Origin of the sequence: Chryseobacterium sp. RU33C (assembly GCF_900156015.1) — a bacterium.
GTDB lineage: Bacteria > Bacteroidota > Bacteroidia > Flavobacteriales > Weeksellaceae > Chryseobacterium > Chryseobacterium candidae.
In genome coordinates this window covers 1-57,671 of sequence record NZ_FTMT01000002.1, presented here as the reverse complement: position 1 = coordinate 57,671, position 57,671 = coordinate 1, and the positions used below count along the sequence as shown (strand labels likewise).

The following is a 57,671-nucleotide window of genomic DNA, read 5'->3' as shown; positions in this document are numbered from 1 at the left end:
GAGCTGAAGAACGTATCTTTTTATCGGTAGTCGTTTCCACGAAAAGGGATCCTGAGATATTAAAGAAATCGAAAGCCATTCCGTACACAATACATGAAAGAATGATCAGTGAAAGTCCAAACCCGTCCGGTACCCCATAAGCAAAGAATCCGAATCTTAATACCCAGGCCAGCATCGATATCAACATTACTTTCTTAATTCCGAATTTCTTCAGAAAGAAAGGAATTGCCAAAATAAACAGGGTTTCTGAAACCTGTGAGATGGACATAATAATGGTAGATCTTTTTACTACAAATGAGTCTGCATATTTAGGAAAATGGGCAAATTCACTTAAAAATACGTCTCCATATGCATTGGTAAGTTGAAGTGCAGCTCCCAAAAGCATTGAAAACATAAAGAATAATGCCATTTTGTAGCTTCCAAAAAGCTTAAATGCATTCAAGCCTAACTGCTCGGATAATGGTGAGTTTTTGTCAATCAGTTTTTGTGGTGGACATTTAGGAAGAGTAAGGGCATAAATTCCTAAGAAAATTGCTACAACACCTCCGATATAAAACTGACCTTCTGTTTCTTTATTCCCGCTAAGGTTTGTGATCCACATGGCAACAATAAAACCAATAGTTCCCCATACACGAATCGGTGGAAAGTCTTTCACCACATCCAGATTGTTATTTTTCAGGATTGTATAAGAAATTGAATTAGCAAGTGCAATGGTAGGCATATAGAAGCACATGGCCATAAGCATTACTGAAAAGAAGGAATTCGGGTCTGCAGAATGAGGTAAAATAAAAAGAATAACCCCATAAAGAATGTGTAATACTGAAAATATGCGCTCCGCATTTACCCAGCGGTCAGCAATAATTCCGGTAATGGTTGGCATAAAGATAGAAGCAATTCCCATTGTTCCGAACACAGCTCCAAACTGAGTTCCATCCCAATGTTTTGTGCCAAACCAGAAGTTTGCCATCGTAATCAGCCAAGCTCCCCAAACGAAAAACTGGAGAAAACTGAGGATGGTCAGTCGTAATTTTAAATTCATAGTTTATATAAAAAGTATCTCTTTAATCAATTTTCTTTTTCCTCCTCTTGATTTCTTCCTGGATTTCAAGGGCGGTATCATAGTCTTCTTCTTTAACAGCTTCGTCTAATAATTTCTGAAGCTCTTCCATAGAAATAGATTTTAAGTTATCTTCTGTCTGTACTGTTTCTGAGAATGATTGCTCTTCTTTTGAAACATCTTCCAGTTCCAATAAAATTCCGGCTTCATTTAAAACCTGCTGAGTTGTAAATATTGGCGCGTCAAATCTTACGGCCATGGCAACAGCATCAGAAGTTCTGGCATCAAGGATCAGTTCTTCTTCGGTTACTTTATTTTTAAAGTTGATATTGGAGAAGAAAACTCCGTCTACAATCTGATAGATAATGACAGAAATAAGCTCATAATTGGCAGAAACTATAAATTTTGTAAATAAATCATGAGTAAGAGGACGCGGTGGATGAATATCTTTTTCCAAACCGAGAGAGATAGACTGGGCTTCGAAATTTCCTATAACAACAGGTAATTTTATGTGTGTTTCTTCATGTTCCAATAACAATGCATAAGCCCCCGACTGGGTCTGGCTGTACGATATTCCGCGAATAATTAGCTGCTTATAATCCATAGCTACAAATATAGATTAATTTTTTATTGTGTTTTCACTTTTTTACGCAAAAATAAAAGCCCGGAAAGCCGAGCTTTTATCTGTATAGTTGATGATTGTCAAACGTCAATAGTGAATTTTGCTTCGCAAGTGAATTATTTAATTAAAAATTGACGAGCAAAGCGAATTGACTATTCACAATTCACTTTCTTATCCTTTTATTGCTTTAATTTTCTCTGTTAGTGCAGGAATAATCTGGAAAGCATCTCCTACTACTCCGTAGTCAGCAGACTTGAAGAACGGCGCTTCAGGATCACTGTTGATTACTACGATAGTTTTTGAAGAGTTCACTCCGGCAAGGTGCTGAATCGCTCCTGAAATCCCTACAGCAATGTAAAGATTCGGAGAAATAGCTTTTCCTGTTTGTCCTACGTGTTCTGTGTGAGGCCTCCATCCGATATCAGAAACGGGCTTAGAACATGCTGTAGCTGCTCCTAAAACATTTGCCAGATCTTCGATCATTCCCCAGTTTTCAGGTCCTTTCATTCCTCTACCTGCAGAAACAACAACTTCAGCTTCTTTAAGGTCTAATTTACCTGAGCTCTGCTCGTGAGAAATCACTTTAGTATCTTCATTAGCTACCGATAAATTTCTTACTTCTTCAGAACCTGATACTGCATTTTCTTTAACACCGAAAGCGTTTTGAGAAACAGTAACGATTACTCCGTTCCCTTCCGCTTTTGCATGCATGAAACCTTTTCCGGAGAATGCTCTTCTTTTTACTTGGAAAGGAGAAAGGCTTTCAGGAGCTTCCAATGCGTTAGTAATTAAAGAATAGTTCTTCATTACTGCAAGCATAGGAGCAATGGAAGAAGCATCAGTAGTGTGAGGGAAAACGATGATATTTCCGTCTGCTACTTCACTTACAGCCTGTGCAAATGCTTTTGCTGAGAAATTTTTAAGACCTTCGTCTTTGATATTGATTACGTTTGATGCTCCATATTTGTATAATAAATCTGAAGAATCTGTTGGGTTTACAGAGATTGCCGTAACGGTATCTCCTGCTTTATCAGCGATAGCTTTAGCATAAGAAACTGCTTCGAAAGCTGCTTTTTTGTAAACTCCGTTTATATTTTCTGCGTATACGAATACTGCCATTTCTAATTTGTTTAAGGTTTAACGTTCAGGATTCAAGATTATCTAATTCTGAATAGTAATGAAATTCAGATCATGTCTGATGACATCAAATTTTATCCTGAATCTTTTTACTTTTTACTTGATTCTTATTAAATTACTTTAGCTTCTTCGTGAAGTAATCTTACCAATTCATCAAGATTATCCGGAGAAACCATTTTCACAGCTGCTCTTGGCGGAACGCTGTCATAAGATACTCCCTGAACTTTTACTTCTGAAGAAGAAGGCTCTACCACCTGCAAAGGTTTTGTTCTTGCAGACATAATTCCTCTCATATTCGGGATGATAAGATCTTTCTCATCTACCAATCCTTTCTGGCCTGCAATAACTGCCGGTAATTTTACTGAAATAGTTTCTTTTCCTCCTTCAATTTCTCTTACTGCTGTAGCTTCACTTACGTTTACGTCTAATCCTACTGAAGCATTTACGAAAGGCTGGTTTAATAACTGAGCTACCATTCCCGGAACAGAACCTCCGTTATAATCGATAGATTCTTTTCCGCAAAGGATAAGATCATATCCTCCGTTTTGAGCCACAGCTGCAATTTCTTTTGCTGTAGAATAGCTGTCTTTCGGATCAAGATTTACTCTTACCGCATCGTTAGCACCAATTGCCAAAGCTTTTCTGATTACAGGCTCTGTAGCAGCATCACCTACGTTGATTACTGTTACTGTTGCTCCCTGAGATTCCTGAAGTTTAACCGCCTTTGTCAACGCAAATTCGTCTAGAGGGTTGATTACCCACTGAATTCCGTTTTTGTCGAAAGCAGATTTATCTGCTGTAAAGTTAATTTTGGAAGTAGTATCCGGAACACTACTAATGCAAACTAATATTTTCATATGTTGTTCTTAATTTTTTTTATTGGTCATATGTAACCTTAGGGTTTCACGTGTACTATTTTATTTTCCTTTTAATGCATAAAATAATGACAATTTATGCAGAGATTTTGTTTGAATTAATTTTTGCTAATATAAATAAAAAATATATTATGCATGCATAATACTTATTAAATTATTATTCAATACATTAGATGTAGTTACTTAGCTGGTTTCGTTGCCCTAAACTCTATTTTACTTGGTAAAACTCTTGGATTCATCTTCAAAATATCCAGTACAAGATTCCCCATATCTTCAGGCTGAATCTTCCAACTGTCCTTTTCAGACGGAATATTTCCATTAAAATGGGTGGCCACAGATCCCGGCATGATCACTGTAGATTTAATATTGTATTTTCTTAAATCGATCATGGCAGCCTGTGTGAAACCTACCACTCCGAATTTGGAAGCATTGTATCCTGTTCCGTTTTCAAAGAAATTAGCGCCTGCAAGGCTGGAAATGGTAATATAATAACCTTCTGTCTTTTTTAACTCTTCCACTGAGGCTTTTAAAGTATAGAAAACACCTGTAAGATTGGTTTCTATCATATCATTCCATTCTTCTGCCGTAAGTTCATCTACAGGCTTAAAAATCCCCAATCCTGCATTGGCAATGATATAATCCAGTCTTCCGAATTTTTCAACGGCATATTTTACAGCTTCCTGTTCACTTTCCAGACTTCTTACATCAGAAACAATTCCCAATACATTCCCTGAATATTGCTTAAGTTCTTCTTCCGCCTTTATTACATCATCTCTTTTTCTTCCTGAAAATGCCACAGCAATACCGTTTTCAAGTAAAATTTTTGCAATCCCGAAACCTATTCCTTTGGTTCCTCCAGTTATATAAGCTGTTTTTTGATCTGACATATGATTGAAATTTTAATTCTCTAAAATAACAAAAACGCTCCAATTGGAGCGCTTCGCTGATCCTAAGATTTATCAGTAATTATTTTTTGATAAACTTCTCTGTAAAGTTTCTTCCTTCTGTTTCTACATTCAGCAAATAAGCTCCGGCAGCCAGTCTGCTAACATTTACCTGATCTCCGTTGAATGTTGCATCCACTCTCTTTCCAGACATATCATATACTTCAACATGTTTGATTTTGTTTGGAGTTGTGATTTTTACAATATCAGTAGCCGGATTCGGATAGATAGACAGTTTTATGTCATTTTTCACTGCGTTTTTTACAGACAATGCAGCTTCACTATTAATTTTGATATTATCGACATAAGCTGATCCTAATGAATTATTATGTACGAAACGAAGCTGGTTTATATTCAAGGAATTTGCTGCTGATCCTGTATAGATCAGTATGTTATTAAGGTAATACCGCACATCTGTGGCACTTCCAACTACTTTCAAGCGATACCAGGTATTTGGCAGCCAGGCTGAAGGTGTAGAAATAAGATTCTGTATACCAGATAACATATCGAGGACCTTTATCCATCCGGTCTTTCCAAAATCCAATCTTACAACAAACTCCTCATCAGTATTGTTTACTCCCTGAAAACCAAAATCTGAACCATTGAGCTGTGACATATTGATATCGAATGATACAGAAAAATTATTGTAGGCCAAAGGGGTTGAAAGGTTATAAAATCCACCTATAACAGGATCATTCTGAGTTCCATACGTATTTTCTTTCACGATTCTCAGGGAACGGTTTCCATCACTGGCTTTATCTGAATTGATGGTCTGATGGGTTACATTTTCCGGCACACCTCCCGTAGGAGTACTGATCCAGCCTGCCTGCCCGTTAATATCTCCAACGCTGAATCCCTCAATAGGTTCAAAGGATATGGTCTGTTGGGCAAAAACGCATAACGATGATAGCAAAAATGCAATTTGGTAGTATTTTTTCATATTAAATTAAGTTTTGTATTAAAAATATAAACTTTCAATGAATAGTGAAATAACTTATTGCAAATAAAAATTAACCCTTTTATTTTCAGTGAATTTAATTTTCAAAACCTTGAAAAAGGTTTGCCGGCATTTGATAAAAGAGCAAAAAAACAAGGTATTTCTTTGCAGAAACACCTTGCGATATCGTATTTTCGATTAATTATTTTGAATAATTCTCAAAGAACAATGGAATACTTTCAATCCCTTTATAGAAATTGAACAGCCCATAATGTTCATTTGGAGAGTGGATGGCATCAGAATCCAAGCCAAAGCCCATCAATACAGACTTAGCTCCTAAAACCTGCTCAAACATGGCTGTAATCGGAATACTTCCTCCTCCTCTGTACGGAAGAACTTCTTTTCCAAATGCAGCTTCCATTGCCTGTTTTGCAGCAGCAAATTCTTTTGTATTGGTTGGTAAAACGTAAGGCATTCCTCCGTGGTGAGGTGTTACTTTTACTTTTACCGTATCCGGAGCGATCTTTTCGAAATATTTCGTGAATTTCTCTGTGATTTCCTGTGGAGTCTGGTAAGGAACCAAACGCATTGAAATTTTAGCAAAAGCTTTTGAAGGAATTACTGTTTTAGCGCCTTCTCCTGTATATCCTCCCCAGATTCCGTTGCAGTCTAAAGTAGGACGGATAGATGTTCTTTCTAAAGTAGTATAACCTTTTTCACCTTCGATATTGCTTAATCCGATTGATTTTTTAAATTCTTCCGGATTGTCCTTCAGTTTATTCATTTCAGCTCTCTCAGCATCTGAAACCGTTTCAACATTGTCGTAGAACCCATCAATGGTGATATGACCGTTTTCATCGATCAGATTAGCAATCATTCTGGAAAGAACATGAATAGGATTCGGAACAGCTCCGCCATAAAGGCCTGAGTGTAAGTCTCTGTTTGGCCCTTCCACTTCTACTTCTACATAGCTTAAACCTCTTAAACCTGTTGTTACAGTTGGTTGTTCGTTGCTGTAGATATGTGTATCGGAAATTAAGATACAGTCACACGCTAATTTTTCTTTATTTTCATTTACCCAGTCGCCTAAGCTTACAGAACCTACTTCTTCTTCTCCTTCTAAGATAAATTTAACATTGCAAGGAAGAGCATTGGTCTTCATCATGGCTTCAAAGGCTTTCAAATGCATGAAGAACTGTCCTTTGTCATCAGCAGAACCTCTGGCAAAAATGGCTCCTTCAGGATGTAATTCAGTTTTCTCAATATAAGGCTCGAATGGCGGCTTTGTCCATAATTCCAACGGATCTGCCGGCTGAACGTCATAGTGCCCATATACCAATACTGTAGGTAAGCTTTTATCTAAAATTTTCTCCCCGAAAACAATTGGATACCCTTTTGTCTGGCACACTTCCACATTATCAGCTCCAGCATTTTTAAGGTGTGCTGCCACTACCTCTGCACATTTCAAAACGTCATCTTTATACGCCGGATCTGCAGAAATAGAAGGGATTCTCAATAACTCAAATAATTCATCCACGAAACGCTGTTTGTTTTCGTTGATGTAACTTAATGTCTCTTGCATTGTAAAAATTTATTTTGTTAAAATTAAAAAAAATGCCCGGCAGGGACAAACAAAAAGAAAGGATTTTCCCAATCTTGTACTAATGAACCTTATAGCCTTCTTTTTAATAAAAAATGCCCTGCAGAAACAGGGCAATTATATATTTTGTACTTCTAATTAGTGTTCAGCTTTTGGAGCTTTATCAGCTTCAGCAGGTTTTACTGCAGCAGTACTGTCTGTTTTTGGAGCAGCAGCTTCTGGTTTTGCATGAGCCTCTTCTTTGTGCTCTGCAGCTCCGGCTTCATGTCCGTGAGCTTCTCCCTGAGGAGCGTCAGAATATCTTTCTACTCCTTCTTCAAGTTTCAAAGTAGCTTTGTTTCCTCCTTGCGGAACTTTTTTACAGCTTACCGCTACCGTTGCAATCGCTAAACATATAACTAATTTTTTCATATGTAAAATTATTTTTTTTAAAAGGTAATATGAAACCGTGCTATTTTCAATCTATTCTGACCGTCCAAACAGCAAGCGATTACATGCTTCAATTTTTGATTGCCCAAAAGTAAGAAATCCTGCTTTTTTCGGCAACATTTTTATACTGATTTTAATATTATTTTCCCTTTTTTGGATTGGGTAAAAATAAGATACTGATCTCCTCCGTCTTTTAAACCGTATTTCTTTTTGATTTCTTCAGGTTTCAAAGGGTAGTTTTTTGCAATAATATTAAACTGCCCTTTCTTTTTAATACTTTTAGAATCAACAGATTCCATTTCAAAAGTTCTGCCGGGAAAGTTCTCAATTTTTTCACTGGAAGTATAAAGATGGCTGTTAGGATGAAGCTTTTTCAGGGCAAATTTCTGAGAAATCAAATTAAAGACTCCCGCCTTCAAAATGGAATGATTGGGAATATAAATATAGTTTTCCGGTTCAGAATATTCCGATTCCGCAGTTTCTTCTTCCCCAAATGTAAAGCTAAAAATAGGCTCACTGCTGTCCAGGTTCACACAATTACAAATGATCTTGTCCGCATTTTCGCTGGAAAGCAATACAACTACTTCTTTCACATCATTTTTAAGGGCAATAACATCAATCCTTGAAATACCCGGAAGTACTGAAACAAGATATTTAAGATCAATTAGCGGGGAAAGTTTAATAATTACCTGGCTGGAAACAGAGAGGAGCTTTTCGTGAATTTCCAAAATATCAGGAGACAGATCTTCCAAAAGAAAAACTTTGTTTTTTTGTTCGTCTCTTCTGGCCGGATCAAGATAAATAACATCAAAGTGTTCCTCATTATTGCTCAAAAAATCTTCAAGTGTAAGATTGATAAATTTTGCCTTGCGACCTAAAATTCCCCAGTTATTTTCAACAATATTTAAAAGCTCAGTATTTTGTTCTACTAAAGTGATATCGTCAAAATTTTGAGACAGATAAAAGGCATCAATCCCAAAACCGCTTGTTAGATCAATGAATTTATTTCCTTTCAGCATTTCAGATTTATAAAGAGCTGTCTTTTCTGAAGATGACTGTTCCAGATTAAGCTGTGGCGGGAAAAGAATTCCTTCTTTTAAAAGAAATGGAAATTTTCTTTCTGCAACCTGTTTTCCTTTGATCTGCTGCACAATTTCATGCATAGAAACCTTCGGAAATGGTGATTTTTTTAATAATAATGAGTGCAGATCTGTTGTTAGATTTGCATTGATATAGTTTTGAATTTCTTTGTTTAATAGTTTATTTCCCACAGATTCTGCCACTTCTTATATTCATTTGTTTAAAATGCTTTATTCAAACATTTCAGCCCAACGAACGGCTTTTATTTCTTTTTCGCTGTAAAGATCTGCAATAGACTTTTTAACGTCTAATTTAGGGTACATATTCACTCCTATCAGCTTTATTTTCCCTTCTTCAATCCATTGCTGCTCTTCAATGGCATGATCGTAGATCTTTTTCTGAATAACTCCCTGTTTCAACAGTTCGAGATATCCACCAGCCTCTTCTATTTCAACAAATAAAGCCCATGCTTTTTCTGCAAACTGCTGGGTAATATCTTCCACATAATAACTTCCGTTAGAAGCATCTTCAAATACGTTGATAATACTTTCGTAAGCCAGAACAATCTGTTGTTTGAAAGAGATTTCTTCCGAGTTATCCGTACTTCTGTCTACAAGATAATTGTTAGAAAAAACAGCATCTGCTCCACCGATCATTGCAGAAGCAAGTTCCAGGGTAGAACGGATCAGGTTGTTTTCATTATCAGAAACGGCCTTATTTCGAAGGGAAGTCTCTGCAAATATATAAGGGACTTCATCCAGACCGTATTCTTTTGAGAGTTGGTTAAAAACGATCTTAAAAGCTCTCAGTTTAGCCATCTCAAAGAAATAGCTTCCTCCTACTGCTATTCTGAATATAAGTTTATTTAAAATTTCGGATCCATAAACTTCTACTAACTCCTTAGCTTTTGCAAGGGCAATTCCAAGCTGTTGACAGATGGCTGCTCCGGCATTCTGGTGGAATGATATGTCTACACAGATATTTCTTTTAAAATCTTTTGAAAGTAATTCTCTTACCAGTTGATCATCTATGCTTCCTTCTTTTTCATTAAAAACATCGATCAGTGAAAAATACTGATCTTCTTCTTTAGGACTGATGTGTCCTGCCAGATCTTTATTATTAACAAAAAGAGTTTTTTGATCCAGATTTTCTACATTCTGATCCAGCATAAATGCAAATACTTCTTCTTCCAGACTTTCATGATATCTAGCTACCAAATGAGTGCTTTCTTCAACCCTTGGCAGGTTTACCAAAGGTTTCTGAACCTCTGTGTAAAAAGGCTTCACCTCTATTCCTTCCAGATTCTGTTTCTCTAAAACAGGGTAAATATCCTCTGTTTTAAGCTGTTTTTTGACTAGATTTTCCCAGTTTGAAAGTATATCTGTATTTGACATTAGTTTTTTATTATTTGTGAATTATCAATAGTGAATTTTGCTTCGCAACTGAATTTTTTAAAAACTAAAAATCCATTTCATCATTAATATAATTCTATTCAACTTTTATTATTTTTTAGCCACTTTTGTGCTGTCTACCACCAGAATGAAGATCTCTTCATTCGGTTTTTTCATAAAATAATTTTCTCTTGCGTATTTTTCTTTTTCCGACTTGTTGTTCATCAGTTTTTTATAAAAAGCATCGTTTTTCTCGTATTCTTTTTTATAATAATCCAATTGCTCTTCATATTTATGAATCTCACCATTGAGTTCATTAATAACAAGAAATGAAGTTTTATCAAAAAAAATCATCCATACCAAAAACAGACAGATCGTAATGGTATACTTGTTCAAAACATATTTCTGGATAAGTTTGAATGTTTCAGATTTCGGCTGAATGTCTTTGATAAGGTTGTTTTCTTCCATTTTTTTAATGTTTTTTCAACGAGTTTTTAATAACAGTAGTTAAAAAATCAATGGCTACGGAATTTTGTTTCATATTGGGGATAATAAGATCGGCCTCATTTTTAGACGGCTCTATGAATTCCTGATGCATTGGTTTCAATGTGGTCTGATAACGGTGTAATACCTCGCTCAGATCTCTTCCTCTTTCCTGAGTATCTCTTCTGATCCTCCTGATTAATCTTTCATCAGAATCAGCATGAACAAATACCTTCAGATCAAATTCTTTCAGTAATTCTTTGTTGGTAAGAACAAGAATTCCTTCTACTACCAGTACGTTTTTAGGTTCTACAGTGACATGATCTCCTGTTCTGGAATGGGTAACAAAGCTGTAAATCGGCTGCTCAATCGGCTCATTATTTTTTAAAGCTTTTACGTGTTTTATCAGTAAGTCAAAGTCTATTGATTTTGGATGGTCGTAGTTCAGAGCTTCTCTTTCCGTCAATGTAAGACCTTGGTTGTCGTGATAATAATTATCCTGAGAGAGGATATTCATTCCCTCAATATCAAGCTGCTGAAGTATCTTATCAACAACTGTAGTTTTGCCGGATCCTGTACCACCGGCAATTCCTATTACAAGCATTGTTTTTTTGTTTCTTTATAGTTGGTACAAATATACTATTTTAGATAAAATATGACAATGTAAGAGTATTGAGAAATTAAAAGATTAAAGCATTTAAAAATTGAAAGATTGGCCAGAAGTCTTTCAGTCTTTGTGATTCGTTGCTATTCCTCTGCTTTCTGCTCAGGATTCCATAAAAAAATCCGACAAACTGCCGGATTTGTATTTTATACGATTTCGCTTGTTAATTCGCGCGAAACTAATTTTTCATGCATAGGCTTCAAAACATCCATTGATCCTGTTTTTACGGTGCATTTGCCTTTGTAGTGAACCAGCATGGTACACTGCTCAGCCTGTTCCAACGTATGCTTGCATATTTCGATCAGGCAGTCTATTACGTAATCAAATGTATGAATATCATCGTTATGCAGTACCAGTTTATAAACTTCATCTGTATCATCTAAGACGAGAACTTCTTCCTCGTACTGACGTTTTGGGTTTTCGTAGTCTTTTATGCTGTTATAAAAACTCATTCTTATTCTTTTAAACTTCTCCAATTTTATCTGCTAAATGGTCAATAGCATTGGGTTCCTGATATACCAGCTCCACAAGTTCCACACTTTTATTATTCATTTTCAGGATCTTGAAGTGATAATTTTCAAGATCAAACTCCTGGTTTTCTTCCGGAATTTCTTCCAGTTCATGAAGAATAAATCCGGCCAATGAATTGTATTCGCTTTCTTCGGAAAGAGGAAGCCTTTTGGGTAAAAACTCGTTGATTTCGTCCAAAGGCTGTGTAGCCTGCACCCAATAAGTATTATCCGCTATTTTATCAACTATTTTTTCTTCGTCATCTTCTTCATCCTGAATTTCTCCCACCAGTTCCTCAAGAATATCTTCTAGTGTGATAATTCCTTCAGTTCCTCCAAACTCATCAATAACGATGGCAATATGCTGTTTTTTAAGCTGGAACGTTTTCAATAAGTCTGAAACTTTCTTACTTTCTACCACGAAGAATGCATCACGCATTAAATCTTTAAGGTCTTCATGGTCAAGATCTCCTTTTCTCTTCACAAATTCTCTTATAATTTCCTTTGTGTAGAAAATTCCAATAATATTGTCAATAGAATCGATATATACAGGAATACGGGAATATCCACTATCCATGATCTTATTGATAATGTCATTGACATCTTCTTCAAAGTCTATGGAAGTAATATTCTGTCTTGGAACCATGATCTGCTTGGCGGAATGATCTGTAAAATCAAATGCATTTTTAATAATTTCGTAGTTCTCTTCTTCAATCTCACCGCTGTCTGCACTTTGTTTCACCAAAAGCTGAAGTTCTTCCGTAGAGTGAATTTCCTGTTCGGAAGCGGGATGAATTTTTACAAGTCTTAAGAAACCATTTGACATGGAGTTCATCAACCAGATAAACGGTTTAAAGATCGTATAGAAAACTCTCAACGGAACCGCTGTTGCCATTGTAGTTGCTTCAGATTTTCTGATGGCTATTGATTTTGGAATAAGCTCACCAAACACAATGTGCATGATGGTAATCAATACAAAACTTGTCACTACCGAAATTGTAGTAATGGTTGTCTGAGTCAGATTAATGCTCAAAGACGTGAAAATATTTTCAACAATATGGTGCAGGGCACTTTCTCCTACCCAACCAAGGGCAAGGGATGCCAATGTAATTCCTAATTGTGTAGCGGAAAGATATTCATCAAGATGTTTGATGATATGTTCTGCCTGCTTAGCCATAGAGTTTCCTTCTGCAGCTTTTAACTGAATTTGTGAGTAACGAACTTTAACAATTGAAAATTCTGCGGCTACGAAAAAGCCATTGAGTAAAACAAGAAATAAGGCCAGCAAAAGCCTGACTATGTCCGAGTCCATTTAGAGATTATATAAATTTTATTAACTACAAAGATATGCAAAATAAAAATAACCTGAATCCGGGATAGATTATTTCCATGAAGTAATTTTCGGAAGAAAATATGACACGATATAGTACCTCAGTTTTTAAATAAAAAAAACAATCGGACTAATTTCCTGTTTTATGATAAAAACTCGATTTTTGAATAATAAATGACGGTTTCAGTCAATTATAAACAAAAAAACACCGATAATTTCGGTGCTTTCATTTGTATAGTAAAATAATTCCTTATGAATTTTTCAAAGCTTCTGCTCCGGAAACAATTTCCAAAATTTCGTTGGTAATTGCAGCCTGTCTTGCTTTGTTGTAGAAGATCACAAGATCATTCTTTAAAGCCTGAGCGTTATCTGTTGCTTTGTGCATTGCAGTCATTCTCGCTCCGTGCTCAGACGCTACTGAATCTAAAATCGCTTTGAAAACCTGAGTTTTGATAGACTTTGGAATCAAATTATCCAGAATCTCAGCTCTGTTAGGTTCAAAGATGTAATCTGTTTCAACCTGTGGCTCAGTATTTTCCGGCATTGAGATGGGAAGAAGCTGTTCTGTAGTTACTTCCTGAGTAGCAGCATTAACGAATTTGTTATAGATAACATAAACTTCGTCAAATTTACCTTCTCTGAAGCTTGCCATTACCCCTTCAGTGATATGAGCAACTGCATCAAAGTTCAGGTTATCATAAACAGAACTTCCATTAGTATATACCGTACGGCTTTTTCTTACTGCATCATATACTTTTTTACCTACAGGAAGAACTTCAACCTCGTACTGAGCGTTGTTCTGGAACTGAAGGTTAAGCTCTTTTACGATAGAAGAGTTAAAAGCTCCCGCAAGACCTCTGTTTGAAGTAACAGCGATGAATAGTACTCTTTTAACCTCTCTTTTCTGAGCATATACAGAAATCTGATCAGGATCAGAGCTAGAATTTACATTCTGGATAAGCTCCTGTAATTTTTCAGAATAAGGTCTTAACATTACGATTGCATCCTGTGCTTTTTTAAGTTTCGCTGCGGAAACCATCTTCATAGCACGTGTAATCTGCATCGTAGATGAAATTGACGTAATTCTGCCTCGTATTTCTTTTAAGTTTGCCATTAATTTGGGTTCAAAGTTTAAGGTCTAAAGTTTAAGGTCTAAAACGCTATATTTCAAACCTTAAACATTGAATTTTTTAGTTGTATTTAGAAGCTAAATCGTTAGCTGCCTGCTTAAGAACACCTGTAATATCGTTATCGATTTTTCCAGCCTTGATAGCAGCCATTGTATCTGGGTGCTTAGATCTCAGGAACTCGATGTATTCGTGTTGGAATTCTTTAATCTTGTTCAATGGAACGTTTCTCATTAAGTTTTCTGTTCCGGCATATACGATCGCTACCTGACTTTCTACAGGAAGTGGTGCATTTACCGGCTGCTTAAGGATCTCTACGTTTCTTTCTCCTTTAGAGATTACTGCTAACGTAGAAGCATCAAGGTCCGAACCGAATTTAGCAAACGCTTCAAGTTCTTTATATTGAGCCTGGTCAAGTTTCAATGTACCAGATACTTTTTTCATTGATTTGATCTGTGCATTACCTCCTACCCTTGATACAGAGATACCTACGTTGATTGCAGGACGAACCCCTGAGTTGAATAGATCAGACTCCAGGAAGATCTGTCCGTCTGTAATAGAGATTACGTTTGTAGGGATGTATGCAGAAACGTCACCAGCCTGAGTTTCTATAATCGGAAGGGCTGTTAATGAACCACCACCTTTTACAATTGGTTTAAGAGACTCTGGCAAATCGTTCATCTGCTTGGCAATGTTATCATCAGCGATTACTTTTGCCGCTCTTTCCAATAGTCTTGAGTGAAGGTAGAAAACGTCCCCAGGGTAAGCTTCACGGCCCGGTGGTCTTCTCAATAGTAGAGAAAGCTCACGGTAAGCAACAGCTTGTTTAGATAAATCATCATAAACGATAAGTGCTGGTCTACCTGTGTCTCTGAAGAACTCACCGATAGAAGCTCCTGCCATTGCAGAATATACCTGCATTGGAACCGGATCTGATGCGTTAGCTGCAACGATTACCGTATAAGCTAAAGCTCCTTTATCAGAAAGAGTTTTAACGATTTGTGCTACAGTAGAAGCTTTCTGACCGATAGCAACATATATACAATATACTGGCTTACCAGCATCAAAGAATTCTTTTTGGTTGATGATCGTATCGATAGCAACAGTAGTTTTACCTGTTTGTCTGTCACCAATGATAAGCTCTCTCTGACCTCTTCCTACAGGGATCATCGCATCAATTGCAACGATACCGGTCTGTAAAGGCTCAGTTACCGGCTGTCTGAAGATTACTCCAGGAGCCTTTCTTTCCAATGGCATTTCGTATAAATCCCCAGTAATAGGACCTTTACCATCGATTGGGTTACCAAGAGTATCTACTACTCTTCCTAACATACCTTCTCCTACTTTGATAGAAGAGATTCTGTTTGTTCTTCTTACTGTATCACCTTCTTTTACTAATTTACTTTCACCCAATAGAGCAACCCCCACGTTGTCTTCTTCAAGGTTAAGTACAATACCTTCTACATCACTAGAAAATTTCACCAACTCTCCGTATTGTACGTTTTCTAACCCGTATACACGAGCAATACCATCACCGATGGTTAAAACTGTACCTACTTCCTCAACGTTGGATTGAGTATCGAAGTTGGCCAATTGCTGTTTTAAGATCGCAGATACTTCTGCCGGATTTATTTCTGCCATTGTATGGTTGTTTTTCTTAATTTAATTGGAAATCTTTTTTAACTTGGTTCAGTTTTGTCTTCACAGACGCATCTACCTGCTGGTCACCTACTCTCAGAACATATCCTCCAAGAATTTCAGGCTTCACATTTACTTTCAGATCAAAGTTTGAATCAGCATTTACAAGATGGGTAGATCTTAAAATCTGGTCAAGGTTTTCTTTTGAAAGCGGAGTTGCTGTTGTAAGTGTTACTCTCTGTACACCACTAAGGTCTTCTACTTTGTTGATGAATTCCTGAGCGATATTTTTCAATTGGTTTTCACGTCCGTGTTTAATTACCAATCTGATCAGGTTCTGAGAAGAAACAGATAAACCTTTGAAAATTTCGTTTGCTACTTCTATTTTCTTTTTAGAATCAATATAAGGAGTCATGAAAAATTTATTTAAGTCCACAGACTCTTTCATGATCTTTACTACATCTTTCATTTCAGAAAATACAGTAGCTGTCTGACCTGACTCGTTTGTGAAATCAAGTAAACCTTGTGCGTATCTTTTAGCTACTTTAGATGTAAGCATTCTTAGTTAAGGTTTGATTTGTTTAAATAATTTTGAACTAATTCGTTTTGAGCTTCACTGTTGTCCAGCTTTTGCTTCAGGATAGACTCAGCAATGTTTACAGATAAAGTACCAATTTGAGTTTTGATGTCTGCCATAGCAGCATTTTTCTCAGCATTGATAGTCTGTTTAGCAGCTTCGATCATTTTGTCTCCTTCAGCTTTAGCAGCATCTTTAGCTTCTCCTACGATTCTGTCTTTAATTTCTCTGGCTTCTTTAAGGATAGCATCTCTTTCGATTTTAGCTTCACGAATGATTCTTTCGTTATCCTCTTTTAAAGTTTCCATTTCTTTTCTAGCTAATTTAGCTTGATTAAGAGCGTCAACAATAGATGTTTCTCTGTCATTGATAGAATTTAAAATAGGCTTCCAAGCGAATTTACCTAACAAAAATAATAATGCTAGAAAAATAACAGACTGGATAATAAATAGTCCTGATGAAAACTGATGAATTAATTCCATTATATAAATGTATAAATAATTATTACTTTTTTTTTAAAGAACCATTACCTGTAACCAACCGTCACAGATAATGGTTTGAATTTAATTAGTTTACTGCGAATAGAGCAGCAAACGCAACACCTTCTACAAGTGCAGCTGCGATAAGCATAGCTGTTTGGATTTTTCCAGATTGCTCAGGTTGTCTAGCGATAGCTTCAAGAGCAGCAGCTCCGATTTTACCAAGACCGATACCTACACCTAGTACTACGATACCAGCACCTACAATTTTAGGGATTTCCATAATATATAATTTTAAAAAATTTGTTTTACTTTAATTTATAATTTCAATTAGTGAGCTGCATGATGTTCGTGCTCATGTTCTTCTACTGCCATTCCGATAAACAGCGCAGATAACATTGTAAAGATATAAGCCTGTAGGAACGCTACCAATACTTCCAGTAAATAAATTACCAATGTAAGGAAAGGGAATGCAACACCTGCAATAAAATTCTTAAATACATAGATCAGTCCGATCAAACTCATTACTACGATGTGTCCTGCCGTCATGTTGGCAAAAAGTCGGATCATCAAAGCGAATGGCTTAGTAATAGTTCCTAATAACTCAATAGGAAGCATGATCAGTTTCATTGGAACCGGAACTCCTGGCATCCAGAAAATATGCTTCCAGTAATCTTTGTTCGCTGAGAATGTTGTAATCAAATACGTAAGGATAGCCAGGAAGAATGTCATTGTAATATTACCTGTAACATTAATTCCGAATGGCATTAATCCTAAAACGTTAAGGAAAAGGATAAAGAAAAACACTGTTAATAAATAACCCATAAATCTCTTATACTTATGTCCGATGTTTGGAATAGCAACTTCATCTCTTACGAAAATGATTAATGGCTCTAAAAATCTTGCAGCTCCTGTAGGAACCACTGATTTTTTGTAAGACTTAGCCATTCCAACGAATAATACTAACATAAAGATGGATACTAATAAAATAATCAACACACTCTTTGTAATTGAAAGATCTAATGGCTTTTCGTTAGTTGGGTGACCGTGGTCATCAAGCGTTAAAGTTCCAGCTGCATCAGTCTTATAGATTTTTTCATGATGCAATACATAAAAATTTCCATCAACTTCAGTAGGTTCTCCGTGCATAAACCCTTCTTTGTTACTCATGAAAGAGTGAAAACCGTTATCATAGATAATAACAGGAAGAGGAAAACCGATGTGGTGACCTTCCTTATCAACCATCAATGTGAAATCATGTGCATCCAACAAGTGATGATCGATGAACTCTTTGTTTTCTTTGCTTACTTTGTCTTTCTCTGAAAGCTCTTGAGCAGGAGCTGCCCCAGCAGTAGCCTCACCGTGCTGTGCAGACACTAAGTTTAATACAAAAATACTGTAGAATAAAACTGCGAATTTCTTAAACATTGATAGGTTTTTTTCGTTGTGCAAAAATATGATATTTTTTCTAGTTTCAATAAATTATTTTACTGTTTTTTATCATGATTAATCAGCTTGATGGCATAGTATGTAAGCAGTGCTGTCAGGACAAAATAAGGCATAATAAAATGAAATTTATAGCCAGGAATCACTTCAAAGTTCAGTTTTTTTCTGATTAAGTACATTAAACCGAATTTTAAAAGGATCAAACCAATAACAGATAATCCTAAAAATTCCGGCGCTACTCTATTGATTAAGATAATAAGCGTGATCATCATCATAAACATGACGCTTAGAAAAAGGTAAAATTTAATGATTACAATTTCATCCAGGTGAAAAACAAATTTCCAAAGGGAAAAATGCACCAGGAAGGTCAGAAAGAATAAAATGACAACAAGAATATTGGGATTGATCTTCATTCTATATTTTAATTGATCGCAAAAATAGACTTTTTCTATCGTATTATACTATGATTTGATATTTATCATTTTTCTTCTTTGTAATAATATTACGTATATATATAATATTACGTGATCAAACACTTTGGATATGCTAAAAATTCCTTATTTTTGCAAACCTATAATTTACAATAAATATGTTTAATAGTTTACAGGATAAATTAGACAAGGCATTACACAATATTTCCGGAAGAGGAAAAATTACTGAAATCAATGTGGCGGAAACCGTAAAGGAAATCCGTAGAGCATTGGTAGATGCCGACGTTAACTATAAAGTTGCGAAAGATCTTACAAAAAGAGTTCAGGATAAAGCATTAGGAGAAAACGTTCTTACTTCCCTTACTCCGGGACAGCTGATGACGAAAATTGTCCATGATGAACTGGTAGACCTGATGGGAGGTTCTCAGGAAGGAATTAATCTTTCAGGAAAACCTTCTGTAATTCTTATTGCAGGTCTTCAGGGATCTGGTAAGACTACTTTCTCAGGAAAGCTTGCTAATTATTTAAAGACAAAAAGAAATAAAAAACCTTTATTGGTAGCCTGTGACGTTTACCGTCCTGCAGCGATTGACCAGCTGAAAGTATTGGGAGGGCAAATCAATGTTCCCGTTTTTACCGAAGAAGGTTCTACAAACCCTTCTACGATTGCTGAAAATGCAATTAATTTTGCAAAAGCAAACGGTCATGATGTTGTAATCGTGGATACAGCAGGTCGTTTGGCCATTGATGAGCAGATGATGAACGAGATCAAATCCGTACATTATTTCATCAAACCACAGGAAACGCTTTTCGTAGTAGACTCTATGACAGGTCAGGATGCTGTAAATACGGCAAAAGCATTCAACGATGCCTTGAATTTCGACGGAGTTGTTTTAACGAAATTAGATGGTGATACAAGAGGTGGAGCTGCATTAACAATCCGTTCTGTTGTTGAAAAACCCATCAAGTTTATCTCTACAGGAGAAAAAATGGAAGCTTTAGACCTTTTCTACCCGGAAAGGATGGCAGACAGAATCCTGGGAATGGGAGATGTTGTTTCCTTAGTAGAAAGAGCTCAGGAGCAGTTTGACGAGGAAGAAGCTAAAAAACTTCACAAAAAAATCGCTAAAAACGAATTCGGTTTTGATGATTTCCTTAAGCAGATCAATCAAATCAAGAAGATGGGTAATATGAAGGATTTGATGGGAATGATTCCTGGAGTTGGAAAAGCAATTAAAGATGTAGAAATCAGTGATGATGCATTCAAACACATTGAAGCGATCATCTACTCTATGACTCCTGAAGAAAGGAGAAGACCTTCTATCATCAATACTCAGAGAAAAGGAAGAATTGCCAAAGGGGCCGGAAGAAAAATCGAAGATGTGAATCAATTGATGAAACAGTTTGATCAGATGGGTAAAATGATGAAGATGATGCAGGGACCTCAGGGAAAACAAATGATGCAGATGATGAGCAAAATGCCGAATATGCCTGGAATGGGTGGAATGTTCGGGAAATAAGAAAGACAAAATCATTCATAAAAAAACTCTCAGAAATTCTGAGAGTTTTTGTTTTATATTGATATAGGTTTTATTTAAACTTGTATCCTACTCCTAACTGAAAGAAATTCATTTTTAATGTTTCACCATCCACAGGATTTTTAATCATATTGGTAAGACCAAAACTGTAACGTGCATCTACGAATAATCCTTTATGAATATTGTAATCTGCTCCTAAAAATAAACCGAAATCTGTAGATTTTAAACCATCATTCAGCTCTCTTTCCAAATAGCGCTCTCCTTCTTTAAGTCCGGAAGGATCTACCATACCAGCATTAGAACCACTTAATTCAAATTTTACTTTATTATTCGTTTTAAAGCTTACATAAGGACCTGCATAAATTCCTAGTTCTGGCGTTGCATAATATCTTGCAGATACAGGAATAACAATTCTGTTAAGGTTCATCTTTTCAGTTAAGGTAATACCTGTACCAGATATTCCAACTTCAGCTTTTCCGCCAAGATTGGCATATTCCAGCTCTCCCTGGACAGCAAACTTATTATTGAATTTATGCTCAACCAAACCTCCGATATAAAACCCTGATTTGGATTTTAAACTGGCTTCAAATCCTCCAAATTCAAAATCCCCTTCACTGGAATTTAATTTTGATAAAGCATATCCTGCTTTTACCCCGAATGTAGTTTGTGCATTTAAACCTGCAAATAAAGTGATTGCAGACGCTAATAAAATTTTTTTCATGATTTATTGTATTAAAAAAATGTTCGCAAAAATACAAAAAACCCTGAGTATTCTCAGGGCTTTCTTGCTATATGCTTTGTTTATTATTTTGCAAATACATATTTAACTCCGAAAGTTACAGAAGATAAATTCAATCCGAAGTTGTAGTTGTTGGTAGCATCACCATCTTTTGGCTTGTAGTTGCTATAACCGAACTCACCGATAGTAGCTTCGATAGACCAGTTTTTGTTTAAGAAATAATCTAAACCTGGTTTAACAGTAACACCGATTTTTGTGTATTTAGCTTCAGTAGAATTTGAAGTTGAAATTGTGTTATTTCCTACTGTAGTTACAGAGCTAGTTTCAGTTTCAGTTTTTCCAAACTGCATTGGAACTGCTAATTGTCCGAAGAAATATAACTTGTCAGATAAAGTCCAGTATTTTCTTACGAATGGAGCTACAACAAAAGCTGGCTGCTTAGTGATGCTTTCTCCTACTGTGTTACCAAGAGTAGTAGTTAAAGTGTTTTTTTCAGTTTGATAACCAACTCCTAATCCGATTGCTAAGTTAGTGTTTACGAAATATCCAACTGTAGGTAATACGTTGAAGTTTTCTTTTTTATCGTTACCGTTGTTAGATTCTACTTGAGAATAACCAACAGATCCTGATAAATATGTAGTTCCTTTAGCAATCTGAGCGTTTGATAAACCGAAAAGTGCAACAGCACCCGCTAATAATATTTTTTTCATTGTAAAAAATTTTAATACTTTCTGAGAGCAAATTTACAGTGGTCTCCACTAATATTAAAATTTGTTAATGTGATTAATATCATTACTGGAATTAAGGGTTTTGTAAAAATAAATCCTAATCAAGAGATGTTGTTGATTTTTTCACAATATTATGAATAAAAAAATCCTATTTTTTCAACAAGACTCCAATATATTTAATTTTTTAAATTTTCTTATTTTTTATAAAACCCGATGAATTCTGGAAAAACGCTAAAATTAATTAACCTAAATCTCTAATTTTAAAGTTATTAACTCTTAAAATTTAAACAAATGTTTATTATTCAGGATTATCTTCTTTAATTTTAATCATTACAGATCCTCTCTATTAAAAATTTCTGATCAGAAATCCATACAGCTTATATATGAGTCATCAAAAAAAAGGCTGTCCGAAAAGTTCGGAAAGCCTTTTTTATCATTATTTTGAAGCTAAAATTTCAGAATTAGTTTCCTCCGAATTTGAAGCCTACGCCAATCTGAGCAAAGCTATTCTTTACAGTCCCTCCGCTATTGTCATTAGATAGGTTTGATACTCCCAAGCTGTATCTTGCATCAAAGAAAAGTCCGTTTTCCAACATATATTCAACACCTAAGAACGGAGCAAGGTTTAATGATTTGATATCTTTTTTAATATCTACCTCGCCGCCTTCACCTTCCACTTCCACATCAAGGAAATCTGAACCAATTACAGTCTTTTGTTTAGCTGTAAGAATGATTCCTACATTAAGACCTGCAGCTACAGAGAAGCCTTCTGTGATAAAGTATTTGGCAGAAACAGGAACCAAAAGAGTTCCAAAATTCACTTTAGTTGACTCACCAAAATAAATTCCTCCAGCGTTTACGCCATCAATTTTTTCTTTAGCTCCAAGTGGAGAATACAAAACCTCTCCCTGAACAGCAAAGTTATCATTGAATTTGTACTCAGCCATTCCACCGATATAGAAGGTATATTTCGGAGACATTTTTCTTCCGTCAAGATCGTCTTGCTTATCATCCAGTTTAATAGTAGACATTGCGAAACCAGCTTTTGGACCAAATCGAAATTCTTGTGCGTTGGCACAAATTCCCATAGCAGCGACCGCCGCAACAAGTAAAAGTTTTTTCATGTTTAGTTAGTTTTACATTTAAGGTTTGCAAAACTAATTATTTTTTTCAAATTAACAAATTTTAACCATCAAATTTAAGGTTAATAAAAAGTTAACGAAAACTTTCACCTATTTTCACTAGTCGTTTCTTAGTCTTTTTTCCTCATCGTTGTAAGCCAGGATAATTTTTCTTACCACCGGATGTCTTACCACATCCTCTTCTGTAAGATGAACGAATCCGATCTCTTTTACTCCATTTAAAATTCTCATGGCTTCTTTCAGCCCGGACTGTTGATTTTTCGGCAGGTCAATCTGGCTTGGATCTCCTGTAATAATAAACTTGGCATTCATTCCCATTCTCGTAAGGAACATTTTCATCTGTGCATGAGTAGTATTCTGTGCTTCATCAAGAATCACAAAAGCATCATCCAGTGTACGTCCTCTCATGAAAGCCAATGGCGCTACTTCAATGACTTTCTTTTCCATAAAACCTTCCAGTTTCTCGTGCGGAATCATATCACGAAGTGCATCATACAACGGCTGCAAATACGGATCCAGCTTTTCTTTAAGATCTCCGGGAAGAAATCCCAGGCTCTCTCCCGCTTCTACAGCAGGCCTTGTCAGGATAATTCTTTTCACTTCCTTGTCTCTTAACGCTCTTGCAGCCAATGCCACACTGGTATATGTTTTTCCTGTACCTGCAGGCCCAATGGCAAAAACCATGTCCTTTTTCTCAGTTTCCTTCACCAGCTTTTTAAGATTGGTCGTCTTAGCTTTAATAACTTTCCCGTTAACTCCTTTTACGATAATGTCCTGGTCGAATACCAGCTGTTTCTCATTTTCGTCTTTAATATTCAAAATATTTTCAACGTCTTTCAGTCCTATTGAATTGTTTTTGGAGATAAAACTGACAATATCGTCAAGTTTTTGTTTCAGTATGTCTAAAGCTTCCTGATTTCCCATGGCAAAGATGAAATGATCTCTTCCTGTAATTTTAATGGTTGGAAAGCTTGATTTTATTAAGTTGAAATATTGGTTATTAACTCCATAGAAGATTTTCGCATCGATATCTTCCAAATCATATGTTAATTCAAACATGCAGTATTTTTATTTTTAGATTTTAAAATTAAAGCTTTTTTTCAAATTTATATCAAATTCTTTTCAACAATCTTTCGGGCTTTCTTTTTATTTTAAATAACTTTGCAATACTACACTATTCTATAAATTGCTCATGTCAATTATTACCCTTACTTCGGATTTCGGAAATTTAGATTACAGAGTTGCTGCTGTGAAAGGCAAGATTCTGTCTCTAAACCCTGAGGTTAATATTATTGATATCACCCACGAAATCCAAGCATTCAACCTTATACAGACTTCGTATATTGTAAGAAATGCTTATAAATATTTTCCAAAAGGAAGCATACACATTCTTTCTGTAGACAGCTTTTATCACAAATCCAGAAAGAATATTATTTATAAAGCTGACGGATCTTACTTCCTGGCGGCAGACAATGGTCTTTTAAGCCTTATATTTTTTGATATTAAACCGGAAGCCATCTACGAGCTTACGCTGAACAACCGTTTTGATGACGTTATCAACTTCACTTCTACAGACATTTTTGTTCCTGCAGCGGTACATCTTGCCAATGGCGGACTCCCTGAAGTCATAGGAAGAAAAATAAACACGGCAAAACAACTAATGTTCCCTCGTGCGGTTTATAATGAATCGGAAGGGATGATTATTGGTGAAGTGACTTATATTGATAATTTCGGAAATATAATATCAAATATCAATAAAGATTTTTTTGAGAACATCAGTAAAGGTTACAACAGTTTTACCATAAAATTCAGAAATTTAAGCCTTTCAAGAATATTTTCAAGTCATACAGAAGTTGTTTCAGACTGGAAAAGGGAGACCGAATTCCACGGACAGTCTGCGGCAATATTCAATGATAGTCAGTTATTGGAGCTTACCATCTACAAAGGAAGCAAGAAAAACGGCGCTAAAAGCCTGTTTGGACTGAATGTGGGAGAAAATATTTATATCGAATTCAGCTAAGATTATATATTTCTTAAAAAAACCGATTTTTTTTATATATTTGTCAAAATCTAAAAATCAAAAATGGCAGAATACAAATTATTGCTTCCTTCCATGGGAGAAGGGGTTATGGAAGCGACAATTATCACTTGGTTATTCAATGAAGGTGATAATGTAAAGGAGGATGACTCCGTGGTAGAAATTGCAACAGATAAGGTAGATTCAGACGTACCGACACCAGTTTCGGGGAAAATTGTGAAAATTTTAAAGCAAAAAGATGAAGTTGCAAAAGTAGGTGAAGCCATTGCTATTTTAGAAATTGAAGGAGAAGGTACAGCTTCAGAAGAGGTGAAAGCTGAAACTCCAGCGGCTGCTCCGGATACTGAAACTTTAAAAGCGATTGAAGAGCCTCTACAGACAGCAGCTGCTTCAAACGTAGAATTCTCAGGAGACCTTTATCTGTCTCCACTCGTAAAATCTATCGCTCAACAGGAAAACATTTCTGAAACTGAACTGAAATCCATCAAAGGCAACGGTTTGGAAGGAAGAATTACAAAAGAAGATATATTAGCATATGTTGCTAACAGAGGAAGCAAGCCAGTTCAACAGGCAGCTCCGGTACCGGCAGCTTCTGCTCCACAACCAGCGGCAGTATCTGCTCCGGCAGCTACCATTCCGGTGAGCGCAGGTGATGAGATCATTCCAATGGACAGAATGAGAAAGATCATCGCTGAAAATATGGTGAAAGCAAAACAAATTGCTCCACACGTTACTTCTTTCATCGAAACAGACGTTACCAACGTTGTAAAATGGAGAAATAAAAACAAAGCTGTATTCGAAAAACGTGAAGGTGAAAAACTGACTTTCATGCCTATTTTCGTAAAAGCGGTAGTGAAAGCTATTCAGGATTTCCCGATGATCAATGTTTCTATCAATGGTGAGAACATCATCAAAAAGAAAAACATCAACATCGGTATGGCTACTGCCCTTCCGGACGGAAACCTTATTGTTCCAGTTATCAAAAATGCAGATCAGTTATCTCTTTCAGGTCTTGCAAAAGCAATCAATGATTTAGCTTACAGAGCAAGAAACAAGAAATTGAGACCAGAGGATACTCAAGGGGCAACGTATACAATTTCTAACGTAGGAAGCTTCGGAAACCTTATGGGAACACCAATTATTCCTCAGCCTCAGGTAGCTATTTTAGCCATCGGAGCAATCGTTAAGAAGCCTGCAGTTCTTGAAACAGCTGACGGAGATGTAATTGCTATCAGAAACTTAATGTTCATGTCTCACTCTTATGACCACAGAGTGGTAGACGGATCTCTAGGAGGAATGATGCTGAAGCACGTTCACGACTACCTTGAAAACTGGGATCTGAACACAGAAATATAAGTAATAAATAATCAGTAATAAGTAATTTTGCTTATTACTGATCATATAAATGAAAACCTTCGATTAAATCGGAGGTTTTTTTGTTTTTTTATTACTTAAGCTTGACAATATTATAAAAGATTAAACATTACGCTAAATAAATATGAAATATTTAACAAAAATAATAATTAAAAACAAAATCAATAATTATTAAAAATATTTATATACTGTACTAACTTTTTTGGAAATCAGATTGATTAGCATTATTTTTAAACAAATTATTTGGAAAATGGATTTAGATTATAGTAAATATGACATCAAAAGATTTTTTGATTTCACCAAAGAAGATGAAGAATCAATGACTGAGGTTTAATCCTCTTTCTGAGTCACATTATAGTATCATCTCAATTCAACAAAATACAATTTCCGGAATTTTACCGTAATTTTATCCTTCAAAACCTACAAATGCTGAAAATTTTCACCCTCATAAAAAGATCTCTTAAAAACTCCTTCGACAATATCCGGAACGAACAGTTGAAGTACAACCTGCTTCAGGCCATTCCTTTTTGGATAGGATCTGTAATTACAGGCTTTTTTGCTGTAATGTATGCGCAGGTATTTGCCTGGGGCGAACATCTCATGAATTTTATTTTCGACTGGCATGCATGGATGATTTTCATTATTGCTCCCATAGGATTTGTATTATCGTGGTGGCTGGTGAAAGAATTTGCTCCCAATGCCAAAGGAAGCGGTATTCCTCAAGTGATGGCCGCAGTAGAACTTGCCAACCCGAAAGAGCATCGGAAAATCCGGAATCTGTTAAGTATTAAAATTATTTTTTTCAAAATACTATCTTCTGTTGTTCTTGTAATCGGAGGAGGTGCAGTAGGACGTGAAGGCCCTACGATTCAGATAGCAGGTTCCGTTTTCAGAAAAGTGAATGAGTACCTTCCTGAATGGTGGCCAAAAATTTCCAAGAAAAACATGATTATGACAGGAGCGGCAGCCGGACTTGCTGCAGCGTTCAATACTCCCCTTGGAGGAATTGTTTTTGCTGTGGAAGAGCTGTCAAAAACCCACATTAATTATTTTAAAACTGCCTTATTTACAGCGGTGATTATCGCAGGTTTAACAGCTCAAACACTGGCCGGGTCTTATTTATATCTTGGATATCCGAAAACCAATGATGTTTCTTTAATGGTTATGTTTCCCATCATATTGGTTGCAGCCACTGCCGGCATTATGGCAAGCCAGCTATCTGTCATTATGCTTAAAATCAATACCTGGAAGAAGAAAAAACTGAAAACAGATAAGGCTAATGTAATCTTTCTGATCATTTGTGCATTAATTATCGCTTCCATTGCATACTTCATCAACAGAGAAATTCTGGGTTCAGGAAAAGAAATTATGGAGCGTGTTCTTTTTACCAAAAATAAACATGAAGAGTGGTATGTCCCTATTTTAAGAATGCTTGGCCCTGCCCTTTCTTTCACTTCGGGTGGTGCGGGCGGAATTTTCGCTCCTGCTCTTACTGCAGGAGCAAGTATAGGCTCAGTTATTTCAGGAGCCATACATTTAACGCCTAACGAAACCAATGTAGTCGTTCTCGCCGGAATGGTGGCTTTTCTTACCGGGATTACGAGAGCCCCATTTACTTCAGCCATTATTGTTTTGGAAATGACGGACAGGCATTCCCTGATATTCCATCTGATGCTTGCCGGAATGGTCTCCTCTATTGCTTCAATCCTGGTAAGCAGACATTCTTTGTATGATGTTTTGAAGGTGAATTTTCTGGCTGAAATCAGATCAAAAGATGAAAATTAATTCAATAACTAAAATAAAAGCAAATACATATTGTCAGGAAACACCAACTATTTCACCAACATTCTTGCATATGCGGAAATTATTCTCTACTTTTGCACCTCGAAATAATTAACAAATTCATTTAACATTATGAACAATTACGAAACTGTTTTCATTTTAACTCCCGTTCTATCTGAGTCACAGGTAGAGGAAGCAGTGAACAAGTATGTAGATCTTATCAAAGAAAAGAACTGCGAAATCGTTGCTAAAGAAAACTGGGGATTAAAAAAATTAGCTTATCCTATCCAATTGAAAAAGAACGGGTTTTATACTCTAATTGAATTCAAAGGAGAAGGTACTGTAGTAGCTGATCTGGAATTAGCATTTAAGCGTGACGAGAGAGTAATCCGTTACCTTACTACAAAACTTGACAAGCATGCTGTTGAGTACGCTGTAACTAGAAGAACTAAAGTAAAAGCAGCTAAAGCTTAATTATTAACCCTATTTTTTAAAAAAGACAAGACATGGCAATAGATGAAATGGCTAAACAAGCCTCAGCTGGAGGAGAATCAGAAGTAAAATTCCTTACTCCGCTTGATATCAATACAAAATCTGAAAAGAAATATTGTAGATTCAAAAAATACGGAATTAAGCACGTTGATTACAAAGATGCTGACTTCTTATTACAATTTGTAAACGAACAAGGTAAAATTTTACCAAGAAGATACACTGGAACTTCTTTAAAATATCAAAGAAAAGTTTCTGCTGCTATCAAAAGAGCAAGACACCTTGCATTACTACCATACGTAGCTGACTTATTGAAATAAGACAAAAATAAATAAAAGAAGAGGTCTCCCTCTTCTTTTGTTGCTGAATAAATCATTAATTCTAACTTGATTTTAGCTATAAAACTAAAATCTAAAAAAGGACAACAACAATGGAAATTATCCTAAAAAAAGACGTAGAAAACTTAGGACTTGAGTTTGATACAGTAAACGTAAAGCCAGGTTATGCTAGAAACTTCTTAATTCCTCAAGGAATTGCTCTTTTAGCTACCCCTAAAAACAAAGCTGCTTTAGAAGCTACATTGGAAGCTAGAAAAGAAGAGGAAGCTAAATTAATCGCTGCTGCTAACGCTGTAGTTGAGCAATTGAAGAAAACTTCTATCACTATTCCTGCAAAAGTAGGTGCTGGTGACAAATTATTCGGATCTATCAACAATGCTGATCTATCTGCTGCTTTAGAAAAAGCTGGTGTTTCTGTAGAGAAAAAATACATCAAAATTCCTGGTAATACTATCAAGAGAACTGGTAAATTCACAGCTCTTATCAGACTTCACAGAAATGTTGAGTACAACTACGAGTTTGATATCGTATCTGACGCTCCAGTGGAAGCAGCTCCTAAAAAAGAAGAAGCTAAAACTGAAGAAGCTTAATAAGCAACTGAGAATTTCTCACAATACAAGACCACTTCAATTTATTGAGGTGGTTTTTTTATGTAAAGTATTGTTTACAGAACTATCCTGCCTTTTGCTTTGCAAAAATCCACCCTTCAGCGGAAGAGAATGTGAACATCTCAAGCAATATTATTCGTTTTCCGCAAACCTTACGTCATTCAAATATAAAGGTGCTTTACGATACTGTTATCAGGTAATACGCAACCGGACCTCTTACTCGTTACTTATCCTCTCTCAGTTTATATGCTGAAAATAGCAAATTCTTATAAAATTAACAACCTCTCTTCAAACAATCAAGAGTAATTTTCTGCTTCCTGCTCCAACTACTTTGGCCGATTTATTGTTCATATTTTTAAAGATGCAATATTGCTCAAACCGCAACGTTTATTACACAAAAGCTTAAGAATGGAAATTGAAAGAATTTTACTGAGTCAAAGGGATTTTTTTAAAACACAGCAGACCAAAAGCCTCGCTTTCAGGAAAATGTACCTTGAAAAGCTGAAAAATCTAATTATTTCTAATGAGAATATGTTGTATGAAGCTATTAAAAAAGATTTTGGAAAATCAGAATTTGATACTTTCACTACAGAATTATCCTTCATTCTCAATGATATTAATTATTATATCAGGAACTTAAAATCTCTTTCAAAGCCTAAAAAAGTAAGCACCAATCTTGTCAACCAACTGGGAAACAGTAAAATTTATGCTGATCCATTGGGCTGTGTATTGGTAATCGGTGCCTGGAATTATCCGTATCAGCTATCCCTTTCTCCCGTCATAGCGGCAATGGCCGCCGGAAACTGCTGTATTCTTAAGCCCAGCGAAATAGCAGAAAATACAATGAAAGCTATGGCATCCATTATCAATGAAAACTTTCCGTCTGAATATCTTTATGTATATGAAGGAGGTATTGATGAAACCACTGCTGTTCTCAAGTTAAAATTTGACAAGATATTTTTTACAGGAAGCACAAAAGTCGGTAAGATTGTTTACAAAGCAGCCGCAGAACATCTTACTCCTGTAACCCTTGAACTGGGCGGAAAATCTCCGGCTATCGTCACCCAAAATGCCTCTCTAGAAACTGCTGCCAAAAGAATTGTCTGGGGAAAATTCCTCAACGCCGGACAAACCTGTGTTGCTCCGGATTATCTGCTGGTGGAAGAAACCATTAAGGAACAGTTTCTGGAAATGCTCAGAAAATATATCAAAGAATTCAAATATGAGCCGGATTCTGATCAATACACAAGAATTATTAACCAAAGGAATTTCCAAAGGCTTATCCATCTTATTGATCAGGAAAAAATCTATTGCGGCGGGAATTTCAACGAAGAAAAACGGTATATAGAGCCTACTATTCTGAATCGTATAGACTGGAATGACAAAATTATGCAGGAAGAAATTTTCGGTCCTATTCTGCCTGTCATCAGCTTTCAAAATTACAATGTCGCGCTAAACTCTATTCTGGAGCTTGAAAAACCACTGGCAGCCTACCTTTTTACCAATAACGCTGAGGAAAAAGAAAATTTTACAAGGAAACTGTCTTTTGGAGGAGGTTGTATCAATGATACGGTAATGCATTTAAGTAATGACAATCTTCCTTTTGGAGGAGTGGGAAATTCAGGGATTGGAAATTATCACGGCAAATATGGCTTCGAAACATTTTCACACCAAAAATCAGTTCTTGAAAAAGCAACCTGGGGCGAGCCTAATATCAAATATCCGCCATATTCTAACAAAAAAATAAGCTGGATCAAAAAATTACTTTAATTAATCCCAAAATGGAGAATTTTAAAAATAATATTGTACTTTTATTTCTGTTAATCAACAAAATAAAAACATTATGAAAAATTTCAAAAAATTATCTCGTGAAAAATTGAGATCAATTTCAGGTGGAAAATCATGCGCATCTTCTTGCTCCGATGGATCTATGGTATATGTCAGTTCATGTAGTTCTTGTATTAGTTATTCCGGAGGTGCGGCTTGTTATGATGCTAATGGAAGAGGAGCAATACATGTAGAATTATGTGAAAGCAATTAAAAAACACCCCCTTTCAAAATTTGATAGGGGGTTAATATTTTAACTAGGTTTCCATTTTTCTAAAAATTCTTTTACTTTTTCTTTGCTATACCCTTTTCCATCTTCTAAAATTTCGCTTTGCTGAATATGAACTTTTTTTCCATTTTTATCTAAAATAATAAAGAATGGATAAAATTGCTGCTCTTTTACATTGATATACTTCCCAAAAACCCTCTCATTCTTATTTTCCGGAGAATAGTTCAGGTGATAATATACATAATTCTTCTCTGCCAATTCCTTCAGTTCTGGAGTAGTCTGTACAAAATTATTAAAGCGAAGACACCAGATACACCAGTTTCCACCAGCCTGGATCATTATATTCTTACCATCTTTCTTTGCCTGGGCAACCAATTTATTAATATCAGCCTGAGCATCAGCTTTTGGGTCATAGGGCTTAGGAAGCTTTGCTTTTTCTTCAGCTGCCTTTTTCTGAGATTCTAATTTGGCTTGCTCTGCAGGTACTACAATAGCTGCTTTTTTTACATTTTGCGAAAAAGCAAGGGTACTTAATCCCAGGAAAGCGAATATTATCAATTTTTTCATAATATAAAGGTAAAAAAAATAATATATATCCTTCTGCAAAAATAGAACCATAATTTTATTATCACTAAATTTGCGTGTTTTATGAAATTTCTAATCAAAATATTATACCTGATCTCCAAGCTTCCGCTTAAAATATTATATATTTTTTCGGACGTCATCTTTTTCCTGAATTATTATATTGTAGGTTACAGAAAAGATGTTATTACCCAAAATCTTAAAAACTCTTTTCCAGACAAATCTGAAGAAGAAATTAAAGAGATCCGGAAAAAATTCTATCTTAATTTTTCAGATTATCTGGTAGAAACTATAAAATCTTTCAGCATTTCGGAAACAGAAGCAAGAGTAAGAATGCAGCATATCAATCAGGAACTGTTCCATGAAGCCAAAAGGGAGGGTAAAAATATTATCCTGCTTGCCGGACACGTTTTCAATTGGGAATGGATTAACGCACTGGCAAAGATTGTTCCCCAGGCTCATTGTCATCCTGTATACAGAAAGGTGAATAATAGTTTCTGGGAAAATCAGATGAAGAAGGTAAGGAATAAATTCGGGAATGAAGCCCTGGAAGCCAATGAAGTAATTCTGAATATCTTCAGATCTAAAAATAATGGAGATTCAGCATATATGTTTGTTGCGGATCAGACTCCTCACTTTGCCCACATTACTTACGGACTAGAGTTTTTAAATCAGCGGACACCTGCTTTTGTGGGATACGACAAGCTGGCTACAAGAATGGATCTTGTCTTTATCTATTGTGAGATGAAAAAGGTAAAACGTGGTTATTATCAGGTTAATTATCACAGAATATACCCGGATGGTGAAAAGTTCACGGAAAATGAAGTGGTGAGAAAATTTCATAAATTACTGGAAAATACTTTACACAAAAATCCTGACAATTATCTTTGGTCACACAGAAAATGGAAATATCAGAACTCTATCAAAAATTTTGATTCTGAAAAAAAATAGATTGACATGCAGAAAAAACTGGCAGTTGCCATCTTAAACTGGAACGGTAGAAATTGGCTTGAAAAATTTCTTCCGGGTGTGGTTCAATTTTCTCAGAATGCGGATATTTATGTTATTGACAATCTTTCTACGGATGATTCCGTAGAGTTTCTACAGAAGAATTTCCCCACAGTATATATTATTAAAAATGATAAAAACTATGGTTTTGCAGGCGGCTACAATGAGGGGTTAAAGGCTGTCAAAAATGAATATTACTGCCTTCTCAATTCTGATGTAGAAGTTACAGAGAACTGGACAGTGCCTGTATTGGAATTATTGGAAAATAACTCTTCTATTTCCGCAGTACAGCCTAAGATTTTATCATATCATAATAAGAACTATTTTGAGTTTGCAGGTGCTGCAGGCGGATTGATAGACAATCTTGGATATCCTTACTGCAGAGGAAGGGTTTTTGATGATCTGGAAGAAGATAAAGGACAGTATAATGATGAAACAGAGATCTTCTGGGCATCAGGATGCTGCTTTTTTATCCGTTCAACAGATTTCTGGAAACAGAATGGTTTTGACGCAAGGTTTTTTGCTCATCAGGAGGAGATTGATCTTTGCTGGAGGCTTATTAATTCCGGAAAAAAGATTTATTATACCGGGAAATCCAAAATTTATCATGTAGGCGGCGGAACGCTCAACAAACAGAGTGTACAAAAGACTTATTTAAACATCAGAAATAATCTTTCTATGATGTTTAAAAACCTTCCTTTTCCTCAATTGATCATGTTGATCTTTTTCAGATTATGTTTGGACAGTGTTGCCGGAATTTATTTTGGTTTAAAGCAAGGCTTTCCACATCTGTGGGCTGTTATAAGAGCTCATTTTGGATTTTACACCCAGCTTCCCGGAACATGGAAGCTTCGCCAAAAATACCAGAAACATCAGTTTTACCAATCAAAATGGCTGATTTTTAAACATTTTTTGGGAAGAAGGTGATAGACGGCAGGGATTAGGGAAAATTACAGTTTTCTTTTCTTATTATAAACTAAAACTCATTAAGTAAAAATTCATAACTTCAATTAACCTTAAACTTTAAATTAAACTCTAGGCAAGAGAACAAGCAACAAGCAACTAATAAACAAAACCAACCAACAAATTATAATTTTAAAAAATGGATTTCTGTGCGATAGATTTTGAAACAGCCACTCATGAGAAAAGTTCAGCTTGTGAGATGGGGATTTGTGTAGTACAGAATTCTGAAATTGTAGAGACTAAAACCTGGCTGATTAAACCACCCAGCTTTCCTTATTTCAGCAGATTCAATATTGCGGTGCATGGAATTCATCCTGAAGATGTAAAAGATGCTCCTACTTTTGATGAAGTATGGTATGAAGCTCAGGATCTGATGTATGGCAGTCTTATGATTGCTCATAATGCTGGTTTTGATGCTTCTGTTTTAAGAGGCTGCCTGGAGCATTACGGAATGTATACCCCAAAATTGAACTATTTGTGCAGTATACAGCTTGCCAAGAAATCATGGAATTATCTTCCAAAATATGGATTGAAGCCATTGGCAGAATATCATAAAATTGATTTTACTCATCACAGAGCAGGAGCTGATGCGGAAGTTTGTGCCAAAATATCTTTGCTGGCATTTGAAAAACTCTTCCTCACCAGTAATGATGAAGTAAATGAGTATATGAAAGCAAAAATTAAAAAGCTTTAGTCATCAGAACCCAGGTTTCTTGTAAAAACTTTACATTATACAGGGCATCAATTATTAATTGCTCAACACTTCAGACAACAGATTGAATTTTGGAATATCAATTTCAAAAGTTTCCTGTGTATCCATGTTTTTAACAAGGTATTTTCCACTCATATTCCCTACTCCGGAACGAAGCATTACATTGGAAAAATAAGCAAAACTTTCACTGGTTCCTATCTCAGGAGTCAATCCAATCACTCCGTCGCCTATTATTTCTGTATATCCGAATCCTACATCAAAAATTAACCATTTTCTTTTCAATACTTTGATAGGAAAGCTTCCGTCATTTTCTATCGTGATATTGTATTTAAAAACGTAACGGTTTTCGGAAGGATAACTGTTTTTACTATCATATTCAGGTATTACTGAAACTTTGATATTGGAAGTCATTTTTGAAAACATCATTGTAGCATTTTCTTCATAAATACAAAAATCTCGCCTTTTTTAAGGCGAGATCATATATTATATTATAATTTTATTAAAAACTATAATCCAAGGCCTTTTCTTTCATCACCTCCCATTAGAATTTCAACAGGGTTGTCGATACCTTCTTTTACGGCTACAAGGAATCCTACAGACTCTTTTCCGTCGATAATTCTGTGGTCATATGACATTGCAACGTACATCATTGGTCTGATTACTACCTGTCCGTCAACAGCAACCGGTCTCTGGATGATGTTGTGCATTCCTAAGATTGCAGATTGTGGAGGGTTGATGATTGGTGTAGACATCATAGATCCGAAAGTACCACCATTTGTAATAGTAAATGTACCACCGGTCATTTCATCAACAGTAATTTTACCGTCTCTTACTTTAGTAGCAAGATCTTTAATATTTGCTTCAACAGCACTGAAAGACATGTTTTCTGCATTTCTCAATACAGGAACCATTAATCCTTTAGGACCTGAAACTGCGATTGAAATATCGCAGAAATCATAGTTTACTTTGAAGTCGCCATCAATAGATGCGTTTACATCCGGATACATTTGTAATGCTCTTGTTACTGCTTTTGTAAAGAAAGACATAAAACCAAGTCCAACTCCGTGCTTTTGAGCAAATTCTTCTTTATACAGCTTTCTCAATCTGAAGATTTCAGACATGTCAACTTCGTTGAAAGTAGTTAACATAGCTGTTTCGTTCTTCACAGAAACTAATCTCTGAGCGATTTTTCTTCTTAAAACCGAAAGTTTAGTTGTTGTGGTAGATCTGGAACCTGTTGCAGTAAGAGGACTTCCTCCTAATGCAGGTACTGCTGCTAATTCAGCATCAGTTTTAGTAATTCTTCCGTCTCTTCCTGTTCCTGAAACCTGAGCAGCATCCATTCCTTTTTCATCAAGGATCTTCTTAGCAGCCGGAGATGGAGCTCCTGTTGCATAAGTTTGTGGAGCGGCTACCGGAGCAGCTGGTTTTGGAGCTTCTTGTTTAGCAGGCTCAGCAGCTTTCGGAGCTTCTTCCTGTTTTGGAGCTTCAGCAGCAGGTGCAGCACCTTCTGGTTTTTTAGCATCCATATCAATTAAACAAACTACCTGACCTACTTGTACTACATCACCTTCTTCTGCTTTTAAAGTGATAATTCCACTTTGTTCTGCGGGCAATTCAAGAGTTGCTTTATCTGAATCCACTTCGGCGATAGGTTGATCTTTTTCTACATAATCACCATCTTTTACAAGCCAGGTTGCAATTTCAACTTCTGTAATTGATTCGCCCGGTGAAGGAACTTTCATTTCTAAAACTGACATATCGAGTATTTTTTATTTTTTAATTGATTATTATTTTAAATTAAGCTGTAACGGGTCTTTTTGCAGGAGCATCATCTCTGTCGAAAACTCTGTTGATCACTGCATTTTGGTTTTTCTCAAACATTTTGTGGCTACCTGGAGCTGGTGCACCGCTTGGTACCGGAGCAACTACCTGAATTCCTGTATCTCTGAAGTTTCTAAGGATATAAGACCATGCCCCCATGTTTTCTGGTTCTTCCTGAGCCCACACCAATTGTTTTCTGTTTTCATATTTACTGAAAATGGTTTCAATAGCATCTGTCTGAAGCGGATATAACTGTTCGAATCTTACTAATGCAATATTTTCACAGTTCAGTTCTTCTTTCTTCGCTAATAATTCGAAGTACAGTTTACCTGAACAAAGAACTAATTTTTCTACTTTTTTAGGATCTGCTGTAGGGTCATCTAAAATTGGCTGGAATGAACCTGTAGCGAAATCTTCAAGTGGAGAAACCACTTTAGGGTGTCTCAACAGAGATTTAGGACTCATTACGATCAATGGTTTTCTGAATGCCCATTTCAACTGTCTTCTCAATAAGTGGAAGTAGTTGGCAGGTGAAGTAATATTGGCTACTACCATGTTTTCATTTGCACAAAGAGTAAGGAATCTCTCCAATCTTGCTGAAGAGTGCTCTGCTCCCTGTCCTTCTGAACCGTGAGGCAATAACATCACCAAGCCGTCCTGAATTTTCCATTTTTCTTCAGCAGCCGCCAGATACTGGTCAACGATAATCTGAGCACCATTCACGAAATCTCCGAACTGAGCTTCCCAGATGGTTAATGTATTTGGAGAAGCCATTGCATATCCATAATCGAAACCTAGAACACCATATTCTGAAAGGTGAGAGTTGAATACATCAAATCTGTTTTCAGATACATGTCTTAACGGGATATATTCTTCTTCGGTATCTTCAGTTTTTACGACAGCGTGTCTGTGAGAGAATGTTCCTCTTTCCACATCTTCTCCTGAGATTCTTACATTGTGTCCTTCTACAAGAAGTGTTGCATACGCTAACCATTCTCCTAATGCCCAGTCTAAAGAATTTCCTTCAATCGCTTTGATACGGTTATCGAAAAGTCTTGTAATTTTATTGATAAACTTCTTGTCTGCCGGAAGTGTTGACATTTTAATCGCCAATTCTTTCAGCTTCTCCAAGTCATATTTAGTATCTACCGGTAACTGCACTGCTCCTCTCTTACCAATTGGATAATTTACCCAATCTTCAGCCATGAACACATCCATTACGTTTTTCTCGATCTCTTTAGAAGCGTCAAAATCTTTATCTAAAAGAGCTTTGAATTCCGTTTCCATTTTAGCAATTACGTCGTTGGAAGTAACGCTGTCTTTCAATAATTTCTCTTTATAAATTTCTCTTGGATTCGGGTGTTTTGAAATGGTTTTATAAAGGTTAGGCTGCGTAAATCTTGGCTCATCCCCTTCGTTGTGACCATATTTTCTGTATCCTAAAAGGTCGATATAAACATCTTTTCCGAATTTTGCTCTGAAGTCAGCAGCAAAATGGATGGCATGAACAACCGCTTCAGCATCGTCAGCATTTACGTGCATTACAGGAGATTCTGTAACTTTTGCAATATCTGTACAGTATGTTGAAGATCTTGCATCCATATAATTGGTTGTAAACGAAACCTGGTTATTGACAACGATATGAACTGTACCTCCTGTTCTGTATCCTTCCAGAGTCATCATCTGAGCAACTTCGTAAGCAATCCCCTGTCCGGCAATAGCTCCGTCACCATGAATGATGATTGGCAATACTTTAGAATAGTCTTTGTATTTGTCATCTACTTTTGCACGGCAGATACCTTCTACCAAAGCAGCAACTGTTTCAAGGTGGGATGGGTTTGGAGTCAGGTTGATACAAACTTCTTCTCCTGAAGCTGTTTTGATTTTTTTAGATGATCCTAAGTGATATTTAACATCCCCTGAGAATACATCTTCTTCGAATTCTTTTCCTTCAAATTCTGAGAAGATCTGCTTATACGATTTCCCGAAGATATTGGTAAGAACATTAAGTCTACCTCTGTGAGCCATTCCTAATACCACTTCATCTACTCCTAGCTGAGAAGATCTTGAGATCAGCTGATCTAAAGCCGGGATTAATGTTTCACCTCCTTCTAATGAGAATCTTTTCTGTCCTACAAATTTTGTGTGAAGATAGTTTTCAAACGCAACCGCCTGGTTTAATTTTAATAAGATTTCTGTTTTTTCATTGGCAGAAAGACTTGGATGATTTTCGTTTACCTGAAGCCATCTTTTGATAAAATCTTTTTCTTCAACGTTGTTGATGTGCATGTATTCTACTCCGATGGAATCACAGTAGATGTTTTCAAGATGTTTGATAAGATCTGCAAGAGTAGCAGGTTCTTTCATTCCTGTTTCAACGGCACAGTTGAATTTTGTATTTAAATCTTCTTTGGAAAGACCAAAATTTTCGATATCTAAAGTAGGTGTGTAATGTCTTCTTTCTCTAACCGGGTTGGTCTTTGTAAAAAGGTGTCCTCTTGTTCTGTAAGCCTCAATAAGGTTTACTACTTTAAATTCTTTCTTGATATGCTCAGGAACCTCTCCGTTGGATACTGCCTGAGAAATCTGTTGCTGTACTGCCGGGGCAGCGTTGGCCGAAGCCTGAATAAACTGGGTGGTATCGTCATCTCCGTAGTTCTCCAATGCAAAATCGAAGCCTTGAAAGAAGGCTTTCCATGATGGTTCTAAAGAGTCCGGGAATTTTAAGTACTGTTGGTATAAATCCTCAATTAACTGAGAATGAGCTGCGTTTAGGAATGAAAATCTGTCCATTATTACAGTTTATCTATTTATTAAAATTTATTTGTAGAATTAATCTTCAAATTTAATAAAAAAAACCGAGTTAGAACAGTCTGAAACCGTTAAAAAAACTTAAGAAGAAATAAATTAAAAAAAAATCACTTATATACTGATAATGAGAGCTTAACGTTTACCTCCTGACCATCCATCAGACGTTCAATAAAGGTCTGGCGGATATCTCCGAAGCGCATCTCGTCTTTTTTGGCTTTCTGAATGAGCTGCTGAATTGCCCGAATTCTTCCCTCATAATTCCCTTTGTAGTAAATTACATAATTTTGAGACGGATTTATGGATCTAAAATTGAAATTATTATCAGACACTCCAATTTTCTTAGAAAGTGGAATTCCGAGAAAATAAGAAACCTCTTTGTCTTTGTAATTATCGGCATCAGTAATCAGGATCGGGTATCCGAATTCATCATCTCTTTTCCCAAGATCCATCGTTACGAAGTTATAGACTTTGTTATAATTCATTACGATATTTTTGTAAAGAGCGTCTTTTTTGTTCGATGTACTTACATTAATTCCCAACAACAGTTTGTCTTCCTCATTCTCCACCATCAGGCTGTCATATTTGATGGCTGCCATCCTGTTGTCTTTTTCTACTTTATTTCCTAAGGAGTTTTTAAGATTCACCATACTTTTGTTGATGTTTTCGGCAAAACGGTCTTCAGTCCAGAAATTTTCTACTCTTTTCCAGACTGCTAATTTGGGAGTATGAACATACCAGATAATCTTTGTTTTTTCTGCGGAAACAGGTTTGAATTTAACGTCAACCAATGTCGGATTTTCGTTTTTATCCTCAAAAAGCTGATATTTTAATGTTTTATTGGGGTTTTCATACCTGATGAACATTTCTCCATCGGTATCATTTTTAGGATCTACGTAACTGATGGCACTTCCCTGCCCTTCATAAGGCGTGTAATAATCTATATCTATAGACGGTGAGCTGGTAAAAAAGTTGTTCCATCTTGTAAAATTCTGAAGATTATTAAACTGGGCAAAAACTTTATCCACGGGATAGTCGATCTCTTTTTCAATCGTAAAGTTCTTACTTTCATCTACAAAATAATACATGGAAGCAGCATAAGCTCCCCCCAAAAGAATAATGATTACCGCTAAGATTTTAAAAATACGCATCGCACAAAAATAATACAAATATAAAGAGTGACCAATATGCTGATCACTCCAATGACATGTTTAACAATAATTAACCTTGTTAAAGGCTGGAAGCGGAATCCAGGAAGCTGGAAGTTACTGTTTGACGGATAAAGCTACCAAAATTTTTGATTGAAAAATTCTTCAAGCCAATAGAATAAGGCAGGATTTCGTGTGAAAAGATAACTTTTTCTATTCAGCCATTCATAATTTCCATCTTCCAGCTTTTTATTTACCTTCTCTTAGCCGATATGTGTTCCCGGAGCAATTACAGCGCCTTTCTTCACAACCACAATCCCATCCTGAACGGAATAAGTTCCATAATCACCATCCGGAATATGTTTTCCGCCAGTGATCTTCACATTGTCACCAATGTAACAGTTTTTATCCAGGATTGCTTTTTCTATATAGCAGTATTTTCCAATTCCCATATTAGGACGTCCGCCTCTGTCGTTCAGGACAATTTCTGTTGTATTTTGGTAGAAATCAGCTCCCATGACATAAGAATTCACGATGGTACTTCCTTTATCAATCCTTGTTCTGTTTCCGATCACAGAGTTTTCAATTTTATCTGCCATAATGATACACCCATCTCCAAAAACGGCTTTACTTACATATGAACCGTTTATTTTTGACGGAGGAAGCATTCTTGCTCTGGTGTAGATAGGCGAAGAAGAGAAAAGATTAAACTGCGGCAGATCCAGACAAAGATCCAGATTGGCTTCGTAGAAGGATTCTATAGTTCCGATATCTGTCCAGTAGCCTTCATATTGATAGCTTAATGTCTTGTATTTTCCAATGGAGCTTGGAATGATATCTTTTCCGAAATCATCACCTGCACCTTCATCAAACATCTTTTTAAGGATGTTCTTGGTGAAAATGTAGATTCCCATGGAAGCCAGAAACTCTTTTCCGGCATGTTTATTTTCTTCTGAAACTTCAGATTTCAGGCCTGTTAACATATCAAAATCCGGCTTTTCATAGAAAGAAGTAATATTTCCCTCATCATCCGATTTTAAGATCCCAAAACCTGTGGCGTCTTTTGCATTGACCGGAATGGTAGCAATGGTAAGATCGCCTCCGTTTTCAATATGGAAGTCCAGCATTTCTCTGAAATCCATCTGATACAACTGATCTCCTGAAAGAATAAGGATATAGTCATAATCATATTTTTCAAGATGCTTCATAGACTGACGCACAGCATCAGCTGTTCCTTGATACCAGCTGTCATTTTCTACATTCTGCTCGGCTGCCAGAATGTCTACAAAACCTTTGCTGAAGATATCAAAGTGATAAGAATTCTTAATATGTGAATTGAGGGAAGCAGAATTAAACTGCGTTAGCACCAGAATTTTATTCAGTCCTGAGTTCAAACAGTTTGAAATAGGAATATCCACCAGTCTGTATTTTCCTGCAATAGGAACAGCCGGCTTTGATCTGGTATACGTTAACGGAAATAATCTTGTTCCTCTGCCTCCTCCTAACACAATGGAGATTACATTTCGATTCATAAATATATTGCGTTTTATTTTATTAAGTTTACTGTTCTGTTTTTAGTGTTTACTGCTACTTTAAAGCATTCTTTGTTTTCATATTGGAGCTCGTTTTTATAAACAGTCACCCGAAAATCATCTTTATCATTTAATACTAAAACCTCTTTATCCAGGTTATAGATTTCAATATTATATTTTTTAAGCTCATTTCTGAAGAACGGATTTGTAATAAGTACGTCCATTACATCAGCACTCTTCATTACAAAGTTATCGACATCTTTACGATACTTTTCTCTCCAGCCTTTCCCATATTTTCTTTCTATTGCAGCATAAGTCCTTTTATTAAGAGCATCTATTCTCTTCATCTCGTCAGGTTCTACCAGACAATCACCGACAGAGTAATGCTTTATTTTCCATTTTTCGGCAATACCAGCCATTGCTTCATACCTTTCCGTTGCCGGAAGACCGTAGCCATAAATCCAATAATAACCTCCATGATAGCTTCCTCTGTCTTCTTTACATGAAAACAGTGTAAACATTATCACAGAAAGAAATCCGAAAATCTTCACTCTATCAGCTATTATATAAAGCTATGTATTTTTCTGCAGATTTCTCCCATGCAAAGTCAAAATTCATGTTGGCATGGATAAGATCTTCCATAACCCCTTTTTGATTATAAATCGCCATTGCCCTGTTCATAGCATGTACAACATCATCTACCCCCGGATAAGTAAAGTTCAGTCCTGCTCCACCCGTCGAAATATCTTCTACGGTATCTTTGAGACCTCCCGTAAATCTTACCACGGGAACAGTTCCGTATCTCATGGAGTACATTTGATTCAACCCGCAAGGCTCTACTCTGGAAGGCATCAGAAGGAAATCTGCTGATGCATAGATCTTATGGGAAAGATGTTCTTTATATCCAAGATCCAGTGCAAAATTGGTGTAGGTATAATCGTATTCTTTCAGTTTATTTTCAATATAGGTATTTCCTGATCCGAGAATCATAATATTTAAAGCTCCATAACTTTGTTTAATACTTCGCCAAACTACATCCGGAAGCAGATCTGCACCTTTTTCCGTGGCGAATCTTCCGATAAAGGCGAATAAAGGAAGCTCGGGCTTTAACCCATATTCTTTACAGAGTCTTTCTTTATTTTTCTTTTTCTGAGCTACAGCATTTTTACTGTTAAAATTAAAATCGAGCATCGGATCTGTTTCAGGATTCCAGACTTCGGTGTCAATACCGTTAATGATACCATAAGCTTTTCCGAATTCCTGACGAACCAGACTTTCCAGTCCGCGGAAGCTGATAAAGAGTTCTTCAAGATATCCTTCGGAAACGGTGGTAAAAGCGTTGGCACATTTAATCATACTTGCCAGAGGATTCATGAATCCGTTCCAGTCTATCAGTCCCCATTTATAATCATCAAAAGAAGGCATATAATTGGCCATATTCCAGCTCATCATTCCCTGATATTCTCCGTTATGAATAGTTCCTATTGTTTTTACTCCTTTTAAGAATCCGAATTCCGGACAATTTTCCACCATAAAAGGAATCAAACCAGTATGATAATCATGACAATGCAGCACATCAGGACGGATTTCCATGGCACAAAGCCAATGCAGTATTCCATGTTGAAAAGCCAGAAACTGGAAACTTTCATCCTGATACCCATAAGGATTATCCCTGTCTAATAATCCCGGAATTCTTACCATATACAGCTCAAATCCCAGGACATTTGTCTTTTCTTTCAATACCTGAACCTGCAGCATACTGATCCCCTGATGGATAAAGCCATCAAAAACAACATCGAATTCATGATCCCGAATAAAAGGTTTATTATACCAGGGCATCACTACTTTTGCCTCTATACCTTTTACTTTATTCTGATACTTTGGTAACGCTCCAACCACATCTGCCAGACCGCCTACTTTTGCTACAGGATAACATTCTGTACTTAAATGATAAACAACCATTCTTTATCTCTTGTGTTTAATTCTGTGTAATTTATACTTTTTATCTTTCTTCTGTCTTAAAATAATTCCTGCCAATGGCGGTAATTTCACCGTCATTGTTTTAGAATAATTTCTCCATTCTTCATACCTCTCATCAAGGATTTCAGGACTTACTCCGCTTCCTCTGTATTTTTCATCATCCGAGTTTAAAATAACTTTCCAGTGGGAGCCTGCAGGAATCCCGATTTTATAATCCAATACTTTTGGTGCCAGATTTAAAATGACCATCAGGACATCTTCTTTCTTTTTTCCTTTTCTTAGATAAACATATACCGAATTTTCCAGATCATCTGCTTCTACCCATTCAAAGCCATGTTTATCAAACTGATTTTCATAAAAAGCGGTTTCTGATCTGTAAAGGTGATTCAGGTCTTTCACCATTTCCTGCATTCCTTGGTGAACAGGATATTTAAGCAAATGCCAGTCCAGGCTTCTGGTAAAATTCCATTCACCGGTCTGTCCGAATTCATCGCCCATGAAAAGCAGCTTTGCTCCGGGATGGGTATACATATATACATATAAGGTACGGAGATTGGCAAACTTCTGCCATTCGTCACCCTTCATTTTATAAATAAGACTTGCTTTTCCGTGTACCACTTCATCATGTGACAAAGGCATCATATAATTTTCATTATACATATACATGGAAGCAAAGGTCAGTTTATGATGATGGAATTTACGGTTAACAAAATCTTCTTTAAAATAATCCAGCGTATCATGCATCCAGCCCATCATCCATTTCATTCCAAATCCTACACCACCGTCATGAACAGGTTTTGTAAGCATGGGAAAATCTGAGCTTTCTTCTGCTATGGTGATGATATTATTTCCAAATTCTTTATAAACAGCCGTATTAAATTCCTGTAGAAAAGTTTTAGCTTCCAGGTTCACATTGGTTCCATATATATTAGGTTCCCATTCTCCTTCATTTCTTGAATAATCAAGATGAAGCATTGAAGTTACGGCATCCACACGCAATCCGTCTGCATGATAGCGATCCAGCCAGAACATGGCATTTGAAATCAGAAAAGACTTTACTTCATTTCTTCCGTAATTGAAAATATGCGATTTCCAATCCGGGTGAAATCCTTTTCTCGGATCTTCATGTTCATACAGATAAGAGCCGTCAAAGCGGTGAAGACCATTGGCATCTCCCGGAAAATGGGACGGAACCCAATCCAGAATAACGCCTATTTCATTATTATGAAGTTCATCAATAAGAAACATCAGATCCTGTGGTGAACCAAAGCGCGAAGTGGCCGCATAAAAACCGGTAATCTGATATCCCCAGCTGGGTTCGTATGGATATTCCATCACCGGCATAAATTCTACATGGGTAAATCCCATTTCTTTTATATAAGGAACCAGTTTTTTGGCAATATCTCTATAGTTTAAAAAACGCTGGGGCTGATCTTCTTCTCTTACCCAGGAGCCTAAATGCAGCTCATATACAGATATCGGAGCTTCCAGCCTGTTTCTTTTCCAGCGGCTGTCCATCCATTCCTGGTCATCCCACTCATACCAGGTAGTAGAAACCAGAGAAGCGGCCTGAATATTCTGTTCCCAGCTCAATGCATAGGGATCGCTTTTCTCCAGAATTTCACCTCTGGGTGTTTCAATAGCATATTTATATAATGTTCCCCAGGTTAATCCTTCAATAAATCCTTCCCAGATCCCGGATTCATCCCATCGTGGAAACAAGATATGATCTTTATGATTCCAGTTGTTAAAATTTCCGATCACAGAAACTTTCTTTGCATTAGGTGCCCAAACGGAAAAATATACGCCCTTTACGCCCTCTTTTTCTGCAGAATGTGCTCCAAATTTACCATACAGCTTATAGTGCCTACCTTCTTTAAAAAGATATACATCATGATCGGTGAAAAGCGTGTAGGTCTTAACAGAATTCATCAAGATCAGTTTATATTTATATTTTTCCTGAAACTACGAAAAATACTGACAATAGCGATAAATTATTCATCAAATAATTATCAACATCATTTCGTGTTTTGTCTATCTATCAAATATATCATTTTTTACTACATATTTTTATAATTTCAAAACAATCTTTTTTTTATAAATTTAACATCAATATTTTATTAAACACAACGATGAGGTTTGAACTTTATACAGTAGAAATAGACGACAGACCGGTATTTATTACCGGAAATTTCAATAGCTGGAATCCTAAAGATTATAATTTTCAGCTTAGACAGACTGACACATCCCGTTATTTTATAGAAATTGAAGATCAGGCTCTTCCTGATGATATTGAATATAAATTCACAAAGGGAGGTTGGGAAAATGTAGAACTGGACCAATATGGAAATATCACACCCAACCGGAAAGTAAAAAAATCTGCAGGTAAAACAACTGACTCTGTAAAAAAATGGAGATTGAACTGGGGACCTTTCAAAGAAGAATATTATCCTATAGCTGAAGTTATTTCCGAAAATTTTTACATTCCGCAGCTTGACCGTTACCGTAAGGTTTGGGCGCTCCTTCCCTACGACTATCACAACACGGATAAACGGTATCCTGTTTTATACCTTCAGGATGCACAAAATCTGTTCAATGAAGGAAGCGGCTTCGGAAATTGGGAAATCGACAAAAAGCTATCCATCCTTGCAGAGTATGGACGCGGTGATCTTATCATCATTGCGATAGAACATGGCAGTGAGGAAAGAATTAAAGAATATATTTTTGATAATGATCATGTCGCCAGCGGTTCGGAAGGAAAAAAGTATATCCGCTTTATTGCAGATACTTTAAAGCCTTTTGTGGACGAAAATTACAGAACAAAAAAAGACCGCGACAATACCGGAATCGGGGGCAGCTCATTGGGAGCGCTCATCAGTATATACAGTGGTTTTCTTTATCCTGAAGTGTACTCCAAACTATTAATCTTCTCGCCTTCTCTCTGGGTAGAACCGAATAACAACTTTCCGATGATGAATTTCCGGGTTCCGTTCAAAACTAAAATTTATCTTTACGGCGGCGGTCAGGAAGGCTCTAAAATGGTCAAAAGGATTCATATTTTTGAAGAATATCTGAAAAAATGGGAAGAGAAAAAGCTTTTTGATTTTGAATTTAAAACCAATATCAATCCTGAAGGCACTCACAATGAATTTTACTGGTCACAGGAGTTTCCAAGAGCTATTGAATGGCTATTCTATGACAATACAGAAAATCCGGTAGAAGTAAAACCACACCAGCAAAGCATCAAGAACTCAATATAAAATTGCTGTAGAAAATTTCATTTGAAAACAGCAAGGTTTATAAATTTAGAAAATATAACATCTGTTTATGAAACTAATCAATAAAAAAAACAAAAATTACACGCAGGTTTTTCACCTTTTTACTGAGGAAGAATGGACAAAAACCAGTAAAAATTTCAATAAAAACATTTCCACTTTTTTCACCGGGAAAAAACATGAAGTCTTTGTCAATGCCCATGAAGAAGGAATTACTTATTTCATTGGATTAGGAAAATCTGCTTTACAAAATTATGAAATCCAGCAGGTGGCAGCCAGGTTTTCACAGTCTCAAAAAGAAAAACTGCAGGCTGTGCCTACATTAGCACTTGCTGATTTTATGAATGAAAAGCAGTTTCAGGAATTCGTTAAAGGACTTTTAACAGGAACTTACAACTATCCTTTTGATAAAAAACATGCTTTCTGGAATACAAAATTTGAATTACATTTTGAAAATTTAAGCCAGAAAAAATTAGATCACATCAGCCAGAAAGCAGAAGCTCTGATTAACGGGCAGACCGCCTGTCAGGACTGGCTCAACAAACCAGCCAATCTTAAAAAACCGGATATATTAAGTGCATACCTCAAAAATCTGGCTAAAAAATATGATTTAAAATACACGGCTTTTAACAGAAAGAAATGTGAAGAGCTTGGATTAGGCGCTTATCTTTCTGTGAACCAAGGAAGTGCTTATGATGCTGCTTTCACTATTTTAGAATATAAAACGACAGCAAAAAACGCCAAGACTTTCGGGCTGGTAGGAAAATGTATTTTGTTTGATACGGGAGGAATATCAATAAAAAGCTCTGCCAATCTGCATTATATGAAGTCTGACATGGGTGGAGCTACCGCTGTTTTGGGAACGTTAATCTATGCCGCTGAAATGCAGCTTCCTGTGAATATTATTGCTGTTCTTCCTATTACAGACAATGCTGTTTCTGAAAAGGCTCTCCTTCCAAGTGACGTGATCACAGCCTACAACGGAAAGACCATTGAAGTGCTTGATACCGATGCGGAAGGCAGGCTGATTCTCGCGGACGGATTGTCTTATCTTGCTAAAAACTACAAAACAGATTTCCTGATTGACCTGGCAACTTTAACGGGAAGCTCTGTAAGAATGTTTGGAGATACCTGCGCTGCAATGTTCTCCAATAATGAAGAATTAAAAAATAATCTTATAAAAACAGGAGACCAAACCAATCAGAGAGTATGGAATCTTCCTTTATGGGATGTCTGGAAAGACGATATCCAGTCTGATGTAGCAGATATAAAAAACATTTCTTTAAAACCTGTAGGAGACTGTATTATTGCCGCGAAATTCTTAGAGCAATTCATTGAAAACCATCCTAAATGGGCACATTTGGATATTGCCGGAGTAGCCTTTGGAAGTGTAGGCTATGCTAAAGAAAAAGCAGCAACAGGTTTTGGTGTTCAGCTTCTGGTGAATTTAATTGAAAATTATCACTAAAAATTAGTTTTTTACAAAAAAACTCTGTATAATTGATTAGTGAATTTTCAAAAACGCACGATATTTCATTTTTTAACATTAATAAAATAATAAATAAACGCTTTTATTTTTGAAAATTCACTAAATATTAAAAAACATTATATGGAGAAGAAAACAATTGTGTGTATTTCGTGCTACTACAAAGGCTACGATTTTATGGACGAAATGAAGAATCTCGGTAATAAAATCATCCTCGTAACCTCCGAAAACCTCAAAGAAAAAAACTGGCCCTGGCATGCTATTGATGAAACATTTTATATGCCTGAGCTAAAGCCATCCGTATGGAATCTGGAACATCTGATCCAAGGATTTTCTCATCTGATGAAGACCAGAAAAGTAGATGCTGTAGTGGCTTTGGATGATTATGATGTTGAAAAAGCAGCGTTAATCAGAGAGACATTCCGTATTCCCGGAATGGGACAGACTACCCACCGGTATTTCAGAGATAAACTTGCCATGAGGCAGAAAGCAAAGGATTCCGGGATCAGCGTCCCCGAATTCACTGCGGTATTCAATGATCATGAAGTGGATGAATTTACAGACCGCGTTCCTGCCCCATGGGTACTGAAACCGCGTTCCGAAGCATCAGCATCAGGCATCAAGAAAATAACTTCTAAAGAACAACTTCTTGAAGCACTGGAAACGCTGGGAGAAGAACGCCATCTTTTTTTACTGGAGAGTTTTAAACCCGGAGATGTTTACCATGTGGACAGCCTTACTTTTAACAAAAAAATAGTATTCACTTCTGCCTCAAAATATCTTGCACCTCCCATGCAGGTATCACATGAGGGTGGTGTTTTCAGATCCAAAACCTTAGGAAGATATTCCGAGGACTTTAAAGCATTGGAAGAAATAAACGCAAAAGTACTTTCCAATTTCGGACTGATTAATGGTGCAACCCATACAGAATTTATCCGTGGAAAAGAAGACGGAAAATGGTACTTCCTTGAAACCTCATCCAGAGTGGGTGGTGCTCATATCCCGGATCTGGTTGAAGCTTCAAGCGGTATCAATATCTGGAGAGAATGGGCTAAAATTGAAGATGCTCTTCTGAGAGGTCATGATTACAGCGTTTCTCCGCCTACAGGCTATTATTCAGGCTTGATTGTGGCTCTGATTAAAGATAAAGAACCGAATTACAGTAATTTCGAATGTGAAGAAGTTGTCAAATTTCTTCCCATAGATTATCATGTCGGGATTGTTTATAAATCTGGTGATGCCTCCATTGTACAGGACAGGCTGGATGCTGCAGCAGAAATAATCCATACAGACATGCTGAATATCCTTCCTCCCAAAAGCAACAAATTGAGTTCCTGAAAGTGAAGCGTGACATTGATATTCAAAATGTTATTGAATTCATAATATACAGTCTGCCAGAAGATTCCTTGGTAAAACGTAATTTAGAAAACATAAATCCCGGAAAATGGCAAAGCAAAGCATATTATCAGTTCGTTGACTCCATTCATGCCAACAAACCTGGATCAAAATGGATCTTTAAAGAAAATATAATCCTTGAACATCCGAAATTAGGAACGATTGTACTGGATATTTTAGAAAAAGATCAGTTGGGAGGAATTGAATTTATTGAATTAATATAAATACAGTATTAAAATTAAACACAAAAAAATGCCTCATATAGAACATACAGATTATTATTCAAATATATTGGGAACAAGTCTAAAGGTAGAAGTGACCGGACATTATGGTCACCCTGTCATTATGTTTCCAACTTCGCAGGGCCAATACACCCAAAACCATGATTTTCATCTCAATGGAAGTATCAACTGGTTTATAGAACAGGGAAAAGTAAAACTTTACAATGTACAGACCATTGACAGCTGGAGCTTTTATGACGACAAAATATCTCCCCAGCAAAGAATAAGAAACTATGAGCGGTATGTACAATTTCTGATTCAGGAATTCGTGCCTTATATCCAGAAGCTTCACAAAACACATCGCGTGGCCGTTGCAGGAGCAAGTTTCGGAGGATACCATGCAGCTAATTTCGCTTTCAGATTTCCGGATGTGGTTTCTCATCTGTTTTGTCTTTCAGGAGCATTCAGCATAAGGAATTTTATGGATGGCTATTCTGATGAACTGGTATACTTCAACTGTCCAAGGGAATTTGTAAGAAATGATGAAGCCTGGAAATATAAACACATGCATATCGTGCTGAGCACGTCTGACCTGGATATCTGCAAGGATAAAAATGTTGAAATGGCTGAAATCCTAAGAATAAAAGGCATAGACTTCTGGTATGATGAAAGAAAATGGATTGGCCACGACTGGCCTTTATGGAGAATGGTCTTCCCTACTTTTATAGGAGCATTTTTCTCTTAAAAACAATAAAAGACAAATAGAAAAAATATACACCCACCTTAAAAACAAAAATTATGACAAAAAAAGTAGGAATTCTTTTCGGTATGGAAGACACTTTTCCCTGGGCATTTATAGACAAAGTAAATGAGCTGGGAGGTGGAAATATCATTGCTGAACCCGTTACTATAGATAAATTAGAACAAGGAGCAGACTATGGTTATGCAGTGATCATCGACAGAATTTCACAGGACGTTCCCTTTTACAGAGCTTATTTAAAAAATGCAGCCCTTAACGGCACTTATGTAATCAACAATCCGTTTTGGTGGAGTGCTGATGAGAAGTTTTTCAACAATGCCCTGATGTCCAAACTGGGAATTCCGCTTCCTAAGACCGTTCTGCTTCCATCTCATGAAAGACCGGACAACACCTCCGAAACTTCATTCAGAAACCTGAAATTCCCCCATGACTGGGAATACATCTTCAATTATGTAGGGTTTCCGGCATATATGAAGCCTCATGATGGCGGAGGCTGGAAAAGTGTTTACAGAGTTGAAAATCCGGATGATCTTTGGAATAAATTAGGAGAAACAGAACAGCTGGTCATGATGGTACAGGAAGAAATTATCTTTGATGATTATTACAGAGTGTACTGCCTGGGCAGAAAATATGTTCACATCATGCCTTATGAACCTAGAAATGCGCCCCATTTAAGATATGCCACCACACATCAGACACAAGGTGCAGAACTTGAAAAATTATTGAAAACCATTCATGATTATACAATTACAATGAATGAAGCTTTAGGATACGATTTCAACACCGTGGAATTTGCTGTAAGAGACGGTATACCTTATGCCATTGATTTCTGTAACCCCGCTCCCGATGCAGACCGAAATTCTGTAGGTGAAGAAAATTTTGCATGGATTATAGAACATGCTGCAAAACTGGCTATAGAAAAAGCTAAAGAATATGTTCCGGGGAAACCCAATATTGCCTGGGGAACCTTTGTGAAAGATTCCATTAAATAACATCGAAAAAGAATTAAAAAACACAAAATAAATGCATCATCAGTTTACTATTGGAATTGAAGAAGAATATCAGATCATTGATGTAGAAAGCAGAGATCTGGTTTCTCACGTTTCAAAAATCATTGAAGGCGGCAAAGCGGTTTTAAGTGAGAACTTAAAGCACGAAATGCACGAATCCATGATTGAAATGGAAACGGGAATTTGTCAGAATATCCAGGAAGCCAGAGCAGAGTTGACGAATTTAAGGCGTCACCTTATCAATACCGCCCATGAACAGGGATTACGTGTTTCCGGAGGAGGCACTCACCCATTCTCTCATTGGTCTGAAAACAATATCACCCAGGGAGAAAGATACATCAAAATTGTAGATGATATGGGAGATGTGGCCAGGGAAAATCTTATTTTCGGACTGCATGTTCATATTGGAATTCCCAATCGTGAAGAAGGCGTGAGAATTCAGAATGTCATGCGTTACTTTCTTCCTCATGTGTATGCCCTTTCTACCAATTCTCCCTTCTGGATCGGAAGATATACAGGTTTTAAATCGTACAGACAGGAAATCTTTGTAAAATTCCCAAGGACCGGTATTCCAAGTTATTTCAACTCTCTGGCAGAGTTTGACAGCTATGTAGATCTTCTGGTAAAAACAGGAACTATCGACAATGCCAAGAAAATATGGTGGGATTTACGGGTACATCCGTTCTATCCTACAATTGAATTCAGAATCTGTGATATGCCGTTAAGAATTGATGAAACGGTTTGTCTTGCAGCCATTATGCAATGCCTGGTTGCCAAAATTTATAAACTTCACCAACAAAATCTAAGCTTCAGAAGCTACAGAAGACTGTTGCTGAACGAAAATAAATGGCGTGCCTCCAAAAGCGGTATTGAAGCCCATCTCATCGATTTTGGAAAAGAAGAATCTGTTCCTTATCCGCATTTATTGAAGGAGCTTTTAGAATTTATTGATGATGTGGTAGATGATCTGGGATGCCGCCATGAAGTGGAATATGCCTGGAAAATTCTTGAAAACGGAACCGGTGCAGACCGACAGCTTCAAATCTTTAAGGAAACAGGCGATCTGAGGAAAGTCGTTGATTATATGATCTCTGAAACGGAGTATGGTATCACACATGGTGATTCTGCTTCATAATATTTTTGGTAACTTTACAAAAAATATGATGTAATGAAAGATATTCGAATTGCTCTGCTGGATATGAACAACAATCAAGTTAATCAAGGATTTAGAAACATTAAAGAAATTTCTGAATCATTTCAGCAGAACTCTGAAGAAAATGTTGTAATCGAGACATTTGATGTAAGATTCAAAGATGAAATGCCGGAGATCGGAGATTTTGATATTTTCATTTCTTCCGGCGGACCGGGAAATCCACATCGTGAAGGCCTTGCCTGGGAAGACAGATTTGCTGATTTTTTAAATTCTGTTTTTGAGCATAATAAATACCATCAAGATAAAAAGTACCTTTTTCTGATCTGCCACTCATTCCAGCTGGCAAGCATTCACTGGAATCTGGGAAATATCTGCAAAAGAAAATCTTATTCTTTCGGGGTAATGCCTGTTCATAAAACAGAGGAAGGCGAAAATGAGTTTTTATTTAGAAATCTTAAGGATCCTTTTTATGCGGTAGATTCCAGAGCTTATCAGTTTATTGAACCGGATCATGAGCGTTTTGAAGAATTGGGAATGACCATCATGGCAATTGAAAAATTCCGACCTCATATCAACCTGGAAAGAGCCGTAATGGCCGTTCGTTTTTCGGAGGAGATATTCGGAACACAGTTTCATCCAGAAGCCAATCCAGAGTCTTTGATCGAAAATCTGAAAGATGAAAAAAACAGAGAAGCAATGATTGAAAATTTCGGGATGGAAAAATATCTTGAAACGATAGACAGAATAGACGATGAAGACAAAATCATTCTCACCAGACATCAGATTCTTCCGAGATTTCTTCAGTTTGCAAAAAAAAACATTTTGAAAGAAGCTGAGACTTTGGTTTAAAAAGGATGGAAGCCGGAAGAAGGATGCTGGAAGTTACTATCGGTTAAGATTATTGATTATTCTTTTATTTATAAACTAATAATTTAAATTTCAGAATTGAAAACTTCCCTCTCCCAGCTTCCAGCTTCTTACTATATAACAATCGGGCATAAATGTCCGATTTTTTTAACATCACAAAGAAAAAAAATATGATTCCAAAATACAGAAAACAGTACAATCACGAGTTTTCAGATGAAAAATACAGTCAACTCAAAAATATATTGGCAAAAATAGGTGGAACAGCACCTGGTTTCAGAGTTTCAGAAAGTCCGCTTTTTCTGACAAAAGAATTTGAGAATAAGCTTATAGACGCCAGTGAAAGCATTATCAGCCAGATTAAAGCAATGCCGGCAGAGCTTCTTCAAAAGGCAATTCCTGATAACTGCAGAGTTCCCAATGATACGGATCAGCCTCATTTTTTCACCATAGATTTTGGAGTCTGCAAAAGTGAAAACGGAACAATAGAACCTCAGCTGATTGAGCTTCAGGCATTTCCTTCTTTGTATGCTTTCCAGAAAGTATATGAAGAAACGTATTGTGAAGTTTACCCTTTTCTTTCAGAGATCAAAAATCCTATGCCCCATGAAACTTTTAAAAACTATTTAAAAGAACTGATTGTAGGAGATGAAAATCCTGAAAATGTAGTCCTCCTTGAAATTTTTCCGGAAAAACAAAAAACAGCGATTGATTTTGCTCTCACAGAAAAATTAATAGGAATTAAAACAGTATGTCTGACGAAAGTAAAGAAGGAAGGACGAAAGCTGTATTATGAAAATAATGGTAAGTTAACCGAAATCAAAAGAATCTACAACCGTGTTATATTTGACGAGCTGGATAATATTCCTGATCTTACTACAGAATTTGATTTCCGTGAGGAAGTGGATGTCAAATGGATTACCCACCCGAACTGGTTCTTTAAAATCTCAAAGTTCCTTTTGCCCTTATTAAAGCATCCGTTTGTTCCAAAGAGTTATTTCCTGCATGAATTCCCGGAAAATGAAAATCTGGATGATTTTGTATTGAAACCTTTATTTTCATTTGCGGGAAGTGGTGTTAATTTAAACCCTACAAAGGAAGTTACAGAGGCTATTAAGGATAAGGAAAACTATATTCTGCAGAGAAAAGTATATTATGAACCCATTTTTGAAGATATCAACGGAGATTTTTCAAAAGCAGAGATCCGTTTGTTGTATATTTGGCGGGAAAATGATGAACGTCCTATCTTATTGGAAAATTTGGGAAGAATGACAAAGGCCGCCATGGTGAATGTAGATTTCAATAAAAAAGATGCCATCTGGATCGGGAGTTCCAATGCTTTTTTCGGATAAAATCAGCTTTACACTCAGATTAGAATTGATTCCTTTATTTTTATCTTAAAAAAATGCAGCGTATAAAAAAAAACCTGAGAAAACTTATAGAAACAAACCTCCAAAATTTCGGAGGTTTTATTTTTTACTCCTGAAGGAAGGTCTCTCCAATCATAAAAAATCCTCCAACAAAGGAGGATAAAAAATTGACATGTACGCTGTGTTTTCACAAACATTGTAAATATACGGATAGACTGAAGGCATATTCTACGGAAAACCGTAATTGTATTATTTTATCTTTTTTATATTAGTTGGATAATATATTATGGAAAACCATAATGCTATTTAAAAACGATCTTGCAATACTTCACCTTATGATAACCCAGCATACTCTTTCTTAGCATCAAAGCTAGGGCAAGCTTTATGAACATTGGGAAAATCTCTATGCCCTTGAATTTTAGCTTTAGGAAATTTTGATTTTAATTCTCTTAACAGCTTTACAATAGATTTTTTTTGATCTTTAGTTCTTGTATCTTTGGGATGGTTGCTTTTATCAATGCCTCCAATGTATGATATATTGATAATTTGAGAATTCCACCCTGCAACTCCATTGGAAACGCGATCAATGGGCAAAGTGTTTACTATTTCTCCATCAGATTTTATCATATAGTGATACCCTGGATTTTTCCATTTCAGGTTTTCCTTCCAATACGTTTTAATGCTCTCTATTGTAACATCTGGCTGTGTTGCCGTACAATGTATAACGATGTAATTGATTGTTCTCATGGATTTCATTTTATTTATTGTTGAGCAAAATTAAACCTGTAACTCCCAAAACAGTGAAGGGAAAACACCCTATTTCAAATTGAAAGGCAGGACGTATGAAAACCAGGGAAAGCTGATAAAAACCATTTAAAAAACAGTATATCTCTGGAAAAAGTTTATAAAGTCGATGCTAAAATGGTTAAATTTTGAAATATAAGAACAAAAAATCCCTCTCAGCGAGGGATTAATTTTTATAAATCAGGACATGCCATTTCATTATCATGCGGAATGCACACTTTTTCATTCCATGGCACCGGGCAGTCATGCCAGCCAGGAGGACATCCTCTCTTTCCTGTAATACTTTTTAATTTCTCCTTAGAGATTTTCTTTAAATTTTTCATGGTTTTGATTTTAATTCAGATTCAAATATAAAAATTATTCTCCAACAAGAGACATAAAATAAAAAAAATAATCGTTATGGGTTTCCATAAACAAAAAACATTCAATAAAAGTATCTTAGAAAGATGAAAGAATTTATTAAAGACTGCCTGCTATTTCAAAGCCCGGACTGGCAAGTGAAACTGATTGGATGTATTACCCGGGCATGCGGAATCGGATGGATCGTTTTAGTGTATGAAATGTTTATTAAGTAGTATATTTGAACCATGGAAAACATGGAAGAAATAGAAGCTAAAATAATAGAGAAAATAAGAGAAGACCATAAAAGAAATGGAGGATGGAACGGTTCAGACATTAATGAACTGGATCAAATAATTAATTTACCAATCCTTGAAAGAAACAAATTACTTGATAAAATGGTAGCGGAGAAAAAGATCGCTTATCTTAAACCTCTGAACACGACCCGAATTACCCTGCCAAAATAAAGCCGTTACAGTAAACAAGTATATTGTATACCTTGCCTTCAAATCATAAAAACAAAAAGCTCCCCCCATAAGGGAAGGCATTAAAAAAACTTCTTGTACTTTTAGTTTATATAAACTTTGTAAATATAAGTAGAGAATGTAGTCGTAACCCTACGGGAAACCGTAATGATTAAATTTAAACTGTCTGTATACTGTGAAAAAACAGTCACAAACCAATAGATACAAAAATTGCAATACGTTTTTTCATTCCGTATTGCAATTTTAATAAGTTCTGTAAAGATGTATTTGGTAGTGTTTCACTAACTGTGTAAGTTAAAAAGTTATTCTGGAAAATTTTGAGCCCTCATAGCTCAAAAAATTTTACGGAAATAACTTTTTATTA

The 57,671-nt window shown here is 36.2% G+C and carries 59 protein-coding genes (1 of these 59 running past the window's edge); 23 read left to right on the top strand and 36 right to left on the bottom strand.

From position 1 onward, the window contains the following. The 21 genes from BW946_RS02070 to BW946_RS01970 all read right to left on the bottom strand — a co-directional run. A protein-coding gene (locus BW946_RS02070) for a nucleoside permease (protein WP_076594591.1) crosses the window boundary here: on the bottom strand, positions 1-1,039 show its 5' portion. 344 nt of this gene lie to the left of the window's left edge; 1,039 of the gene's 1,383 nt are visible here — the first part of the coding sequence; the start codon lies at positions 1,037-1,039; the stop codon falls past the left edge of the window. A 22-nt stretch (positions 1,040-1,061) separates the two neighbouring features. Beyond that, entirely contained in the window at positions 1,062-1,661 is a 600-nt protein-coding gene (locus BW946_RS02065; RefSeq protein WP_076594590.1) for a bifunctional nuclease family protein, read from the bottom strand. A 189-nt stretch (positions 1,662-1,850) separates the two neighbouring features. Further along, the gene (locus tag BW946_RS02060) at positions 1,851-2,798 is read right to left on the bottom strand and encodes an electron transfer flavoprotein subunit alpha/FixB family protein (protein ID WP_076594589.1); all 948 of its coding nucleotides are present in this window, start codon (positions 2,796-2,798) and stop codon (positions 1,851-1,853) included. Between the two features lie 128 nt (positions 2,799-2,926). Continuing rightward, positions 2,927-3,673, bottom strand: coding sequence for an electron transfer flavoprotein subunit beta/FixA family protein (locus tag BW946_RS02055; protein ID WP_076594588.1), 747 nt, complete (start codon positions 3,671-3,673; stop codon positions 2,927-2,929). A gap of 197 nt (positions 3,674-3,870) precedes the next feature. After that, positions 3,871-4,578, bottom strand: a complete 708-nt coding sequence (locus tag BW946_RS02050) for an SDR family oxidoreductase (RefSeq protein ID WP_076594587.1) — start codon at positions 4,576-4,578, stop codon at positions 3,871-3,873. A gap of 79 nt (positions 4,579-4,657) precedes the next feature. Next, positions 4,658-5,575, bottom strand: a complete 918-nt coding sequence (locus BW946_RS02045) for a T9SS type A sorting domain-containing protein (RefSeq protein ID WP_076594586.1) — start codon at positions 5,573-5,575, stop codon at positions 4,658-4,660. Between the two features lie 199 nt (positions 5,576-5,774). Beyond that, positions 5,775-7,154: a dipeptidase gene (locus BW946_RS02040; protein WP_076594585.1), complete on the bottom strand. Its 1,380-nt coding sequence runs from the start codon at positions 7,152-7,154 to the stop codon at positions 5,775-5,777. Between the two features lie 156 nt (positions 7,155-7,310). Further along, a complete protein-coding gene (locus tag BW946_RS02035; protein WP_076594584.1) occupies positions 7,311-7,583 on the bottom strand; it encodes a hypothetical protein in 273 nt (90 codons plus the stop codon). Between the two features lie 140 nt (positions 7,584-7,723). Further along, entirely contained in the window at positions 7,724-8,884 is a 1,161-nt protein-coding gene (locus BW946_RS02030; RefSeq protein ID WP_083688766.1) for a class I SAM-dependent methyltransferase, read from the bottom strand. Positions 8,885-8,911: 27 nt separating this feature from the next. Next, on the bottom strand, positions 8,912-10,075 hold the full coding sequence (locus tag BW946_RS02025; protein ID WP_076594583.1) for a methylmalonyl-CoA mutase family protein: 1,164 nt from the start codon (positions 10,073-10,075) through the stop codon (positions 8,912-8,914). A gap of 108 nt (positions 10,076-10,183) precedes the next feature. Beyond that, positions 10,184-10,540, bottom strand: coding sequence for an FtsB family cell division protein (locus BW946_RS02020; protein WP_002979124.1), 357 nt, complete (start codon positions 10,538-10,540; stop codon positions 10,184-10,186). Positions 10,541-10,544: 4 nt separating this feature from the next. Continuing rightward, positions 10,545-11,159, bottom strand: coding sequence for a uridine kinase (gene udk, locus BW946_RS02015; protein WP_002979122.1), 615 nt, complete (start codon positions 11,157-11,159; stop codon positions 10,545-10,547). Between the two features lie 206 nt (positions 11,160-11,365). Continuing rightward, positions 11,366-11,671 carry an ATP-dependent Clp protease adaptor ClpS gene (locus BW946_RS02010; protein ID WP_076594582.1) on the bottom strand — a complete coding sequence of 102 codons (306 nt, stop codon included), beginning with the start codon at positions 11,669-11,671 and terminating at the stop codon, positions 11,366-11,368. Positions 11,672-11,681: 10 nt separating this feature from the next. Then, positions 11,682-13,040, bottom strand: a complete 1,359-nt coding sequence (locus BW946_RS02005) for a hemolysin family protein (protein WP_076594581.1) — start codon at positions 13,038-13,040, stop codon at positions 11,682-11,684. A 268-nt stretch (positions 13,041-13,308) separates the two neighbouring features. Next, the gene (gene atpG / locus BW946_RS02000; protein ID WP_076594580.1) at positions 13,309-14,172 is read right to left on the bottom strand and encodes an ATP synthase F1 subunit gamma; all 864 of its coding nucleotides are present in this window, start codon (positions 14,170-14,172) and stop codon (positions 13,309-13,311) included. Between the two features lie 76 nt (positions 14,173-14,248). Beyond that, complete coding sequence (atpA, locus tag BW946_RS01995; protein WP_076594579.1) at positions 14,249-15,826, bottom strand: F0F1 ATP synthase subunit alpha; 1,578 nt, start codon at positions 15,824-15,826, stop codon at positions 14,249-14,251. A gap of 16 nt (positions 15,827-15,842) precedes the next feature. Then, the gene (gene atpH / locus BW946_RS01990; RefSeq protein WP_076594578.1) at positions 15,843-16,382 is read right to left on the bottom strand and encodes an ATP synthase F1 subunit delta; all 540 of its coding nucleotides are present in this window, start codon (positions 16,380-16,382) and stop codon (positions 15,843-15,845) included. Positions 16,383-16,384: 2 nt separating this feature from the next. Continuing rightward, on the bottom strand, positions 16,385-16,882 hold the full coding sequence (locus tag BW946_RS01985; protein ID WP_047429825.1) for a F0F1 ATP synthase subunit B: 498 nt from the start codon (positions 16,880-16,882) through the stop codon (positions 16,385-16,387). 85 nt (positions 16,883-16,967) lie between these two features. Beyond that, complete coding sequence (gene atpE, locus BW946_RS01980) at positions 16,968-17,162, bottom strand: ATP synthase F0 subunit C (RefSeq protein ID WP_002979108.1); 195 nt, start codon at positions 17,160-17,162, stop codon at positions 16,968-16,970. Between the two features lie 47 nt (positions 17,163-17,209). Next, positions 17,210-18,307 carry a F0F1 ATP synthase subunit A gene (atpB, locus tag BW946_RS01975; RefSeq protein WP_076594577.1) on the bottom strand — a complete coding sequence of 366 codons (1,098 nt, stop codon included), beginning with the start codon at positions 18,305-18,307 and terminating at the stop codon, positions 17,210-17,212. Between the two features lie 59 nt (positions 18,308-18,366). Further along, positions 18,367-18,738 (bottom strand): hypothetical protein, encoded by a 372-nt coding sequence (locus tag BW946_RS01970; RefSeq protein WP_034695426.1) that lies wholly within the window; start codon positions 18,736-18,738, stop codon positions 18,367-18,369. A 176-nt stretch (positions 18,739-18,914) separates the two neighbouring features. Here BW946_RS01970 and ffh point away from each other — a divergent pair, with 176 nt between their 5' ends. After that, entirely contained in the window at positions 18,915-20,276 is a 1,362-nt protein-coding gene (gene ffh / locus BW946_RS01965) for a signal recognition particle protein (RefSeq protein ID WP_076594576.1), read from the top strand. 70 nt (positions 20,277-20,346) lie between these two features. Here ffh and BW946_RS01960 read toward each other — a convergent pair whose 3' ends face one another. From BW946_RS01960 to BW946_RS01945, 4 genes are all read right to left on the bottom strand, one after another. Then, positions 20,347-21,015 (bottom strand): porin family protein, encoded by a 669-nt coding sequence (locus BW946_RS01960; protein ID WP_076594575.1) that lies wholly within the window; start codon positions 21,013-21,015, stop codon positions 20,347-20,349. 83 nt (positions 21,016-21,098) lie between these two features. Then, a complete protein-coding gene (locus tag BW946_RS01955) occupies positions 21,099-21,743 on the bottom strand; it encodes an outer membrane beta-barrel protein (RefSeq protein ID WP_076594574.1) in 645 nt (214 codons plus the stop codon). Positions 21,744-22,222: 479 nt separating this feature from the next. Further along, positions 22,223-22,885 (bottom strand): porin family protein, encoded by a 663-nt coding sequence (locus BW946_RS01950; protein ID WP_076594573.1) that lies wholly within the window; start codon positions 22,883-22,885, stop codon positions 22,223-22,225. A gap of 117 nt (positions 22,886-23,002) precedes the next feature. Then, positions 23,003-23,962 (bottom strand): PhoH family protein, encoded by a 960-nt coding sequence (locus BW946_RS01945; protein ID WP_002979097.1) that lies wholly within the window; start codon positions 23,960-23,962, stop codon positions 23,003-23,005. Between the two features lie 133 nt (positions 23,963-24,095). Between BW946_RS01945 and BW946_RS01940 the strand changes: the two genes are divergently transcribed. The 8 genes from BW946_RS01940 (at position 24,096) to BW946_RS21875 (ending at position 31,573) form a co-directional block, all read left to right on the top strand. Then, positions 24,096-24,923: an SAM hydrolase/SAM-dependent halogenase family protein gene (locus BW946_RS01940; RefSeq protein WP_076594572.1), complete on the top strand. Its 828-nt coding sequence runs from the start codon at positions 24,096-24,098 to the stop codon at positions 24,921-24,923. Between the two features lie 63 nt (positions 24,924-24,986). Then, positions 24,987-26,297, top strand: coding sequence for a dihydrolipoamide acetyltransferase family protein (locus tag BW946_RS01935; RefSeq protein ID WP_076594571.1), 1,311 nt, complete (start codon positions 24,987-24,989; stop codon positions 26,295-26,297). Positions 26,298-26,741: 444 nt separating this feature from the next. Further along, positions 26,742-28,100 carry a chloride channel protein gene (locus tag BW946_RS01930; protein WP_076594570.1) on the top strand — a complete coding sequence of 453 codons (1,359 nt, stop codon included), beginning with the start codon at positions 26,742-26,744 and terminating at the stop codon, positions 28,098-28,100. A 129-nt stretch (positions 28,101-28,229) separates the two neighbouring features. Continuing rightward, a complete protein-coding gene (gene rpsF, locus BW946_RS01925) occupies positions 28,230-28,571 on the top strand; it encodes a 30S ribosomal protein S6 (protein WP_047429790.1) in 342 nt (113 codons plus the stop codon). Positions 28,572-28,603: 32 nt separating this feature from the next. Continuing rightward, on the top strand, positions 28,604-28,906 hold the full coding sequence (rpsR, locus tag BW946_RS01920) for a 30S ribosomal protein S18 (protein ID WP_002979091.1): 303 nt from the start codon (positions 28,604-28,606) through the stop codon (positions 28,904-28,906). A gap of 110 nt (positions 28,907-29,016) precedes the next feature. Further along, a complete protein-coding gene (gene rplI, locus BW946_RS01915; protein ID WP_076594569.1) occupies positions 29,017-29,514 on the top strand; it encodes a 50S ribosomal protein L9 in 498 nt (165 codons plus the stop codon). Between the two features lie 426 nt (positions 29,515-29,940). Next, positions 29,941-31,302: an aldehyde dehydrogenase gene (locus BW946_RS01910; protein WP_076594568.1), complete on the top strand. Its 1,362-nt coding sequence runs from the start codon at positions 29,941-29,943 to the stop codon at positions 31,300-31,302. 73 nt (positions 31,303-31,375) lie between these two features. Then, positions 31,376-31,573 carry a bacteriocin-like protein gene (locus BW946_RS21875; protein WP_409193520.1) on the top strand — a complete coding sequence of 66 codons (198 nt, stop codon included), beginning with the start codon at positions 31,376-31,378 and terminating at the stop codon, positions 31,571-31,573. A gap of 39 nt (positions 31,574-31,612) precedes the next feature. On the opposite strand, the gene BW946_RS01905 is transcribed toward BW946_RS21875, so the two are convergent. Beyond that, the gene (locus tag BW946_RS01905; RefSeq protein WP_076594567.1) at positions 31,613-32,155 is read right to left on the bottom strand and encodes a thioredoxin family protein; all 543 of its coding nucleotides are present in this window, start codon (positions 32,153-32,155) and stop codon (positions 31,613-31,615) included. Between the two features lie 81 nt (positions 32,156-32,236). Here BW946_RS01905 and BW946_RS01900 point away from each other — a divergent pair, with 81 nt between their 5' ends. The 3 genes from BW946_RS01900 to BW946_RS01890 all read left to right on the top strand — a co-directional run bounded on the left by BW946_RS01900 (position 32,237) and on the right by BW946_RS01890 (position 34,835). Beyond that, the gene (locus BW946_RS01900) at positions 32,237-33,121 is read left to right on the top strand and encodes a lysophospholipid acyltransferase family protein (RefSeq protein WP_076594566.1); all 885 of its coding nucleotides are present in this window, start codon (positions 32,237-32,239) and stop codon (positions 33,119-33,121) included. Positions 33,122-33,127: 6 nt separating this feature from the next. Beyond that, complete coding sequence (locus BW946_RS01895; RefSeq protein WP_076594565.1) at positions 33,128-34,105, top strand: glycosyltransferase family 2 protein; 978 nt, start codon at positions 33,128-33,130, stop codon at positions 34,103-34,105. 175 nt (positions 34,106-34,280) lie between these two features. Continuing rightward, positions 34,281-34,835, top strand: coding sequence for a 3'-5' exonuclease (locus tag BW946_RS01890; protein ID WP_076594564.1), 555 nt, complete (start codon positions 34,281-34,283; stop codon positions 34,833-34,835). Between the two features lie 54 nt (positions 34,836-34,889). Here the strand turns inward: BW946_RS01890 and apaG are convergent, their stop codons facing one another. The 8 genes from apaG to glgB all read right to left on the bottom strand — a co-directional run bounded on the left by apaG (position 34,890) and on the right by glgB (position 46,077). Continuing rightward, the gene (gene apaG, locus BW946_RS01885) at positions 34,890-35,279 is read right to left on the bottom strand and encodes a Co2+/Mg2+ efflux protein ApaG (RefSeq protein WP_076594563.1); all 390 of its coding nucleotides are present in this window, start codon (positions 35,277-35,279) and stop codon (positions 34,890-34,892) included. An 80-nt stretch (positions 35,280-35,359) separates the two neighbouring features. Then, on the bottom strand, positions 35,360-36,613 hold the full coding sequence (gene odhB / locus BW946_RS01880; protein WP_076594562.1) for a 2-oxoglutarate dehydrogenase complex dihydrolipoyllysine-residue succinyltransferase: 1,254 nt from the start codon (positions 36,611-36,613) through the stop codon (positions 35,360-35,362). Positions 36,614-36,653: 40 nt separating this feature from the next. Further along, positions 36,654-39,470 (bottom strand): 2-oxoglutarate dehydrogenase E1 component, encoded by a 2,817-nt coding sequence (locus BW946_RS01875; protein ID WP_076594561.1) that lies wholly within the window; start codon positions 39,468-39,470, stop codon positions 36,654-36,656. Positions 39,471-39,595: 125 nt separating this feature from the next. Further along, on the bottom strand, positions 39,596-40,636 hold the full coding sequence (locus BW946_RS01870) for an SRPBCC domain-containing protein (RefSeq protein ID WP_076594560.1): 1,041 nt from the start codon (positions 40,634-40,636) through the stop codon (positions 39,596-39,598). A gap of 260 nt (positions 40,637-40,896) precedes the next feature. After that, entirely contained in the window at positions 40,897-42,165 is a 1,269-nt protein-coding gene (locus BW946_RS01865) for a glucose-1-phosphate adenylyltransferase (protein WP_076594559.1), read from the bottom strand. Between the two features lie 14 nt (positions 42,166-42,179). After that, entirely contained in the window at positions 42,180-42,716 is a 537-nt protein-coding gene (locus BW946_RS01860; RefSeq protein ID WP_146212844.1) for an FEKKY domain-containing protein, read from the bottom strand. Positions 42,717-42,720: 4 nt separating this feature from the next. After that, positions 42,721-44,127, bottom strand: coding sequence for a glycogen synthase (locus BW946_RS01855; RefSeq protein ID WP_076594557.1), 1,407 nt, complete (start codon positions 44,125-44,127; stop codon positions 42,721-42,723). 3 nt (positions 44,128-44,130) lie between these two features. Next, positions 44,131-46,077 (bottom strand): 1,4-alpha-glucan branching protein GlgB, encoded by a 1,947-nt coding sequence (glgB, locus tag BW946_RS01850; RefSeq protein WP_076594556.1) that lies wholly within the window; start codon positions 46,075-46,077, stop codon positions 44,131-44,133. Positions 46,078-46,277: 200 nt separating this feature from the next. Here glgB and BW946_RS01845 point away from each other — a divergent pair, with 200 nt between their 5' ends. The 9 genes from BW946_RS01845 to BW946_RS01805 all read left to right on the top strand — a co-directional run bounded on the left by BW946_RS01845 (position 46,278) and on the right by BW946_RS01805 (position 55,661). Beyond that, complete coding sequence (locus BW946_RS01845; protein ID WP_076594555.1) at positions 46,278-47,405, top strand: alpha/beta hydrolase; 1,128 nt, start codon at positions 46,278-46,280, stop codon at positions 47,403-47,405. A 67-nt stretch (positions 47,406-47,472) separates the two neighbouring features. Continuing rightward, entirely contained in the window at positions 47,473-48,888 is a 1,416-nt protein-coding gene (locus tag BW946_RS01840) for a M17 family metallopeptidase (protein WP_076594554.1), read from the top strand. A 141-nt stretch (positions 48,889-49,029) separates the two neighbouring features. After that, positions 49,030-50,244, top strand: coding sequence for an ATP-grasp domain-containing protein (locus tag BW946_RS01835; RefSeq protein WP_076594553.1), 1,215 nt, complete (start codon positions 49,030-49,032; stop codon positions 50,242-50,244). Between the two features lie 2 nt (positions 50,245-50,246). Continuing rightward, complete coding sequence (locus BW946_RS01830) at positions 50,247-50,525, top strand: hypothetical protein (protein WP_076594552.1); 279 nt, start codon at positions 50,247-50,249, stop codon at positions 50,523-50,525. A 28-nt stretch (positions 50,526-50,553) separates the two neighbouring features. Then, complete coding sequence (locus BW946_RS01825) at positions 50,554-51,267, top strand: alpha/beta hydrolase-fold protein (RefSeq protein WP_076594551.1); 714 nt, start codon at positions 50,554-50,556, stop codon at positions 51,265-51,267. 53 nt (positions 51,268-51,320) lie between these two features. Beyond that, positions 51,321-52,274: an ATP-grasp domain-containing protein gene (locus BW946_RS01820; protein ID WP_076594550.1), complete on the top strand. Its 954-nt coding sequence runs from the start codon at positions 51,321-51,323 to the stop codon at positions 52,272-52,274. Positions 52,275-52,305: 31 nt separating this feature from the next. Further along, on the top strand, positions 52,306-53,427 hold the full coding sequence (locus BW946_RS01815) for a carboxylate-amine ligase (protein WP_076594549.1): 1,122 nt from the start codon (positions 52,306-52,308) through the stop codon (positions 53,425-53,427). A gap of 33 nt (positions 53,428-53,460) precedes the next feature. Beyond that, the gene (locus tag BW946_RS01810) at positions 53,461-54,294 is read left to right on the top strand and encodes a type 1 glutamine amidotransferase (RefSeq protein ID WP_076594548.1); all 834 of its coding nucleotides are present in this window, start codon (positions 53,461-53,463) and stop codon (positions 54,292-54,294) included. Positions 54,295-54,482: 188 nt separating this feature from the next. Further along, entirely contained in the window at positions 54,483-55,661 is a 1,179-nt protein-coding gene (locus BW946_RS01805) for a hypothetical protein (RefSeq protein ID WP_076594547.1), read from the top strand. Between the two features lie 351 nt (positions 55,662-56,012). On the opposite strand, the gene BW946_RS01800 is transcribed toward BW946_RS01805, so the two are convergent. Then, complete coding sequence (locus tag BW946_RS01800; RefSeq protein WP_076594546.1) at positions 56,013-56,426, bottom strand: N-acetylmuramoyl-L-alanine amidase; 414 nt, start codon at positions 56,424-56,426, stop codon at positions 56,013-56,015. A gap of 230 nt (positions 56,427-56,656) precedes the next feature. Continuing rightward, positions 56,657-56,806, bottom strand: coding sequence for a bacteriocin-like protein (locus BW946_RS21325; protein ID WP_168801989.1), 150 nt, complete (start codon positions 56,804-56,806; stop codon positions 56,657-56,659). A 123-nt stretch (positions 56,807-56,929) separates the two neighbouring features. Between BW946_RS21325 and BW946_RS21765 the strand changes: the two genes are divergently transcribed. Together BW946_RS21765 and BW946_RS01795 are read left to right on the top strand one after the other, a co-directional pair. Beyond that, complete coding sequence (locus BW946_RS21765) at positions 56,930-57,058, top strand: hypothetical protein (protein ID WP_262484557.1); 129 nt, start codon at positions 56,930-56,932, stop codon at positions 57,056-57,058. Between the two features lie 21 nt (positions 57,059-57,079). Further along, entirely contained in the window at positions 57,080-57,289 is a 210-nt protein-coding gene (locus tag BW946_RS01795) for a hypothetical protein (protein ID WP_136522285.1), read from the top strand. The last annotated feature ends 382 nt before the right edge of the window (positions 57,290-57,671 follow it).

What these genes read in the sequence shown, in the direction of transcription:
- BW946_RS01845 (WP_076594555.1), top strand. Translation starts at nt 46,278, where the DNA reads ATGAGGTTTGAACTTTATACAGTAGAAATAGACGACAGACCGGTATTT.
- BW946_RS02010 (WP_076594582.1), bottom strand. Translation starts at nt 11,671, where the DNA reads ATGAGTTTTTATAACAGCATAAAAGACTACGAAAACCCAAAACGTCAG.
- atpG (WP_076594580.1), bottom strand. Translation starts at nt 14,172, where the DNA reads ATGGCAAACTTAAAAGAAATACGAGGCAGAATTACGTCAATTTCATCT.
- BW946_RS02060 (WP_076594589.1), bottom strand. Translation starts at nt 2,798, where the DNA reads ATGGCAGTATTCGTATACGCAGAAAATATAAACGGAGTTTACAAAAAA.
- atpA (WP_076594579.1), bottom strand. Translation starts at nt 15,826, where the DNA reads ATGGCAGAAATAAATCCGGCAGAAGTATCTGCGATCTTAAAACAGCAA.
- BW946_RS02055 (WP_076594588.1), bottom strand. Translation starts at nt 3,673, where the DNA reads ATGAAAATATTAGTTTGCATTAGTAGTGTTCCGGATACTACTTCCAAA.
- BW946_RS01805 (WP_076594547.1), top strand. Translation starts at nt 54,483, where the DNA reads ATGATTCCAAAATACAGAAAACAGTACAATCACGAGTTTTCAGATGAA.
- BW946_RS01960 (WP_076594575.1), bottom strand. Translation starts at nt 21,015, where the DNA reads ATGAAAAAAATTTTATTAGCGTCTGCAATCACTTTATTTGCAGGTTTA.
- BW946_RS01810 (WP_076594548.1), top strand. Translation starts at nt 53,461, where the DNA reads ATGAAAGATATTCGAATTGCTCTGCTGGATATGAACAACAATCAAGTT.
- BW946_RS01935 (WP_076594571.1), top strand. Translation starts at nt 24,987, where the DNA reads ATGGCAGAATACAAATTATTGCTTCCTTCCATGGGAGAAGGGGTTATG.
- BW946_RS02050 (WP_076594587.1), bottom strand. Translation starts at nt 4,578, where the DNA reads ATGTCAGATCAAAAAACAGCTTATATAACTGGAGGAACCAAAGGAATA.
- apaG (WP_076594563.1), bottom strand. Translation starts at nt 35,279, where the DNA reads ATGATGTTTTCAAAAATGACTTCCAATATCAAAGTTTCAGTAATACCT.
- BW946_RS01940 (WP_076594572.1), top strand. Translation starts at nt 24,096, where the DNA reads ATGTCAATTATTACCCTTACTTCGGATTTCGGAAATTTAGATTACAGA.
- BW946_RS01825 (WP_076594551.1), top strand. Translation starts at nt 50,554, where the DNA reads ATGCCTCATATAGAACATACAGATTATTATTCAAATATATTGGGAACA.
- BW946_RS02035 (WP_076594584.1), bottom strand. Translation starts at nt 7,583, where the DNA reads ATGAAAAAATTAGTTATATGTTTAGCGATTGCAACGGTAGCGGTAAGC.
- BW946_RS01930 (WP_076594570.1), top strand. Translation starts at nt 26,742, where the DNA reads ATGCTGAAAATTTTCACCCTCATAAAAAGATCTCTTAAAAACTCCTTC.
- BW946_RS01865 (WP_076594559.1), bottom strand. Translation starts at nt 42,165, where the DNA reads ATGAATCGAAATGTAATCTCCATTGTGTTAGGAGGAGGCAGAGGAACA.
- atpH (WP_076594578.1), bottom strand. Translation starts at nt 16,382, where the DNA reads ATGCTTACATCTAAAGTAGCTAAAAGATACGCACAAGGTTTACTTGAT.
- BW946_RS01835 (WP_076594553.1), top strand. Translation starts at nt 49,030, where the DNA reads ATGGAGAAGAAAACAATTGTGTGTATTTCGTGCTACTACAAAGGCTAC.
- BW946_RS01800 (WP_076594546.1), bottom strand. Translation starts at nt 56,426, where the DNA reads ATGAGAACAATCAATTACATCGTTATACATTGTACGGCAACACAGCCA.
- BW946_RS01900 (WP_076594566.1), top strand. Translation starts at nt 32,237, where the DNA reads ATGAAATTTCTAATCAAAATATTATACCTGATCTCCAAGCTTCCGCTT.
- BW946_RS01870 (WP_076594560.1), bottom strand. Translation starts at nt 40,636, where the DNA reads ATGCGTATTTTTAAAATCTTAGCGGTAATCATTATTCTTTTGGGGGGA.
- BW946_RS01985 (WP_047429825.1), bottom strand. Translation starts at nt 16,882, where the DNA reads ATGGAATTAATTCATCAGTTTTCATCAGGACTATTTATTATCCAGTCT.
- BW946_RS02020 (WP_002979124.1), bottom strand. Translation starts at nt 10,540, where the DNA reads ATGGAAGAAAACAACCTTATCAAAGACATTCAGCCGAAATCTGAAACA.
- BW946_RS01910 (WP_076594568.1), top strand. Translation starts at nt 29,941, where the DNA reads ATGGAAATTGAAAGAATTTTACTGAGTCAAAGGGATTTTTTTAAAACA.
- rplI (WP_076594569.1), top strand. Translation starts at nt 29,017, where the DNA reads ATGGAAATTATCCTAAAAAAAGACGTAGAAAACTTAGGACTTGAGTTT.
- BW946_RS01840 (WP_076594554.1), top strand. Translation starts at nt 47,473, where the DNA reads ATGAAACTAATCAATAAAAAAAACAAAAATTACACGCAGGTTTTTCAC.
- glgB (WP_076594556.1), bottom strand. Translation starts at nt 46,077, where the DNA reads ATGAATTCTGTTAAGACCTACACGCTTTTCACCGATCATGATGTATAT.
- BW946_RS01855 (WP_076594557.1), bottom strand. Translation starts at nt 44,127, where the DNA reads ATGGTTGTTTATCATTTAAGTACAGAATGTTATCCTGTAGCAAAAGTA.
- BW946_RS02065 (WP_076594590.1), bottom strand. Translation starts at nt 1,661, where the DNA reads ATGGATTATAAGCAGCTAATTATTCGCGGAATATCGTACAGCCAGACC.
- atpE (WP_002979108.1), bottom strand. Translation starts at nt 17,162, where the DNA reads ATGGAAATCCCTAAAATTGTAGGTGCTGGTATCGTAGTACTAGGTGTA.
- BW946_RS21765 (WP_262484557.1), top strand. Translation starts at nt 56,930, where the DNA reads ATGAAAGAATTTATTAAAGACTGCCTGCTATTTCAAAGCCCGGACTGG.
- BW946_RS01905 (WP_076594567.1), bottom strand. Translation starts at nt 32,155, where the DNA reads ATGAAAAAATTGATAATATTCGCTTTCCTGGGATTAAGTACCCTTGCT.
- BW946_RS01815 (WP_076594549.1), top strand. Translation starts at nt 52,306, where the DNA reads ATGCATCATCAGTTTACTATTGGAATTGAAGAAGAATATCAGATCATT.
- rpsF (WP_047429790.1), top strand. Translation starts at nt 28,230, where the DNA reads ATGAACAATTACGAAACTGTTTTCATTTTAACTCCCGTTCTATCTGAG.
- BW946_RS02025 (WP_076594583.1), bottom strand. Translation starts at nt 10,075, where the DNA reads ATGTCAAATACAGATATACTTTCAAACTGGGAAAATCTAGTCAAAAAA.
- BW946_RS02005 (WP_076594581.1), bottom strand. Translation starts at nt 13,040, where the DNA reads ATGGACTCGGACATAGTCAGGCTTTTGCTGGCCTTATTTCTTGTTTTA.
- ffh (WP_076594576.1), top strand. Translation starts at nt 18,915, where the DNA reads ATGTTTAATAGTTTACAGGATAAATTAGACAAGGCATTACACAATATT.
- BW946_RS01795 (WP_136522285.1), top strand. Translation starts at nt 57,080, where the DNA reads ATGGAAGAAATAGAAGCTAAAATAATAGAGAAAATAAGAGAAGACCAT.
- BW946_RS01970 (WP_034695426.1), bottom strand. Translation starts at nt 18,738, where the DNA reads ATGAAGATCAATCCCAATATTCTTGTTGTCATTTTATTCTTTCTGACC.
- BW946_RS02040 (WP_076594585.1), bottom strand. Translation starts at nt 7,154, where the DNA reads ATGCAAGAGACATTAAGTTACATCAACGAAAACAAACAGCGTTTCGTG.
- BW946_RS21875 (WP_409193520.1), top strand. Translation starts at nt 31,376, where the DNA reads ATGAAAAATTTCAAAAAATTATCTCGTGAAAAATTGAGATCAATTTCA.
- BW946_RS01890 (WP_076594564.1), top strand. Translation starts at nt 34,281, where the DNA reads ATGGATTTCTGTGCGATAGATTTTGAAACAGCCACTCATGAGAAAAGT.
- BW946_RS02045 (WP_076594586.1), bottom strand. Translation starts at nt 5,575, where the DNA reads ATGAAAAAATACTACCAAATTGCATTTTTGCTATCATCGTTATGCGTT.
- udk (WP_002979122.1), bottom strand. Translation starts at nt 11,159, where the DNA reads ATGCTTGTAATAGGAATTGCCGGTGGTACAGGATCCGGCAAAACTACA.
- odhB (WP_076594562.1), bottom strand. Translation starts at nt 36,613, where the DNA reads ATGTCAGTTTTAGAAATGAAAGTTCCTTCACCGGGCGAATCAATTACA.
- BW946_RS01955 (WP_076594574.1), bottom strand. Translation starts at nt 21,743, where the DNA reads ATGAAAAAAATATTATTAGCGGGTGCTGTTGCACTTTTCGGTTTATCA.
- BW946_RS01895 (WP_076594565.1), top strand. Translation starts at nt 33,128, where the DNA reads ATGCAGAAAAAACTGGCAGTTGCCATCTTAAACTGGAACGGTAGAAAT.
- BW946_RS01950 (WP_076594573.1), bottom strand. Translation starts at nt 22,885, where the DNA reads ATGAAAAAACTTTTACTTGTTGCGGCGGTCGCTGCTATGGGAATTTGT.
- BW946_RS01820 (WP_076594550.1), top strand. Translation starts at nt 51,321, where the DNA reads ATGACAAAAAAAGTAGGAATTCTTTTCGGTATGGAAGACACTTTTCCC.
- BW946_RS21325 (WP_168801989.1), bottom strand. Translation starts at nt 56,806, where the DNA reads ATGAAAAATTTAAAGAAAATCTCTAAGGAGAAATTAAAAAGTATTACA.
- BW946_RS01875 (WP_076594561.1), bottom strand. Translation starts at nt 39,470, where the DNA reads ATGGACAGATTTTCATTCCTAAACGCAGCTCATTCTCAGTTAATTGAG.
- atpB (WP_076594577.1), bottom strand. Translation starts at nt 18,307, where the DNA reads ATGTTTAAGAAATTCGCAGTTTTATTCTACAGTATTTTTGTATTAAAC.
- rpsR (WP_002979091.1), top strand. Translation starts at nt 28,604, where the DNA reads ATGGCAATAGATGAAATGGCTAAACAAGCCTCAGCTGGAGGAGAATCA.
- BW946_RS01945 (WP_002979097.1), bottom strand. Translation starts at nt 23,962, where the DNA reads ATGTTTGAATTAACATATGATTTGGAAGATATCGATGCGAAAATCTTC.